The sequence below is a fragment of the Stenotrophomonas sp. YJH_SMC_6 genome (assembly GCF_059371335.1).
Window position 1 is genome coordinate 111,588 of sequence record NZ_JCAFUM010000012.1, and the last position, 57,276, is coordinate 168,863.

The 57,276-nt window shown below is 66.9% G+C and carries 49 protein-coding genes and 2 tRNA genes (2 of these 51 running past the window's edge); 21 read left to right on the top strand and 30 right to left on the bottom strand.

Annotated features, from left to right (window positions below):
* The 3 genes from AC5P9N_RS14900 to AC5P9N_RS14910 all read right to left on the bottom strand — a co-directional run.
* Positions 1-673, bottom strand: the 5' portion of a protein-coding gene (locus AC5P9N_RS14900; protein WP_099484791.1) for a BPL-N domain-containing protein. The gene continues 65 nt to the left of window position 1, outside the view; only the first 673 of its 738 coding nucleotides appear in the window; the start codon lies at positions 671-673; its stop codon lies beyond the left edge, outside the window.
* 143 nt (positions 674-816) lie between these two features.
* A tRNA-Arg gene (locus tag AC5P9N_RS14905) sits at positions 817-893 on the bottom strand.
* Positions 894-932: 39 nt separating this feature from the next.
* Positions 933-1,009: transfer RNA gene (locus AC5P9N_RS14910), tRNA-Pro, on the bottom strand.
* A 180-nt stretch (positions 1,010-1,189) separates the two neighbouring features.
* On the opposite strand from AC5P9N_RS14910, the gene AC5P9N_RS14915 reads away from it, so the two are divergent.
* A complete protein-coding gene (locus AC5P9N_RS14915; protein WP_158230134.1) occupies positions 1,190-1,948 on the top strand; it encodes a Bax inhibitor-1/YccA family protein in 759 nt (252 codons plus the stop codon).
* 60 nt (positions 1,949-2,008) lie between these two features.
* Here AC5P9N_RS14915 and AC5P9N_RS14920 read toward each other — a convergent pair whose 3' ends face one another.
* The 6 genes from AC5P9N_RS14920 to grxC form a co-directional block, all read right to left on the bottom strand.
* The gene (locus tag AC5P9N_RS14920; RefSeq protein WP_059033304.1) at positions 2,009-2,758 is read right to left on the bottom strand and encodes a sulfite exporter TauE/SafE family protein; all 750 of its coding nucleotides are present in this window, start codon (positions 2,756-2,758) and stop codon (positions 2,009-2,011) included.
* A 25-nt stretch (positions 2,759-2,783) separates the two neighbouring features.
* The gene (locus tag AC5P9N_RS14925; protein ID WP_005408263.1) at positions 2,784-3,692 is read right to left on the bottom strand and encodes a LysR family transcriptional regulator; all 909 of its coding nucleotides are present in this window, start codon (positions 3,690-3,692) and stop codon (positions 2,784-2,786) included.
* 53 nt (positions 3,693-3,745) lie between these two features.
* Positions 3,746-4,489 (bottom strand): cysteine hydrolase family protein, encoded by a 744-nt coding sequence (locus AC5P9N_RS14930; protein ID WP_049395720.1) that lies wholly within the window; start codon positions 4,487-4,489, stop codon positions 3,746-3,748.
* A 245-nt stretch (positions 4,490-4,734) separates the two neighbouring features.
* On the bottom strand, positions 4,735-5,739 hold the full coding sequence (locus AC5P9N_RS14935; protein WP_005408261.1) for an isocitrate dehydrogenase: 1,005 nt from the start codon (positions 5,737-5,739) through the stop codon (positions 4,735-4,737).
* Positions 5,740-6,060: 321 nt separating this feature from the next.
* On the bottom strand, positions 6,061-6,453 hold the full coding sequence (locus tag AC5P9N_RS14940) for a carboxymuconolactone decarboxylase family protein (protein ID WP_005412372.1): 393 nt from the start codon (positions 6,451-6,453) through the stop codon (positions 6,061-6,063).
* Positions 6,450-6,740, bottom strand: coding sequence for a glutaredoxin 3 (gene grxC / locus AC5P9N_RS14945; RefSeq protein ID WP_004154541.1), 291 nt, complete (start codon positions 6,738-6,740; stop codon positions 6,450-6,452). Before grxC ends, AC5P9N_RS14940 begins: the two co-directional genes overlap by 4 nt.
* A 142-nt stretch (positions 6,741-6,882) precedes the next feature.
* Between grxC and AC5P9N_RS14950 the strand changes: the two genes are divergently transcribed.
* The 5 genes from AC5P9N_RS14950 to ppx all read left to right on the top strand — a co-directional run bounded on the left by AC5P9N_RS14950 (position 6,883) and on the right by ppx (position 14,661).
* The gene (locus tag AC5P9N_RS14950; RefSeq protein WP_043033734.1) at positions 6,883-8,529 is read left to right on the top strand and encodes a M48 family metalloprotease; all 1,647 of its coding nucleotides are present in this window, start codon (positions 6,883-6,885) and stop codon (positions 8,527-8,529) included.
* A 116-nt stretch (positions 8,530-8,645) separates the two neighbouring features.
* Positions 8,646-9,335 carry a phosphate regulon transcriptional regulator PhoB gene (phoB, locus tag AC5P9N_RS14955; RefSeq protein WP_005408258.1) on the top strand — a complete coding sequence of 230 codons (690 nt, stop codon included), beginning with the start codon at positions 8,646-8,648 and terminating at the stop codon, positions 9,333-9,335.
* Between the two features lie 106 nt (positions 9,336-9,441).
* Entirely contained in the window at positions 9,442-10,773 is a 1,332-nt protein-coding gene (phoR, locus tag AC5P9N_RS14960) for a phosphate regulon sensor histidine kinase PhoR (protein WP_005412369.1), read from the top strand.
* 4 nt (positions 10,774-10,777) lie between these two features.
* Positions 10,778-12,865 carry a polyphosphate kinase 1 gene (gene ppk1 / locus AC5P9N_RS14965; protein ID WP_005408256.1) on the top strand — a complete coding sequence of 696 codons (2,088 nt, stop codon included), beginning with the start codon at positions 10,778-10,780 and terminating at the stop codon, positions 12,863-12,865.
* A 269-nt stretch (positions 12,866-13,134) separates the two neighbouring features.
* Positions 13,135-14,661: an exopolyphosphatase gene (ppx, locus tag AC5P9N_RS14970; protein ID WP_005408255.1), complete on the top strand. Its 1,527-nt coding sequence runs from the start codon at positions 13,135-13,137 to the stop codon at positions 14,659-14,661.
* A 77-nt stretch (positions 14,662-14,738) separates the two neighbouring features.
* Here the strand turns inward: ppx and AC5P9N_RS14975 are convergent, their stop codons facing one another.
* Entirely contained in the window at positions 14,739-14,912 is a 174-nt protein-coding gene (locus tag AC5P9N_RS14975) for a hypothetical protein (RefSeq protein ID WP_154213985.1), read from the bottom strand.
* A 143-nt stretch (positions 14,913-15,055) separates the two neighbouring features.
* On the opposite strand from AC5P9N_RS14975, the gene AC5P9N_RS14980 reads away from it, so the two are divergent.
* From AC5P9N_RS14980 to lpxH, 4 genes are all read left to right on the top strand, one after another.
* Positions 15,056-17,980: a TonB-dependent receptor plug domain-containing protein gene (locus tag AC5P9N_RS14980; RefSeq protein ID WP_005408253.1), complete on the top strand. Its 2,925-nt coding sequence runs from the start codon at positions 15,056-15,058 to the stop codon at positions 17,978-17,980.
* Between the two features lie 142 nt (positions 17,981-18,122).
* The gene (locus AC5P9N_RS14985; protein WP_005408252.1) at positions 18,123-19,268 is read left to right on the top strand and encodes a glycosyltransferase family 4 protein; all 1,146 of its coding nucleotides are present in this window, start codon (positions 18,123-18,125) and stop codon (positions 19,266-19,268) included.
* On the top strand, positions 19,249-19,788 hold the full coding sequence (locus AC5P9N_RS14990) for a phosphatase PAP2 family protein (protein ID WP_005408251.1): 540 nt from the start codon (positions 19,249-19,251) through the stop codon (positions 19,786-19,788). Before AC5P9N_RS14985 ends, AC5P9N_RS14990 begins: the two co-directional genes overlap by 20 nt.
* A gap of 94 nt (positions 19,789-19,882) precedes the next feature.
* Positions 19,883-20,629: a UDP-2,3-diacylglucosamine diphosphatase gene (lpxH, locus tag AC5P9N_RS14995; protein WP_099484793.1), complete on the top strand. Its 747-nt coding sequence runs from the start codon at positions 19,883-19,885 to the stop codon at positions 20,627-20,629.
* 87 nt (positions 20,630-20,716) lie between these two features.
* On the opposite strand, the gene AC5P9N_RS15000 is transcribed toward lpxH, so the two are convergent.
* Positions 20,717-21,970 (bottom strand): zinc-dependent metalloprotease, encoded by a 1,254-nt coding sequence (locus tag AC5P9N_RS15000; protein WP_495223840.1) that lies wholly within the window; start codon positions 21,968-21,970, stop codon positions 20,717-20,719.
* 225 nt (positions 21,971-22,195) lie between these two features.
* Between AC5P9N_RS15000 and AC5P9N_RS15005 the strand changes: the two genes are divergently transcribed.
* Complete coding sequence (locus tag AC5P9N_RS15005) at positions 22,196-23,653, top strand: T6SS phospholipase effector Tle1-like catalytic domain-containing protein (RefSeq protein ID WP_060380638.1); 1,458 nt, start codon at positions 22,196-22,198, stop codon at positions 23,651-23,653.
* 68 nt (positions 23,654-23,721) lie between these two features.
* Here the strand turns inward: AC5P9N_RS15005 and AC5P9N_RS15010 are convergent, their stop codons facing one another.
* The 7 genes from AC5P9N_RS15010 to AC5P9N_RS15040 form a co-directional block, all read right to left on the bottom strand.
* On the bottom strand, positions 23,722-24,546 hold the full coding sequence (locus AC5P9N_RS15010) for a ferritin-like domain-containing protein (RefSeq protein ID WP_005408247.1): 825 nt from the start codon (positions 24,544-24,546) through the stop codon (positions 23,722-23,724).
* Between the two features lie 9 nt (positions 24,547-24,555).
* Positions 24,556-26,022, bottom strand: a complete 1,467-nt coding sequence (gene purF / locus AC5P9N_RS15015; RefSeq protein WP_005408246.1) for an amidophosphoribosyltransferase — start codon at positions 26,020-26,022, stop codon at positions 24,556-24,558.
* Between the two features lie 30 nt (positions 26,023-26,052).
* Positions 26,053-26,832, bottom strand: coding sequence for a CvpA family protein (locus AC5P9N_RS15020; protein WP_012479253.1), 780 nt, complete (start codon positions 26,830-26,832; stop codon positions 26,053-26,055).
* A gap of 46 nt (positions 26,833-26,878) precedes the next feature.
* Positions 26,879-27,922: an SPOR domain-containing protein gene (locus AC5P9N_RS15025; protein ID WP_099484794.1), complete on the bottom strand. Its 1,044-nt coding sequence runs from the start codon at positions 27,920-27,922 to the stop codon at positions 26,879-26,881.
* 81 nt (positions 27,923-28,003) lie between these two features.
* Positions 28,004-29,275, bottom strand: a complete 1,272-nt coding sequence (gene folC / locus AC5P9N_RS15030) for a bifunctional tetrahydrofolate synthase/dihydrofolate synthase (protein WP_099484795.1) — start codon at positions 29,273-29,275, stop codon at positions 28,004-28,006.
* Between the two features lie 40 nt (positions 29,276-29,315).
* Positions 29,316-29,960: a histidine phosphatase family protein gene (locus AC5P9N_RS15035; RefSeq protein WP_099484796.1), complete on the bottom strand. Its 645-nt coding sequence runs from the start codon at positions 29,958-29,960 to the stop codon at positions 29,316-29,318.
* A 196-nt stretch (positions 29,961-30,156) separates the two neighbouring features.
* On the bottom strand, positions 30,157-32,319 hold the full coding sequence (locus tag AC5P9N_RS15040; RefSeq protein ID WP_005412359.1) for a S46 family peptidase: 2,163 nt from the start codon (positions 32,317-32,319) through the stop codon (positions 30,157-30,159).
* A 478-nt stretch (positions 32,320-32,797) separates the two neighbouring features.
* Between AC5P9N_RS15040 and tdh the strand changes: the two genes are divergently transcribed.
* Positions 32,798-33,820, top strand: coding sequence for an L-threonine 3-dehydrogenase (gene tdh / locus AC5P9N_RS15045; RefSeq protein WP_010483949.1), 1,023 nt, complete (start codon positions 32,798-32,800; stop codon positions 33,818-33,820).
* Positions 33,821-33,952: 132 nt separating this feature from the next.
* Here the strand turns inward: tdh and AC5P9N_RS15050 are convergent, their stop codons facing one another.
* Positions 33,953-34,648 (bottom strand): TorF family putative porin, encoded by a 696-nt coding sequence (locus AC5P9N_RS15050; protein WP_099484797.1) that lies wholly within the window; start codon positions 34,646-34,648, stop codon positions 33,953-33,955.
* A 198-nt stretch (positions 34,649-34,846) separates the two neighbouring features.
* Here AC5P9N_RS15050 and kbl point away from each other — a divergent pair, with 198 nt between their 5' ends.
* Positions 34,847-36,055: a glycine C-acetyltransferase gene (gene kbl / locus AC5P9N_RS15055; RefSeq protein WP_005408238.1), complete on the top strand. Its 1,209-nt coding sequence runs from the start codon at positions 34,847-34,849 to the stop codon at positions 36,053-36,055.
* Between the two features lie 84 nt (positions 36,056-36,139).
* On the opposite strand, the gene AC5P9N_RS15060 is transcribed toward kbl, so the two are convergent.
* From AC5P9N_RS15060 to AC5P9N_RS15075, 4 genes are all read right to left on the bottom strand, one after another.
* Complete coding sequence (locus tag AC5P9N_RS15060) at positions 36,140-36,475, bottom strand: hypothetical protein (RefSeq protein ID WP_005412356.1); 336 nt, start codon at positions 36,473-36,475, stop codon at positions 36,140-36,142.
* Positions 36,476-36,560: 85 nt separating this feature from the next.
* Positions 36,561-37,370: a pseudouridine synthase gene (locus AC5P9N_RS15065; RefSeq protein ID WP_033835451.1), complete on the bottom strand. Its 810-nt coding sequence runs from the start codon at positions 37,368-37,370 to the stop codon at positions 36,561-36,563.
* Between the two features lie 20 nt (positions 37,371-37,390).
* On the bottom strand, positions 37,391-37,897 hold the full coding sequence (locus AC5P9N_RS15070; protein ID WP_005408235.1) for a hypothetical protein: 507 nt from the start codon (positions 37,895-37,897) through the stop codon (positions 37,391-37,393).
* Between the two features lie 210 nt (positions 37,898-38,107).
* Entirely contained in the window at positions 38,108-39,208 is a 1,101-nt protein-coding gene (locus AC5P9N_RS15075; protein WP_005408234.1) for an OmpA family protein, read from the bottom strand.
* A 357-nt stretch (positions 39,209-39,565) separates the two neighbouring features.
* Here AC5P9N_RS15075 and AC5P9N_RS15080 point away from each other — a divergent pair, with 357 nt between their 5' ends.
* From AC5P9N_RS15080 to AC5P9N_RS15100, 5 genes are all read left to right on the top strand, one after another.
* The gene (locus AC5P9N_RS15080; protein ID WP_049459798.1) at positions 39,566-40,585 is read left to right on the top strand and encodes a zinc-binding alcohol dehydrogenase family protein; all 1,020 of its coding nucleotides are present in this window, start codon (positions 39,566-39,568) and stop codon (positions 40,583-40,585) included.
* A 209-nt stretch (positions 40,586-40,794) separates the two neighbouring features.
* Entirely contained in the window at positions 40,795-41,424 is a 630-nt protein-coding gene (yczE, locus tag AC5P9N_RS15085) for a membrane protein YczE (protein ID WP_005408232.1), read from the top strand.
* Positions 41,425-41,527: 103 nt separating this feature from the next.
* Positions 41,528-43,558 carry an NADPH-dependent 2,4-dienoyl-CoA reductase gene (locus tag AC5P9N_RS15090; protein ID WP_099485287.1) on the top strand — a complete coding sequence of 677 codons (2,031 nt, stop codon included), beginning with the start codon at positions 41,528-41,530 and terminating at the stop codon, positions 43,556-43,558.
* 298 nt (positions 43,559-43,856) lie between these two features.
* Entirely contained in the window at positions 43,857-44,315 is a 459-nt protein-coding gene (locus tag AC5P9N_RS15095) for a cell wall hydrolase (protein WP_004154513.1), read from the top strand.
* Between the two features lie 84 nt (positions 44,316-44,399).
* On the top strand, positions 44,400-45,011 hold the full coding sequence (locus AC5P9N_RS15100) for a glutathione S-transferase N-terminal domain-containing protein (protein WP_005408230.1): 612 nt from the start codon (positions 44,400-44,402) through the stop codon (positions 45,009-45,011).
* 123 nt (positions 45,012-45,134) lie between these two features.
* On the opposite strand, the gene AC5P9N_RS15105 is transcribed toward AC5P9N_RS15100, so the two are convergent.
* The 6 genes from AC5P9N_RS15105 to AC5P9N_RS15130 all read right to left on the bottom strand — a co-directional run bounded on the left by AC5P9N_RS15105 (position 45,135) and on the right by AC5P9N_RS15130 (position 51,919).
* Positions 45,135-46,190: a suppressor of fused domain protein gene (locus AC5P9N_RS15105; protein ID WP_099485288.1), complete on the bottom strand. Its 1,056-nt coding sequence runs from the start codon at positions 46,188-46,190 to the stop codon at positions 45,135-45,137.
* Positions 46,191-46,236: 46 nt separating this feature from the next.
* On the bottom strand, positions 46,237-46,740 hold the full coding sequence (locus AC5P9N_RS15110; RefSeq protein ID WP_005408228.1) for a hypothetical protein: 504 nt from the start codon (positions 46,738-46,740) through the stop codon (positions 46,237-46,239).
* Between the two features lie 218 nt (positions 46,741-46,958).
* Positions 46,959-48,839: a propionate--CoA ligase gene (prpE, locus tag AC5P9N_RS15115; RefSeq protein WP_043033750.1), complete on the bottom strand. Its 1,881-nt coding sequence runs from the start codon at positions 48,837-48,839 to the stop codon at positions 46,959-46,961.
* Between the two features lie 746 nt (positions 48,840-49,585).
* On the bottom strand, positions 49,586-50,200 hold the full coding sequence (locus AC5P9N_RS15120; protein ID WP_099485305.1) for an RluA family pseudouridine synthase: 615 nt from the start codon (positions 50,198-50,200) through the stop codon (positions 49,586-49,588).
* Between the two features lie 122 nt (positions 50,201-50,322).
* Entirely contained in the window at positions 50,323-51,309 is a 987-nt protein-coding gene (locus AC5P9N_RS15125) for a malate dehydrogenase (protein WP_004153634.1), read from the bottom strand.
* A gap of 118 nt (positions 51,310-51,427) precedes the next feature.
* Positions 51,428-51,919 carry a peptidylprolyl isomerase gene (locus tag AC5P9N_RS15130; RefSeq protein WP_005408225.1) on the bottom strand — a complete coding sequence of 164 codons (492 nt, stop codon included), beginning with the start codon at positions 51,917-51,919 and terminating at the stop codon, positions 51,428-51,430.
* Positions 51,920-52,192: 273 nt separating this feature from the next.
* Here AC5P9N_RS15130 and typA point away from each other — a divergent pair, with 273 nt between their 5' ends.
* Genes typA through AC5P9N_RS15145 form a run of 3 tightly spaced genes read left to right on the top strand, consistent with a single transcriptional unit; the run spans position 52,193 to position 56,183 of the window.
* A complete protein-coding gene (gene typA, locus AC5P9N_RS15135) occupies positions 52,193-54,040 on the top strand; it encodes a translational GTPase TypA (protein ID WP_024958804.1) in 1,848 nt (615 codons plus the stop codon).
* 11 nt (positions 54,041-54,051) lie between these two features.
* A complete protein-coding gene (locus AC5P9N_RS15140) occupies positions 54,052-54,519 on the top strand; it encodes a DUF2127 domain-containing protein (RefSeq protein ID WP_005408223.1) in 468 nt (155 codons plus the stop codon).
* A gap of 41 nt (positions 54,520-54,560) precedes the next feature.
* A complete protein-coding gene (locus tag AC5P9N_RS15145; RefSeq protein ID WP_043033752.1) occupies positions 54,561-56,183 on the top strand; it encodes an amidase in 1,623 nt (540 codons plus the stop codon).
* A 91-nt stretch (positions 56,184-56,274) separates the two neighbouring features.
* Here the strand turns inward: AC5P9N_RS15145 and AC5P9N_RS15150 are convergent, their stop codons facing one another.
* Positions 56,275-57,276, bottom strand: the 3' portion of a protein-coding gene (locus tag AC5P9N_RS15150; protein ID WP_049460346.1) for a mechanosensitive ion channel family protein. 183 nt of this gene lie beyond the right edge of the window; only the last 1,002 of its 1,185 coding nucleotides appear in the window; its start codon lies beyond the right edge, outside the window; it ends in the stop codon at positions 56,275-56,277.

The window sequence follows — 57,276 nt, forward strand, 5'->3', positions numbered from 1 at the left end:
TTTCCGCCATCTTGAACCACTGCGTCGGCGCTTCCGGATGGGGTCCCGACAGCACCACCCTGCCCTTCCCGTGGCGATACGACGCAGCCGCAATGTCGCCATTGGTGTAGCGGGAAATCACCTTGAACCCTTGGTCGCGTGGCGCCTTCGGCAGGTAGGGACCGTCCTGGAAGTACACCGTCTGGCGACGCCCGTCCCAGACGACGGGAATCACTGCATCGTCTTCATCCTGTACCGGGAATCCCGGCCTGCCGGCCTCGGCGTCCAGGTCCTGCGCCAGCAGGCCCAGATGCGATGCACCGGCCAGGTAGGCCCCCATGCACAGGCCGATGTAGGTTCCGCCTGCATCGACGAAACGACGGATGACTGCCGCCCCCTCTTCGCCCACCGCCGCCATCGCGGCGTCGATGTCCTGCCCGCCCCCCGGCTGCACATAGGCCCGGTAGCGCGACGTGGCCAGCGAATCGACATCGACGGCCTCGCCCGGGCCGACGAACACCACGTGGTAGTCCGGACGCGAACGATGGATGGCCTGTTCGACGGCCTCCGAACACCCTGGGCAACCGGCCTCGCCGCGGTAGACCGCAATCACGGGGGCATTGGCGGACGCCTGCACGGCAAGCCCCAGGCCCATCGCCAGCAGCAGACAGCGCGATCGCGCAACGGTGTTCATCAAGGGATGGCTCAGCGCAGTCACCCCGGCATGGGGCAGGCCGACTATGCCTCGGCCACGACGGACCAGATTGAATGCGCGCCAACACAGCGCAGGACCAGGCAGAGGCCGGTAACAACAGGACGTGCAGGAGATGGGTGAAATGGCGCGCCCGACAGGAATCGAACCTGTAACCGCCGGCTTAGAAGGCCGGTGCTCTATCCAGTTGAGCTACGGGCGCCCGGACCGGAACGGCGTCCAATCCGACGTGATGTGGGATTGGTCGGGGTAGAGGGATTCGAACCCCCGACATCCTGCTCCCAAAGCAGGCGCGCTACCAGACTGCGCTATACCCCGGTCTTGCAATCCCCTCGAGCCAGGCCCGGGGAGCTGGTCATTGTGGCCAAGCGCATCATGAACTGTCAACGCGGGCGACTCGAACCCGACGCCTGGCAGGGCACCACGTGCAGCCATCGGCTATGCTCCCGGTCATCGGCCGGATGGCCGTCCAGCCCCTCATCCGCACGGAGAACACGCATGCGCAGCGGCAACCCGGCTCTTTCCGAGTCGACCTTCCTCGACCTCGCCAGCGGCTCGGTGGTGACCAGCCCCGACCAGGTGATGACCCTCAACGGCACCGCCAACAAGACCGGCATCCTGTTGTTGTTGACCGTGCTGACCGCGGCGTTCGCCTGGAGCCAGGCGGTCGACGAGTACGGCCAGATTTCCGGCAGCGCAAGCCTGTACGCCATCGGTGGCGCGATCGGCGGCCTGGTGCTGGCATTGATCACCATCTTCAAGAAGGAATGGTCGCCGGTCACCGCGCCGATGTACGCGCTGGTCGAAGGCCTGTTCCTGGGCGCCGTGTCGGCGCTGTTCAACATGAAATACCCGGGTATCGTGTTCCAGGCCGTACTGCTGACCTTCGGCACCCTGGCCGCCCTGCTGGTCGCGTACCGCAGCGGCGTGATCAAGGCCACCGAGAACTTCAAGATGGGCGTGGTCGCCGCCACCGGCGGCATCGCCCTGCTCTACCTGGCATCGTTCGTGCTGGGCTTTTTCAACATCAACGTGCCGGTGATCCATGACGCCAGCTGGCTGGGCATCGCTTTCAGCCTGTTCGTGGTGGTCGTGGCCGCATTGAACCTGGTACTGGACTTCGACTTCATCGAGACCGGCGTGGCCCAGCGCGCGCCGAAGTACATGGAGTGGTATGGCGCATTCGGCCTGATGGTGACCCTGGTCTGGCTGTATGTGGAGTTCCTGCGCCTGCTGTCGAAGATCCAGCAGCGCTGAGTCGGAACATGCCATAGACGACAAAGGGCGCCTCTCGTGGCGCCCTTTTTCGTTCCTCCCTCAGCGCACCAGCAGCGTCGGCAGCGACGAGGCCAGCAACGCGATGCCGGATGCGGTCAGCAGGCCCAGTACGACCTGCCTGAAGCGCAGCTCGCTGATGCCGATGTAGACGCGCGCGCCCAGCAGGGTCGGCACCAGCATGGCTGGCGCCACGATGGCGAAGTACGGGAGCATCTGCCGGCTCACCAGGCCACTGCCGACATAGGTGGCCATGGTCACCGCCAGCATGGCCAGATTGAAGTTCTGGATGACCGCTCGCTGCTCGTCCTTGCCGAAGCCGCGCAGCGTGCTCCACAACGTCGGCACCGGCCCGGCGAAGCCGCCGATGCCGCTGAGCACGCCACCGGCCATGCCAGCAATCGCATCACCGATACGGCCGCCGACGCGGACCGGAGGCAACGAGCGCGCCATCAGCATCACCGGGCACCACAACGCCAGGAAGCCGCCCAGCAGCGCCTTGAACCAGTCCATGTCCAGCTGAGGCAACACCATCACGCCCAGCGGGATGCCGGCAAGCCCACCCAGCACGAACGGCAGCAGCAGGCGCAGGTTGAATCCGCGGCGCACAGTGAACACCGCGACCAGCTGGCCGACCAGCGCGCCGAACACCGACAGCGTGGCCGCCAGTCGCGGCTCCAGCCCCCATGCCCAGAACGACATCGCCACCATGCCAAAGGCGAAGCCGGACAGGCCCTGCACGAATCCGGCGACGATCGCGCCCAGTGCGACCAGCAGATACACCGACTCCATCACCACCTCGGCTGCAACCGCGCGACTACCCTGCCGCGCCCACCTGTGCAGCGTAGTGCGCCGCAAGGTGCTCGACCAGCGCGCGCACTTTCGGCGCCAGCGCACGTGCATGCGGATACAGCGCGAAGTAGCGCCGCTGTCCGGCGTGCCAGGCAGGCAGCACACGGATCAGGCGGCCGGCACGCAGGTCCTCCTGCACGGTCAGCGCAGTAAACAGGCTGATGCCCATGCCAGCCAGCGCGGCGGCGTACAACGCTGGCGTCGCATCCACGCGCAGGCGTTGCCCGGCCTCGACGCTCGCACTGGCACCACGCGGCCCCTGCAGCTGCCAAGGCGGCATTGACGGTGTGGGACTGAAGCCCAGCAGCGTGTGCTGCGCGAGATCCGATGCCTGACGCGGCAGGCCATGACGCGCCAGGTAGGCTGGCGCGGCCACCAGGATGCGAGGGCAGCTGGCCAGTTCACGTGCGACCAGCTGGCTGTCCGGCAACGCATGCGCGATGCGCAGGGCCAGGTCAAACCCACCACCGACGACATCGACCAGCTGATCATCGGCCGACAGATCCAACGAGACGTGCGGGTAACGCTGCAGGAACGACGGCAACCAATGCGGCAACTCCTGGCTGGCCACGACCTGCGGCACGCTGATGCGTACGCTGCCACTGGGTTGCGCCTGCCCGGCGCGGGCACGGTCGTCCGCCTCCTGCAGGCGGTCCAGCAGCGTTGCCGCCTCGCGGTAGTAGTCGCGCCCGGCCTCGGTCAATGACAGCCTGCGGCTGTTGCGATCGAGCAAGCGAACCTGCAGATGCTCTTCCAGCTGGCGCAGTTGCCGTGACATCGCCGAGTGGGTGGTCCCCAGGCGTTCAGCGGCCGCGGTGAAACTGCCCGCGTCAACGATGGCGCGCAGCGCACGCAGGGCGGCGAAGTGATCCATCGGCGGGCAGCTCCATGTGGCGGGGCCCACGGCATGCGGGCCCTGCCAGCTTATCAAGCGCCGTCGCCGGCCTTGCGCACCGGTAACGCCAGGATCGCGTCGGTACTCATGACATCACCGAAGGCGTCTTCGATCTGCGCCAGCGAGGCATCGTGCAGCGCGCGATGATCGATGCGCTGGCCACCGGCCAGGTCCAGGTCACGGCTGGCGCTGGCATCGGACGACACGATCACCCGGTAACCACGGGGTGCGGCCGCCGCGTCGCGCGCGGCACCGGCCACACAAGCATGGGTCTGCAGGCCGGTGACGATCAGGGTGTCGATGCCGGCATCCTTCAGCACCGTGTCGAGCACCGCGGCCGAGTTGCCAGCGAACACACTGACGTTGTCCTTCTGCACGACCGTCTCGCCCTTGCGCGGCTGCAGGTCGCGATGGAAGTCGGCATTGACGCTGCCCTGCGCGAACAGCGGTGCACCGGCCGGCAACACGTGCTGCACGTGGATCACGCGGATGCCGTGGGCATCGGCGAACGCGACCACCCGCTTGGCCTGGCGCAGTGCGGCCACGCCATCGGGAATGACCATGCGGCCACCGGCAAAGCCCGGCGCGGTCTTGGCATCGAAGTACTCGTTCTGGAAGTCGATCACCAGCACGGCGGTCTTCGCCGCATCCAGCGAGGTCGCGACCGGCGCGCCCGCCATATGGCGGATGGTGGGATGGGCCGGCTCGGCGGCAGCGACCGGAGTGGTGGCGGCCATGCCGATCAGGCTGGCCAGGCCGAAGGCGGTGAGATTCATGGAGCGACTCCTGTGCAGTGGAAAGTGGGCACAGGATGCGGAGCGGATGGCGCACGAACCAGCCGTGCAACAGCACATGATCTGTGCGAGATACGCACAGACAACCCCCTGTAGAGCCACCCCATGGGTGGCTGCGGACCAAAGCCACGCCATCCACGTATGGCGTGGATCTACCAGTCAGCCCACAACGCAACGGGGCGCCCGAAGGCGCCCCGCTGTGGATCCAACCGAGGTCGACCGGCCGCTTACAGGCGGCTGGCGATGGCCTGGGCAAAGCTCATGGTGGTGCCGGTACCGCCCAGGTCGCCGGTCAGCGAATCCTTGGCTTCCATGGTGGCCACGATGGCCTTGCGCAGGCGCTCGGCGTTTTCCGGCTGGCCGATATGGTCCAGCATCTGCGCGGCTGCCAGCAGCAGCGCGCACGGATTGGCCTTGCCCTGGCCGGCGATGTCCGGCGCGGTGCCGTGCACGGCTTCGAAGATCGCCGCGTCCTTGCCGATGTTGGCACCCGGGGCCAGGCCCAGGCCACCCACCAGACCGGCGCACAGGTCGGAGATGATGTCGCCGAACAGGTTGGTCGTAACGATCACGTCGAACTGTTCCGGACGCATCACCAGCTGCATGCAGCAGTTGTCGACGATCATTTCCTGGAACTCGATCTCCGGGTACTGCGCGGCCACTTCACGGGCGACGTTCAGGAACAGGCCCGAGGTCGACTTGATGATGTTGGCCTTGTGCACGGCGGTGACCTTCTTGCGGCCGGTGCTCTTGGCCAGCTCGAAGGCGTAGCGCACGATGCGCTCGGAGCCCTTGCGGGTGATGCGGGTGCCGGAGAAGGCGGTCTCGCCGTCGGCCGACACTTCCTGGCCTTCGGCCAGGTAGGCACCCTCGGTGTTCTCACGAACGGTGATCAGGTCGACGTTGTCGAAACGCGACTTGGTGTTCGGGAAGGTGTGGGCCGGACGCACGTTGGCGTACAGGTCGAAATGGCGGCGCAGGCTGACGTTGATCGAGGTGAAGCCACCACCGACCGGGGTGGTCAGCGGGCTCTTCAGCGCGACCTTGTTGCGCGCGATCGATTCCAGGGTCACCGCCGGCATCAGGTCGCCGTGCTTTTCCAGGGCCACCAGGCCGGCGTCGGCGTCTTCGTACTCCAGCCCAGTCTTGAGCTGGTCGAGCACGAACAGGGTGGCGTCCATGATTTCCGGGCCAATGCCGTCGCCGCGGATGACCGTAATTTTCTGCGTCATTGATCGATGTTCCGAACAGGGGGAAAAACGCCGTCCGGACGTGCCCGGAAACGCCGGCGCAAAGGAAGTTTCACCGGCAATTATGCCTGAGACGGGGCCGAGGTCCCAAATAGACCATGGTCCCAGTGCCCGGCTCAGGCAGAATTGCCCGCGCATTCTTCCTCTACCCCCGCCTGTCGGCGCGCCCCTTCAACAAGAAGGGGCTCCTGGGCTGCTGGATCGCGGGACAGGCCCCCTCGCGGGCCCGGTAGTGCCGGCCGCTGGCCGGCAACCTCGGCCAGGTCGAGTTCAGGCGATGCCGGCCAGCGGCCGGCACTACCCTCAGTGCTCGTGCGCTGCCGGAGCGCTGGCGCCGCCTTCAAGCTGGTCGAGGAAGTCGACCGCGCGGCGCAGGTGCGGGATCACGATGGAACCGCCCACCACCAGGCCGACCGAGAAGGTCTCGAAGAACTCTTCACGGGTCACCCCGGCGTCCTTGCACTGGGCCACGTGGTAGCTGATGCAGTCGTCGCAGCGCAGCACCATCGAGGCCACCAGCCCCAGCAGTTCCTTGGTCTTCACGTCCAGCGCGCCGGCCTGGTAGGTCTGCGTGTCCAGTGCGAAGAAGCGCCGCACCACCTGGTTCGGTTCGCCCAGGATGCGTTCGTTCATGCGCTTGCGGAAGTCGGTGAATTCGGCGATGCGGTCCTTGCTGCCGTCGTCGGCCGCGCTCATGCCTGGCCCTGCCCGGCCAGCAGCGGCTCGAGCTTGCCTTCACGGTGCAGGGCCATCATGTCGTCGTAGCCGCCCACGTGGACGTCGCCGACGAAGATCTGCGGCACGCTGGTGCGGCGGGTCAGTGCCATCATCTTCTCGCGCTCGGCCGGGTCCAGGTCGATGCGGACTTCGGTCCACTGCTGGCCCTTGCTCTTCAGGAAGTTCTTGGCGGCCACGCAGTACGGGCAGACGGCGGTGGAATAGATGGTGATGGCGGGGGCGCCGCCGGCGGTCTGGGCTGTCACGGGAAACTCCACGATGGATCGACGGTCTACATATGGTACCGGTGCGCTGGAAATTCCACGCCACCGCCGCAACACTGTGGGTTAACGAATGGTTGCCCCCTGCCCTGCCACGCTTGGCGCGCCCTGCCCGAGGACCTTCCGCTTGCGAGCCCTGCTGCTGACTACCGCCGTTACCCTGGCCCTGGCGATGCCGCTGGCCCAGGCCCAGGAGAAGCTGCCCGACATCGGCTCCTCGGCCGGCGAGCTGCTGACCCCGGCGCGCCAGGCCGAGTACGGCGCGATGATGCTGCGCGAGCTGCGCAACTACGGCTACCTGCTGGACGACCCGCTGGTGAACGACTGGCTGCAGACCATGGGCACCCGGCTTGGCTCCAACAGCGACCAGCCGCGCCAGCCCTACACGTTCTTCGTGATGAAGGACCGCCAGATCAACGCCTTCGCCACGCTGGGCGGCTATATCGGGGTCAATGCCGGCCTGGTGCTGACCGCCGAGCGCGAGGACGAGGTGGCTGCAGTGCTGTCGCACGAAATCGCCCACGTCACCCAGCAGCACGTGCTGCGCGGGGTCGAACGCGCCCAGCGCGACCAGATACCGATCCTGCTCGGCATGCTGGCGGCGGTGGTGGCCGCGCAGGCCAGCAATAGCACCTCCTCCGGCAACGCGACGATGGCCGCGATCAGCTCCGGCATGGGCCTGATGCAGCAGCGGCAGATCAACTACACCCGCTCCAACGAATCGGAGGCCGACCGCCTCGGCATCCGCACCCTGTCGCGCAGCGGCTACGACGTGGATGCCATGGCCGGCTTCTTCGAGCGCATGTCGGCGGCGATGCGCGGCAACGAGGGCGGCTACAGCGTGCCCGAGTTCCTGCGCACCCACCCGGTCAACATCACCCGCATCAGCGAGGCCAAGGCCCGCGCCGAGCAGATGAAGAAGGACACGGTGCTGCTGACCACCAGTACCCCCAGCGGCGAACGCAAGGAGCGGGTGAATCCGGCAGACCCGGGCCTGGCCGAGCCGCTGCTGCGCGGAAACAACCCCTTGCTGCCCAGCAGCGTGCTGCGCGTTCCGGTCGGCCAGCTGGCCCGTGGCGCCAGCGGCGACTTCGAGTGGGCACGCGAGCGCCTGCGCGTGCTGAGCGCCGATTCCACCGCCGAGCTGGAGCGCGAATACGCGGACATGGCCAAGCGGCAGAAGGACGGTCTCAACGACGCCCAGCGCTATGGCCAGGCGCTGGCGGTCATGCGCGGGGGCCGCAGCGGTGCCACGCAGGCCCGGCAGACCCTGGCCAGCCTGCTGCAGACCCGCCCGGACAACTTGTGGCTGGCACTGGGCCTGGGCGAGGCCGAATCGCGTGCCGGACTGGGCGCGCAGGCCAACACCCGTTTCGAGCAGCTGCTGCGCGAGCACCCCAACAGCCGGCCCGTGGCCCTGACCTACGCCGAGATCCTGAACGAACAGGGCACCCGCGAGGCGGGCCAGCGCGCGCAGGCCATGCTGCGGCCCCTGCTGTCGCAAAGTGGTAACGATCCGGTCTTCCAGCAGCGATACGCCCGCGCCAGCGAGCTGGCCGGTGACAGCGTGCGCGCCAGCGAGGCCTATGCCGAGGCCGCCTTCCTCAGCGGCCGCCCGGAGCAATCGTTGATGCAGCTGCAGGCCCTCAAGCGCAACCCGGCGCTGGACTACGTGGGCCGGGCGCGGGTGGATGCGCGCATCGAGGCGATCACCCCCACTGTGCTGGAGCTGCGCCGCCAGGGCGTGCAGGACCCGGACCTGGACCGCCGCTGAGTGCTGCGTGACCGGTCGATGGCAATCCCGACCGGTTCCCGCCAGGTAGTCACAAACATGTCATCAAACCGTAGTCTACTGGCACCACTCCAGTAACCGAGCCCTACGGTGTCCTCGTGCAGAAACGCATCCTGATCGTCGATGACGAGCCCGCGATCCGTGAAATGGTCGCCTTCGCCCTGCGCAAGGGCGATTACGAACCGGTCCACGCCGGCGATGCCCGTGAGGCCCAGACCGCCATCGCCGATCGCGTCCCCGACCTGATCCTGCTGGACTGGATGCTGCCCGGCACCAGCGGCCTGGACCTGGCCCGCCGCTGGCGCAAGGAAACGCTGACCCGCGAAGTGCCGATCATCATGCTGACCGCCCGCGGTGAAGAGAACGACCGCGTAGGTGGCCTTGAAGCCGGCGTCGACGACTATGTGGTCAAGCCGTTCTCGGCGCGCGAACTGCTGGCCCGCATCCGTGCGGTCATGCGCCGCGCCCGCGAGGACGACGAGGACGGCAGCGTGGCCGTCGGCCCGATCCGCATCGACGGCGCCGCCCATCGCGTGTTCGCCAACGACCAGCCGGTGCCGATCGGCCCGACCGAGTACCGCCTGCTGCACTTCTTCATGACCCACCCCGAGCGCGTCTACACCCGCGCCCAGCTGCTGGACCATGTATGGGGCGGCAGCGTGTACGTGGAGGAGCGCACCATCGACGTGCACATCCGCCGCCTGCGCAAGACGCTGGAACCGTTCAACGCCGAGAACATGGTGCAGACCGTGCGCGGCGCCGGCTACCGCTTCTCCACCGCGACCTGAGTCTCGTCGTGCCGACGCCGCGCACCCGCGGGTGCCGGCGCCGGCAACTCTGCTATAACCCTAGGTTCACCCCAGTGAACCGCCGCACTTCAACGACGAGATCGCAATGCCCCGCCACATCCGCTCTGCCTGGTTGAAGACCCTGGCCACCGTTGCCGCGGTACTGCTGTTCTCCGGACTGGTGGGGTGGTTCACGGGTCACCTGTGGCTGTGCATCGCACTGGGCGCGCTGGCCACCCTGGCCTGGCATTACTGGCGGCTGCGCAGCGTGCTGCGCCGGCTGACCGCGCGCCAGCGCTGGGACACCGCCGAGGAAGGCACCGGCGTCTGGAACGAGCTGGACCGCCTGCTGTACCGCAACCAGGTGGAAATGCGCGTTCGCAAGCGCCGCCTGCTCGACATGCTGCGCAGCTACCGCGCCGCTGCCGCCGCGCTGCCCGATGCCGTGGTGGTGCTGGACCGCAACAGCCAGCGCGTGCAGTGGTTCAACGAAGCGGCCACCGCCCTGCTTGGCCTGCATCATCCGGGCGACCTCGGCGAGGCGCTGGTCGAACGCCTGCAGCCGATGCCGCTGGCGCACTGGCTGGCCGGCGGCCGCAACGCCGAGCCGATCCTGGACGTGCCCTCACCGGTCGATCCTGCGATCCGCCTGAACCTGCGACTGATTCCGTATTCTTCGGACTACTGGCTGCTGATCGCCCGCGACGTCAGCAAGCTGCTGCGCCTGGAACAGGTGCGCCGCGACTTCGTCGCCAACGTTTCACACGAACTGCGCACGCCGCTCACCGTGGTCCACGGTTACCTGGACATGATGGACCCGGAGGATTTCCCGGGCACCGGTCCGATGCTGGAAGAAATGCGCAAGCAGAGCCAGCGCATGGCCCAGCTGGTGGAAGACCTGCTGACCCTGTCGCGGCTGGAGTCGCAGGAGCACAGCGAGGAAGAGACCGTCGCCATGCAGCCGATGCTGGCCACACTACGCCGCGAGGCCGAAGCCCACAGCCAGGGCCGCCACCAGATCAGCATCGACGATCTGGCCGGCGTCGACCTGCAGGGTTCCACCAAGGAGCTGCATAGCGCCTTCTCCAACCTGGTCACCAACGCGGTGCGCTATACGCCGGCCGGTGGCCGCATCGCCGTGGAGTTCCGCCGCGAAGGCGATGGCGCGGTGCTGGCGGTGCGCGATTCCGGTTACGGCATCCCGGCTTCCCACCTGCCACGCCTGACCGAACGTTTCTACCGTGTCTCCAGCAGCCGCTCCCGCGAAAGCGGCGGTACCGGCCTGGGCCTGTCCATCGTCAAGCACATCCTCGGCCTGCACCACGCGCGGCTGGAGATTGAAAGCGAGGTCGGCAAGGGCTCGGTGTTCTCCTGCCATTTCGATGCCGACCACGTGCGCCCGCGCGAGTCCGCCCCCCTGACTTCCATCGAAGAATGACGCCATGAGCAGCCTCGGATCCCTCCCCCTCCCCGTGAGCCCGGACAACGATCCGTTGCGCGACCCGGCGCTCTACATCAACCGCGAGCTGTCGCAGCTGGATTTCAACTTCCGCGTGCTGGCGCAGGCGATGGATCCGCAGGTGCCGCTGCTGGAGCGCCTGCGCTTCATGTGCATCTCCTGCACCAACCTGGACGAGTTCTTCGAGATCCGCGCCGCCGCCGTCCGCCACGCGCAGGAATTCGGCCTGCCACCGGCACCGGACGGGATGAGCCCGCAGGCGATCCTCAACGCCATCCACGACCGCGCGGCACAACTGGTCGACCAACAGTACCGCTGCTGGAACGAGACGCTACGCCCGGCGCTGATGGAGGCCGGCATCGGCGTGCTCGGCCGCCACTCCTGGACCGATCGGCAGAGGCGCTGGCTGCGCGCCTATTTCCGCAACGAGATCATGCCGGTGCTGTCGCCGCTGGGCCTGGACCCGGTGCACCCGTTCCCGAAGATCCTCAACAAGTCGCTGAACATCGTGGTGGTGCTGAAGGGTACCGACGCGTTCGGCCGCGCCGGCCATCTGGCCATCGTGCGTGCGCCACGCTCGCTGCCGCGCATCATCCAGCTGCCGGAGAAGCTCGGCGGGTCGCAGAATTTCGTGTTCCTGTCCTCGGTGCTGTCCACCTTCGTCGATGAGCTGTTCCCGGGCATGGAAGTCCAGGGGGCCTACCAGTTCCGCGTCACCCGCAACTCCGAGCTGGTGGTGGACGAGGAGGAGGTGGAGAACCTGGCGCTGGCACTGCGCGACGAACTGGTCGATCGCGGCTACCGGCCGGCGGTGCGGCTGGAAATCGCGCAGGACATGCCGCGCGAGATCGTGCGCACCCTGCTGCAGAACTTCGGCCTGACCGAGAACGCGGTGTACCGCATCGACGGCCCGGTCAACCTCAACCGCATCATCCAGTTGTACGACCTGATCGCACAGCCGGACCTGAAGTACCCGCCAATGACCCCGCGCACGCTGCGCGACAGCGACGGCATCTTCGAGACCGCGGCGCGCCAGGACCTGCTGCTGCACCACCCGTTCGATGCTTTCACCGCGGTGCTGGACCTGATCCGGCAGGCGGCGATCGACCCCAACGTGCTGGCGATCAAGCAGACCCTGTACCGCACCGGCAAGGATTCGCTGATTGTCGATGCACTGATCCAGGCTGCGCGCAACGGCAAGGACGTGACCGTGGTTGTTGAACTGCGCGCACGCTTCGACGAAGAGGCAAACCTGGGCCTGGCCGATCGCCTGCAGGAAGCCGGCGTGCAGGTGGTGTACGGCGTGGTCGGCTACAAGACCCACGCCAAGATGCTGCTGATCGTGCGCCGCGAGGGCCGCAAGCTGCGCCGCTATGTACACCTGGGCACCGGCAACTACCACAGCGGCACCGCCCGCGCGTACACCGACATCAGCCTGATCACCGCCGATGCGGACATCGGCAACGACGTGCACCTGCTGTTCCAGCAGCTGTCCGGGCTGGCCTCGAAGATGAAGCTCAAGCGCCTGCTGCAGTCGCCCTTCACCCTGCACACCGGCATCCTCGGCCGCATCGAGCGCGAAACGCGCATCGCCGCCGCCGGCCGCCCCGCGCGGATCATCGCCAAGATGAACGCGTTGAACGAACCGCAGGTGGTGCGCGCGCTGTACGCCGCCTCGCAGGCCGGCGTGCAGATCGACCTGATCATCCGCGGCGCCTGCACCCTGCGCCCGGGTGTGCCGGGCATTTCGGACAACATCCGCGTGCGCTCGATCGTCGGCCGCTTCCTGGAGCACAGCCGCGTCTACTGGTTCGGCAACGACGGCGCACCGGAGATGTACTGCGCCAGCGCCGACTGGCTGGAGCGCAACCTGCTGCGCCGGGTCGAGACCTGCTTCCCGATCCTCGACCCGGAGCTGGCCAAGCGGGTCTACCGCGAGGTGCTGCAGAACTACCTGGACGACAACCTCAACGCCTGGGAACTGGATGCCGACGGCATCTACCACAAGCGTGCCCCGGCCCACGACGAAGCCCCGCATTCCGCGCAGATGGCATTGATGCAGGGGCTCTGACCCGGTGTGTCGACCAAGGTCGACACCTACCAAGAGCAGTAGGCACCGATTTGGGGCGGGATAGGATCAGTGCCGACCAACGGTCGGCACCCACCATCAGATCGCAGAAATCTGTCGAAGGCGGGGTGGGTCCGCCAACCCACGGATAGCTCGCTTTTGCTGTTGCCGTTGATTCGGCGGGTGCAGCGCAGCCCTGCCGCACTCCCCTCTTCCAAAATGTGAAGGCCGCGCGGTGACGAGCACACCGCCCCTTCGGCTAACATTCGCCCATGCCGCATACCACTACGACTCCGCCCGCATTGCAGGATGGCGACCTGCTGGCCGCCATCGACCTTGGCTCCAATAGTTTCCACATGGTCATCGCGCGCTACACGCTCGGCCAGCTGCGGGTGATCGACCGGCTGCGCGAGACCGTGCGCATGGCCGATGGCCTTGATGGCAAAGGTGGGCTCTCTTCCGCCGCACGGCAGCGCGCGCTGGAATGCCTGGCCCGTTTCGGCCAGCGCATCCGCAATGTGCCGCCGCACCGGGTACGCGCGCTGGCGACCAACACCGTACGCCAGCTGCGCTCGCCGCAGTCGTTCCTGGTCCCGGCCGAAACCGCGCTGGGGCATGCCATCGAAGTGGTCAGTGGCCGCGAAGAAGCGCGCCTGATCTACCTCGGCGTGGCCCACGCGCAACCGCCCAAGCCCGGCCAGCGCCGGCTGGTCATCGACATCGGCGGCGGCTCCACCGAATTCATCATCGGCATGGGCATGCAGACCCTGGAGCGTGAAAGCCTGCAGGCCGGTTGCATCGCGAGCACCCGCCGCTTCTTCCCCGGCGGCAAGCTGAGCAAGAAGCGCTGGAAGGACGCGCTGGCCGAGATCGGCCGCGAGTTCCAGCCCTTTGCCAGCAAGTACCGCGCACTGGGCTGGCAGGAAGCGCTCGGATCTTCGGGCACGCACAAGGCAATCAGCGAGATCTGCGCGACGATGAAGCTGAGCAAGGGCGCGATCACCGCCGAGGCCCTGCCCCAGCTGCGCGACGAGCTGCTGAAGGCCAAGAAGATCGACGACATCCAGTTGCCGGGCCTGTCCAGCGACCGCCGCCCGATCATCGCCGGCGGCATCCTGGTGCTGGAGGCCGCCTTCCAGGCCCTGGGCCTGCAGAAGCTGCTGGTCAGCAAGGCGGCGATGCGCGAAGGCATCCTGTACGACATCGTCGGCCGTGCCGGTGAGAACGACCTGCGCGACGAATCGGTGGCCGCGCTCAGCCAGCGCTACGGCATCGACACGGTACAGGCCGACCGCGTGCAGGACACCGCGCTGTCGCTGCTGGAGCAGGTGCAGGAGCGCTGGAAACTCGATGCCGACGACGCACGCATGCTCGGCTGGGCCGCGCGCCTGCACGAGCTGGGCCTGATGATTGCCCACAGCGGCTACCACGTGCATGGCAGCTACGTGCTGGAACACTCGGACATCGCCGGCTTCTCGCGGCAGGAGCAGCAGATGCTGGCCGCACTGGTACGCAGCCATCGCCGCAGCGTGACCAAGACCGCGTTCGACGCCCTGCCCGAGCGCCTGCTGCTGACCGCACGCCGGTTGGCCGCCCTGCTGCGCCTGGCGGTACTGCTCAACCGCGCCCACGAGGACGATCCGCTGCCGGCATTGGAATTGACCGCGGACGACAACCGCCTGTCGCTGATCGTGCCGCAGGCCTTCATCGATGCGCGCCCGCTGCTCCGCGCCGACCTGATCGGCGAGACCGACGGCATCGCCGGGCTGGGCATCCAGTTCCGGCCATTCGTGGCCTGATCCCTACGGCCAGGGCGGCACGTCATGACGCGTCGCCATAGGCCTCTTCCGCGCGTGTTCGACAAGCTGTTGAAGCTCTACGACCACGGCCCTTCGGAGCCATGGTCTTTTCTGTTTCCGCGCAGGTTGTCGCTGCCTGCAATTGCCATGACGCTTTCGGTCCAGAGTCGGGGCGAGGGCGCATCGTCCATCGCTCCGCCGTCGATCAGATCAATCGATTGATTCACTTCCGGTTTGTGCGGAAGCGTCATGCCGCTCCATGGCGATTTCGTCCTTTCCCCATACCTCTCCCGCTCCTCCTTCACTAGGTTCGAACAACCACCGCCTGCGGTGGCGTTGGCGCGGCCCGCTTGGCTGCGCACCGAAGACTTCGAAGACTGAGAGAGAGACACCCATGACCATCCGTATTCCCGCACTGGGGCTGGCGATCCGTCGTGCGCTTGCAATCACGGCGACCACAACCCTGGCCGTTCCAGCGCTCGCGCAGCAGGCACCGGAAGCCACCACGCTGGACCGCATCGAAATCACCGGCTCACGCATCCGCCAGGTCGACCTGGAAACCGCACAGCCGGTGCTGACCGTCAGCCGCGCCGACATCGAGCGACAGGGCTTCAACTCCGTTGCCGACATCCTGCAGAACCTGACCGCGACCGGCAGCCCGGCATTGAGCCGCGCCAGCCCGTTGAGCGCCGGCGAAGCCGCCGGCGGCAGCTACGTGAACATGCGTGGCCTCGGTGCCCAGCGCACCCTGGTGCTGGTCAACGGCAAGCGGCTGGGCATGACCACTTCGGGTTTTCAGGACATCTCCAGCATTCCTGCCGCTGCGGTGGAACGCATGGAAGTGCTCAAGGACGGTGCCTCGGCCATCTACGGGTCCGACGCGATGGCCGGCGTGGTGAACATCATCACCCGGCGCAACGTTCAGGGTGTAACCGCCAACGTCTATCACGGCCAATACAGTGAAGGCGACGGTGCCCGTACCCAGTACGACGTGGTTGCCGGCTGGTCCAATGACCGTGCTTCCATCAGCGTTGCTGCCGAGCATGTCGAAGAAAAGGGCGTCTGGGCCAGGGACCGCGGCTTCAGTGCCTATACCTATACCGACGGCCACGCGGATGACGGCTGGACCACGGTCGGCCAGTGGGGTCGCATCACCGGCTTCAAGGGCCCCGGCTGCAGCAACAGCCGGGGCTGCAGCTACTCGCTCGACCGTGGCAGCCAGCCAGGTGGGCCGGACAGCTTCCACCTCAGCGACAACACACCGTTCACCGGTGATGTCAGCAACAGCAACGAGCAGATGCATCTGCAGACGCCGATCAAGCGCGATTCAATCTTCGTCGATGCGCGCGTGGAGCTGAACGACCAGGTCCGTTTCAACACCCAGCTGGCCTACAACCGGCGCACCACCACGCGCCAGATTGCCGGCTATCCCTTCCAATCCGGCCCAGCCGGCATCACCCCGATGTCGGCCGACAGCTGGTTCAATCCGTTCGGCAGCCATCACGGCTACGACACGCCCAGCGATGTGCACTGGAACCGTCGTACCTGGGAGATTCCTCGCGTCAGCACCAGCGATCTGACCACCTGGCAGGCCGTCGCGGCACTCGAGGGCAACTTCGAATTCGGCGGTCGCGACTTCGACTGGGAAGCGGGTTACCAGTACAACCGCAGTGAGCTGACCCAACGTGCCACCGGCAACCTGCACAAGCAGCGCGTGGCCGATGCCACCGGTCCTTCGTTCTACAACCCGGCAACCGGCAAGGTCGAATGCGGAACGCCAGATGCGCCGATCGCAGGCTGCAAACCCTGGAACCCGCTGGTTCCGTATGGCCAGGACGATCCCTATGGCCTGACCGGCAACACGGAGCTCCAGGACTGGCTGTTCCCGGAAGAACTCACCCGCGGCCGCACCACCACCCGCAACCTGTTCGCCAACCTCAGCGGCAGCCTTGCCAGCCTGCCCGCCGGTGAGCTGGGCTTCGCCGTGGGGGCCGAGAGCCGCCGCGAGGACGGCCGCTTCATCCCTGATGCACTTGCGCAGACCGGTGCCACCACCAACCTGGCGGCAGGCCCCACCGGTGGCGGCTACCGCGTCGACGAGGCCTACCTGGAACTGAGCGTGCCGGTGCTGCGCGACCTCGCCGGTGCCCGGGAGCTGACCCTCAGCGCGGCGACGCGGTACTCGGACTACTCCACCTTCGGCGGAACCCTCAACAGCAAGTTCGGCTTCACCTGGAAGCCGATCGATCAGCTGCTGGTCCGCGGCACCTGGGCACAGGGCTTCCGTGCGCCGACCATCGCCAACCTGTACGGCGGCGGCTCGGAGACGTTCACCACCGGCTTCCGCGATCCCTGCGATACAGTCCATGGCGCAGCCGCGAGCAGTGCCGAGGTCCGCGCGCGCTGTGCTGCCGACATCGCCAACGCCGACACCTACCGCCAGCTCGGCCAGGGCAATGAACCCATCACCGGCAGCAGTGGGCAGACTCCCCTGCCCTTCACCAACGGCTCCAATCCCGACCTGCAGCCGGAAACTTCGACCAGCCGCACTCTGGGCCTGGTCTGGAGCCCGACGTTCGCCGAAGGGCTTCACATCGCACTGGACTGGTGGAAGATCCGCATCGACAACACCATCGTCTCCGACCATCCCAACGACATCCTTCGCGACTGCTACGAGCTGGGTATTGCCGAGCGCTGCAGCAGCTTCACCCGCGACCCGGAGCTGGGCATCGTCAACAAACTCAACTTCGGCAACCGCAACAGCGGCTTCCGCCAGGCAGAAGGCTACGACCTGGAGATTGGCCACAAGGTCGAAACCCGCTGGGGCAGGTTGAGCGCTGACTGGAAGTCCACCTATGTGGTCAACGCCGAAGAGAAGACCACCAACGAAGCCGGCGTACCGGCCATCCCCAGCAATGGCATTGCCACCAACGGCGGCATCGGCTTCCGCGTGCGCTCCAACGCGTCGCTGGGCTGGGAGCATGGCAACCTCGGCCTGACCTGGGGCCTGCGTTACTTCTCCGCCGTCAAGGAACGCTGCCTGGGTGCGGAGGATTATCCGAACGAGTGTTCCCATCCCGACCAGCGCGCGCCGTGGTTCAGCGGTACGCGCGACTACAACCGTCGTGGATCGGTCACCTTCCATGACGTGCAGGCGCGCTACAGCCTGCCGTGGGACGCCACCGTTTCAATCGGCGCCAACAACGTGTTCGGCCGCCAGGGCCCGGCCATGTACAGCCAGCCGAGTGCCAACTTCTCCTACTACGGTGGCTTCGACATCGGCCGTTTCATCTACATGAAGTACCAGCAGCGCTTCTGATCCACGCACCACGCACGGTGCCCACCACGGCCCTTCGGGGCCGTGGTGGCGTACGCTTCCGGCCGCGTCATCTGCCGGTCGCAAAGCGGTCACATCGGCTACATCGCCAGGCCCGAGCATGCCGGAAACCCGGAGGCCCGCCATGCGCTATGCCATCGTCACCGAGACCTATCCGCCGGAAGTGAACGGCGTTGCCCTCACCGTACAGGGGCTGGAGCAGGGACTGCGCAATTCCGGCCATGAGATCGACCTGATCCGGCCCCGCCAGGCCAACGAAGCGCTGGACTCCGCACCGGGCACCCTGTTGGTTCCCGGCGCCGCCCTGCCGCGCTACCCCGGCCTGCGCTTCGGCATGCCGGCACCGATCCGGCTCGGTCGCCATTGGCAGCAGCAACGCCCGGATGCCGTCTATGTCGCCACCGAAGGCCCGCTGGGCTGGTCGGCGGTGCGCACCGCACGGCGCCTCGGCATCCCGGTGGCCAGTGGCTTCCACACCCGCTTCGACGAGTACCTGCCCGACTACGGCGTGGCCTGGCTGCAGGCCGCCGCGATGCGCTGGATGCGCCGCTTCCACAACCAGGCCGATGCAACCCTGGTGCCCACCCGCGAACTGCAGCAGTTCCTCGGCGAACAGGGCTTCGAACGCGTGCGCCTGCTGGCGCGCGCGGTCGACAGCCAGCAGTTCGATCCGAACCGTCGTGACCCTGCCCTGCGCGAAGAGTGGGGCGTGGACGGCAACGGCCTGGTCGCGATCTATGTCGGCCGCATCGCCGCGGAGAAGAACCTCGGGCTGGCGGTGAAGGCCTTCCGTCGGTTGCAGCAGATCCGTCCGAAGGCCCGCTTCGTGTGGGTGGGCGATGGCCCGGCCCGCGAAAAGCTGGCGCATGAAAATCCCGACTTCATCTTCTGCGGCGTCCAGCGTGGCGATGCGCTTGCACGTCATTTCGCCAGCGGCGATCTGTTCCTGTTCCCCAGCCGCAGCGAGACCTTCGGCAACGTGACCCTTGAAAGCATGGCCAGCGGCGTGGCAACGGTGGCCTTCGACTACGGCGCGGCGCGCGAGTACCTGCGCAATGGCGAGAATGGCGCCGCAGTGGACAACGACGAGCAGTTCATCGACGCGGCCGTGCAACTGGCCGCGGATGACGCGCAGCGCCACGTGCTGGGCAGCAACGCCGCACGCGCCATGAAGCGCCTGCATCCGCAGCAGGTGGTGGCGGAATTCGACGCCCTGCTGGCCGAACTGGCCCAGTCGCGGAGGACCGGCCATGCGCACAACGCGGCTTGAACTGCTGGCCGACCGCGAAGCGCGCCTGTGCCGGCGGGCCAACCACTACTGCCGCCGCCGCCGTGTGCGCCGCCTGTTCGCGGTCATCAGCCGGCTCGGTGATGGCGTGTTCTGGTATGTGCTGATGGGCGCCCTGGTGCTGCTTGATGGCTTCGATGGCCTGCGCGCATCGGTGCACATGGCCGCCACCGGCCTGGCCGCGCTGTTGCTGTACAAGGGCCTCAAGCGCTGGACCCGGCGCCCGCGCCCGTATGCCGCCGACCTGCGCATCCGTGCCTGGGTGGCACCGCTGGACGAGTTCAGCTTCCCCTCCGGGCATACCCTGCACGCGGTGTCGTTCACCATCGTGGCGCTGGCCTATTACCCGTGGCTGGCGCCACTGCTGGTGCCGTTCACGGCGGGCGTGGCGCTGTCGCGGGTGGTACTCGGCCTGCACTACCCGTCCGACGTGCTGGCCGCCACCGGCATCGCCATCGGGCTGGCCTCGGCCAGCCTGGCCTGGTTGCCGTTGCCGGTGTAGCCCCCGGGGTCAGATCCGTTTTCCTTCGGAGAGGGATCTGATCCCCACGATGCCGGCGGCGCTACCGTCATCGTTGATGCCCTAGAATGCCCGCATGACCACGTTGTTCATTTCCGACCTGCACCTGGACCCCAGCCGTCCGGAGATCACCGACCTGTTCCTGCGCTTCCTGCGCGAGCAGGCGCCCGGCGCCGATGCGCTGTACATCCTCGGCGACCTGTTCGAAGCCTGGATCGGTGACGACACGCCCTCGCCCGCCGCCGACGCAGTGGCCGATGCACTGAAGGTGCTGTCCGACAGCGGCGTGCCGGTGTACTTCATCCGCGGCAACCGTGACTTCCTGCTTGGCGAGGACTACGCGCGCCGTGCCGGCCTGCGCATCCTGCCCGACCCGTGCATGATCGACCTCTACGGTCGCCCGGTGCTGCTGCAGCACGGTGACCTGCTGTGCACCGATGACATTCCCTACCAGCAGTTCCGTGCACAGACGCGTGACCCGGCGTTCCAGGCACAGTTCCTGTCACAGCCGCTGGCAGCGCGTATCGCGTTCGCGCAGAAAGCGCGCGAAGCCAGCCAGGCCCGCCAGTCGGAAATGAAACAGGGTGATCGCGCGCAGTTCGAGACCGTCACCGACGTGGCGCCGTCCGAAGTCGATGCCACGTTCGCGCGCCACGGCGTGAACACCATGATCCATGGCCACACCCACCGCCCGGCGATCCATTCGCTGCAGGCCGGTGGCCGTGCCTGCACCCGCATCGTGCTGGGCGACTGGTACGAGCAGGGTTCGGTGCTGCGCGTGGATGCCGGCGGCTGGTCGCTGGATACGCTCGCGCGCGAATGATGGGTCCGAGGGTGCCAACCAAGGTTGGCATCTACCCGGGCAGGTGCACGTGCCCGGGTAGACGCCGCCCCTGGTCGGCGCCTGGCCTCAGCGGAAGGCCGCGATGGTGGCCTTGGTATTGACCAGCACGCGCTGGTTGTCGGCGGTACTGGCATTGCCCATCGGGATGCCGTTGTAGCTGATGTTCGGGTTCGACCAGTAGTTCAGGCGCGGGCAGCTGCGGGTGCAGTTGTAGGCCATGATCGTGCGCCAGCCGGTGCCGGTGGACGGTTCATAGCGATAGCCATGGCCATAGGCGTACGGCGAGGTGCTCGAGTCGGTCGCGATATCATGCCGCGCGCTCTGCAGGTGGCCGATCTCGTGTGCGAAGGAGTAGTAGCCGGTCGCGCAATCCCAGTACACCGCCGCGAAAGCGGTCGACGCGGTCGAGCTGATGCCCGAGGCCAGGCCGCAGTAGGCACTGTTGTTGATGAGCAGCACGCCGACGTCGGCCGCGGTGGTGTTGCGGCTGGTGTGGATGCTGTCCATGTAGCCGTCGCTGGTACCACGGAAACGTGACAGGTCGGTGGTGAAGTTACCGGACTCGCTGTAGTTGGTGGTCTCGTAACCGGCCAGTTGCAGCGTCAGGCCGACGTTGCTGTTGACGTAACCCTGGTTGGACTCGGCCACCGCCAGCTGCACCAGCGACTGCATGTTGCCGCCATAGGCAGTGACCGCCGCATTGGTCGCCACCACCAGCACGCGGATGGTCGCCGGCGTTCCCGAAGAGGCCTGCGCGATGCCGATGTGGTCGTTGTCGGCCATCGGGATCTTCGGCAGCTGGTTGTAGTCAGCCGGATGATCGGCTGGCATCCTCGATTCGTCGACCTCGACCAGCACGTGGCGGTTACCCAGTGGACGCAGGCGATAAAGCTTGCCGTCCTTGCGGATCGAACCGGTGATGGTGTCGCCCGAACGTACCAGGATCAACGAATTGCCCGGATCGTCCTGGCCGCTGGAGGTGGCGGCGGTCAACCGGTCGGACGGCGAACGGAACTGGCCGTACCAGATGCTGCCACCATCGGGCAGCGCCTCGACCTTGCTGCGCACCGCCTGCACCCGTTTGCCGAGCAGCTCGAATTCCAGCTGCGGCTGCGCCGTAGCCGCCGCGTCGACACGCACTTCCTGCACCGTCGCCGTGGACGGGGTGGCCAGCAGCTTGCCGAGTGCAGGCTCGCTGTTGGCCGATGCCCGGCTGATGACCGTCACCGGTTCGAACAACGGTGCCGCGTGCGCGGCTGCCGCCACCGACAAACCCAACACCAGGCCACCTGCCGCTTTGCCAATCGATCTGGACAACATTGCGTCGCTCCTTGAATGATGTGAACAGCGTTGATGCAGCACGCCCGGGTTTGCCGGGTTTGGCCATATGGCCTGCGCGGGTCGTGTGAATTCAATAGAAGATGGAAATGAAAATCAGGAACTGTGATCGACCGCATCTGCGTTAAGTAAGGTCAAAAGCGTCACTACACTTCGCCAATACACCGCTTTCGCGCTACCGTGACGCGGCCACGACGGGGAATGCACATGGCACCAGCGAAGGACACGGACGAAGATGTCGGCTTGCTGCGGATCGGCCTGTTCTTCGACGGCACCCGCAACAACGCACACAACCTGGCGCGCGGCCGTCCGCAGGTTCCGCAGCCTCGACCGGCGCAGCTGCGCGCGGACGATGATTCGACCTACCAGAGCCGGCTGACCAGCAGCTACGACAACGGCCTGACCAACATCGCGCGCCTGCAGCAGCTGTATCCGGACAGCCGCCGTGATGCGATGGCCGCTCCCTCGCTGTCGATCTATGTCGAAGGCGTGGGTACCCGCGATGATGCCGACGACGATCTGATCGGGCTGGCCTTCGGCATCGGTGCCAGTGGCGTTCGCGCGAAAGTGCAGCGCGCGCTGCAGGTGCTGCTTCCGGCCGCACTGTCGGGACTATCCGCACGCTGGCAGCGACCGCTGCATGGCGTGCAGCTGGACCTGTTCGGTTATTCACGCGGTGCTGCTGCCGCACGTGACATCGCCAACCAACTGCAGGGCTGGGACAGCGTGCGCTGGCGCCAGCTGCTGCAGGCCGCCGGCCTGTCCTGCACTGCGAACTTCGCCCCGGCCACGCCGGTGCTGCGCTTCATCGGGCTGTTCGACACCGTTGTCGCAGTCAATGGCGGCCGCGCCGATGAGCGGCCGCAGCTGGCCCTGCACAGCGGCATCGCCGGTCGCGTCGTGCAGCTCACTGCACGCGATGAACATCGCCAGCACTATCCGTTGACCAGCGTGGCACCGCCGTTTGCCGAGATCGCCCTACCCGGCGTACACGCCAATATCGGCGGTGGCTACAACCAGCTGGAAGAAGGTCCCAAGCTGCTCAGCCGCCCGCGCCGGCAACAGTTGCGCCGCCCCGCGGTTGCCGACTACCAGGTACCTCCACTGGCGTTGCTGCGGGCCACCACGGTCTACGCTGAAACGCAGGCCGATGCCGAACGCTGGCGCCAGCAGCTGGGCGTGGGTGAGAAGGAGGTCTGGGTGGATGTCTGGCACCAGTGGCAGCAGCAGCGTCGCGCCGGCAGCCGCAGCGTGCTGTTGTCACCGGTGCTGTATGTGACCGCCGCGGTGGTGCTGCGTCGGCGCATCGACTGGCGTTACCAGCTGATCGCACTGCAGGTGATGCAGCAGCAGGCCATCGACGCCGGCGTGCAATGGACCGCCAATGCCGCCGAGGTTCCTGGCTGGGAGCTGCCGTCCGCCCTGCAGCCGATCGCACGGCGCCTGGTGGCCGGACAGCCGCTGACGCAGACACAGGAGGCGCTGCTGCGCCGGCGTTACCTGATGCAGTCGGCGCACTGGAACTTCGATGCACTGGGCGACACCGCACTGACCTACGCCGCCGATGCCGGCGTCAGCGAACTACCCTACCGGCCGGGTCCCGGCCTGTTCTACATCAACCGGCCGACGGTGGATGGCAAGCGCGTGGTATTGCCGAACGCCTGAAAAAAGGGGACGGAGGGGATTAAGTCGTTTGTGCCACAAACGACTTAATCCCCTCCGTCCCCTTTTCTTCAACCGGCCTGTTCGACCAGGTTGGCGAGCTCATCCGCGTCGAAACCGGCCAGCAGGCGCGCTTCCATGTTGAACGGTCCGTGCAGGTAGCCGCCGGCGTACTCCACCAGCAGTTCCTTGAAACGTGCACGCGGTTCGACGCCGGCGCGGTCGCAGTACCAGCGGTACCAGCGCGAACCGGCAGCCACATGTGCCACTTCCTCGCGCAGGATCACTTCCAGCACATCGGCGGTCTCGCCATCACCGACATTGCGCAGTTTCTCGATCATGCCGGGCGTCACGTCCAGGCCGCGCGCTTCCAGCACGCGCGGCACCAGCGCCATGCGTGCCAGGCCATCGTGCGCGGTCTTTTCGCACATTTCCCACAGGCCGTTGTGCGCGGGGAAGTCGGCGTAGTCGTGGCCATGCACCTGCAGGCGCTCCCGCAGCAGCATGAAGTGCCGCGATTCGTCGTCGGCACAGCTGACCCAGTCGGCATGGAATGCCGGCGGCAGGCCGCGGAAGCGGTACACCGCGTCCCAGGCCAGGTCGATCGCGTTGAGTTCGATATGCGCGATGGCGTGGATGAAGGCAGCCCGACCTTCCACACCGCCCAGTCCGCGCCGCGGCACTTCGCGCGGGTGCACCAGCACCAGCTGCGCCGGCCGGCCCGGCATGCGGATCGGCTCTGGCGGTAGCGCGTCGGCAGCCACCTTCAGGCGGCCGGCACGGAACGCAGCGGCGTAGGCCTGGGTCAGCGCAACCTTGCGCAGCGGGTCGGCTTCGGCCAGGCACTGCTGCGCTGCGCGCAGCAGGTCGCCAGCAACGTCGGGCACGTCAACCACGCCTGGTCCTCAGGCGCGGCGCTTGTGCTTGGCGTCGTCCGACCGCAGCTGCTGGATGCGCTCGAAGTAGCCCGGTTCAATGCCGGTCGGGTAGTGGCCGTTGAAGCAGGACGAATCGAAGTTGCGCAGCGCCGGATTGCCCTCGCTCACTGCCGCTTCCATGTCTTCCAGGTCCTGGTAGATCAGCCAGTCGCAGCCCAGGTGGGCTTCGATCTCTTCCACGGTGCGGTTGTGCGCGACCAGTTCCTCGGCCGCCGGCATGTCGATGCCGTAGATGTTCGGGTAGCGCACCGGCGGCGCGGCGCTGGCCAGATAGACCTTGCGCGCGCCCGCGTCACGGGCCATCTGCACGATCTGCTGGCTGGTGGTACCACGCACGATCGAATCGTCCACCAGCAGCACCACGCGGTTGCGGAACTCAAGGTGGATCGGGTTGAGCTTGCGACGCACCGACTTCACGCGTTCGCCCTGCCCCGGCATGATGAAGGTGCGGCCGATGTAGCGGTTCTTGATGAAGCCTTCGCGGTACTTCACGCCGAGCACGTTGGAGATCTCAAGCGCAGCGTCGCGCGAGGTATCCGGGATCGGGATGATGGTGTCGATGTCGTGGTCCGGGCGCAGGCGCAGGATCTTCTCGCCCAGCTTGATGCCCATGCGCATGCGCGCCTTGTGCACCGACACGTTGTCGATCATCGAATCCGGGCGTGCGAAATACACGTATTCGAAGATGCACGGGGTGTGCTCGGCCGGCTCGGCGCAGATCTCCGAGAACAGCTCGCCACGCGCGGTGATCACCAGCGCTTCGCCCGGCTGCACATCGCGCACGCGCTGGAAGCCCAGCACGTCCAGCGCGGCCGACTCGGACGCCACGATGTACTCGTCGCCCTCGGCATGGCTGCGCTTGCCCAGCACCAGCGGACGGATGCCATGCGGGTCGCGGAAGGCGACCAGGCCCAGGCCCAGCACCACGCTGACCACTGCATAGCCACCCTTGCAGCGGCGGTGCACGCCAGCCACCGCGCGGATCGCGGCTTCCGGGCTCAGCTGGCGCTGCTGCTCCAGTTCGTAGGCGAACACGTTCAGCAGCACTTCGCTGTCCGAATCGGTGTTGACGTTGCGGCGGTCCTGTTCGAACACCTGCTGGCGCAGCGCCTCGGTATTGATCAGGTTGCCGTTGTGGGCCAGCGCGATGCCGTACGGCGAATTGACGTAGAACGGCTGCGCCTCGTCCATGCCTTCCGAACCGGCAGTCGGGTAACGCACGTGGGCGATGCCGACGCTGCCTTCCAGGGTGGACATGGTGCGGGCATCGAACACATCGCGGACCAGGCCGGTGGCCTTCTGCACGCGCAGGCGGCTGCCGTTGGCGGTGGCGATGCCCGCCGCGTCCTGGCCACGGTGCTGGAGGACGGTCAAGCCGTCATACAACTGCCCGGCGACGTTCTGGTTGCCGACGATTCCGACGATGCCACACATGGTGCGAGGTCTCCGCTGGGCTGTGCCCAGTTACAAGGAAGGTGGCCGTACCTGGCCGCGGTGGTCGCCGCGCCTGCGGTCGACATTGGCCGGATCGCCCGGCTCGATACTGTCCGGCAGTGCTGGGGCGTCCGGACGCACTTCGGCCGGATCGTAGGAATCGCCCTGTTCCGCTTTCGCAGGCCGCAGCCATCCGCTGCCTGCCACTACCTGGTTGAGGATGCCATTATCGCCTGCCGCGCCCGGCTTTCCCAACCCGGCGCCTGCGTTCTTGCCCAACTCCATCAATGCAGATGGGGACAGCGCGTCGGTCGGCAAGGCCTTGGGCAGCAGATCGGCCCCGGGAACCTCCCAGTGCGGCAGCTTGCTGTTCATCCAGGCAACGGTGGGGTTCAGCAGTGGCCGCACCGCCGAGCGCTGCCAGGAAGGCTCGGCAGTCAGCGGGGTGAAACTGCCCAGCAGCAGCAGGATCGCGGCGATCAGGCCGCCCCGCACGGCGCCCAGCACCCCGCCCAGCAGGCGGTCCAGGCTGGTCAGCATGCTGCGGTGGACCAGGGCCTTGATGACCATGCCGATCACCGCAACCACGATCATCACGCCGATGCCGACCCCCAGGTAGCCACCGACGAAGTGTTCGCCACCGGGGGCCGCCGGGGCGGCCCACCAATGTGCGGCGTCATTGCCGAAGGCGAAGGCCGCCCACGCGGCCAGCAGCCACGACAGGGTGCCGATGACGATTCCCACGAAGCCGCGCAGCATCCCCAGCAGGGTGGAGGCGGCGATCACGATCAGCAGCACCACGTCGATCATGGCGCCCCGCTCCTTCGGCGGCGCTGGCAACGAGGCTGCGCGTGGGTCATGGGTGCGGTCGGACCATGCCGGCCACGCCGACCTTGGCGGCAACCTGCGCCTTCAGCTGCTCGGCATCGCCACGGTTGGCCACCGGCCCGACGCGGACGCGATGCAGGGTGCCCTTTTCGGTGCGCACCTGCTCGACAAAAGCGCTGAAGCCGGCGGCGCGGACCTTGTCGCGCAGGGCGTTGGCATCGTTGGCCTGGCCGAACGCGCCCAGCTGCACGGCAAAGCCGACGCCGCTGGCGGCCGGTGCTGCCGGCGTGGCCGGGGCCGTTGCCGGCTTGCTGGCGGTGGCCTCCGGCTTCGGCTCGGGCTTCGGGGTTTCGGGCTTCGGCGCCGGCTTCGGCGGCTCGGGCTTGGCCGCCGGAGTGGTCGTTGCAGTCGGCGTACTCGGCGGCAGGCTTTCACTGCGCACCGGGTTGCTGCTGGCCGACGGCGCGGTGGCGGCAGATGGGGTACTGGCGCTCGGCGTAGCCGGTGCCGGGGTGGCTGCCACCGGGGCGCTGCTGTCCGCTGCGGCATCCAGGGTGATCACTTCGGCCTTCACATCGGCACGGATCTTCACCGCCTGCAGGCGGGCGGCCTCGGCCTGTGCACGGTCGGCGTACGGCCCCACGCGCACGCGCCATGCCTGGCGGCCGTTGATGGTCGCCGTTTCGGCGAAGCCCGGCAGCTGCGAGCGCTTCAGGTAGGCGATCACCGCGTCGGCGTCGGCCTTGCTGCCGTAGGCACCAAAGGTGACCGCATAGTTGCCGGCGGCGACCGTCGGCGAGGTGTCCACGGTCGGCGGAGTGGCCGGCGTCGCGGCGTCCTGCAGCGGCTTGGCCTGCCCGGTCTGCAGGCCGGTGGCACCACCGGCCGGGGCGACCAGGGGCAGTTCACGGGTTTCGAACTGGCCATCGGCCGGTGAATCCGGCGCGGCGATCGGCACATTGGCCACGCCGCTGTCCGGTGCCGGCCCCTTGACCAGCATCGGCAGGAAAATCACGGCCAGTGCCACCAGCACGATGGCACCAATCAGACGCTGTTTCAGAGGCGTATCCACGTGAGGCAGGCAACTGTCCGGAGATTGGCATCGATTATACGGGTGCCGGACCGGACGGCGTCGGCGTTGGCTGAACGCGTATCAGGCATCGCCCTGCAGCCATTGCAGGGCGGCGGCAGCGGTATGGAAGGAGCCGAACACCAGCACGCGGTCACCGCGCTCGGCCTGGGCCAGCACCTGCGCCAGTGCCTGTTCGACGCTGTCAGCCAGCAGCGCCGTGGCGGCGGCGGTGCCGGCCAGGCGTGCCTGCAGCTGGGCGGCGCTCTGCCCGCGCGGGCCTTCCAGCCCGGCCAGGGTCCACTCGCCCACCACGTCCTCCAGCGCCTGCACCACCCCCGCTGCGTCCTTGTCCTGCAGCGCGGCGTACACCGCCAGGGTGCGCCCGGCAGAGACCTCGGCCTTCAGCGCACGCGCCAGGTGGCCCGCCGCCTGCGGGTTGTGGCCGACGTCGACGCGGATCTGCACGCCATCGCGCTCGAATGCCTGCAGCCGGCCGGAAATACGCGCCGCTGCGACACCGGCGGCCCACGCCGCACGCGGCACCGGCTTGTCCAGCGCGCGCAGCGCGGCGATGGCGGCACCCGCATTGGCCAGCTGGATCGGGCCGGCCAGCGCCGGGGTCGGCAGTTCCATGCGCAGGCCGACATCGCGCCAGCGCCAACGCTGCGCATCGATCGGCTCGTAGAAATAGTCGCTGCCACCACGGATCGCATTGGCGCCAACCAGGTAGGCACGGCGCAGCACGCTCGACGGCGGATCGGTCTCGCCCAGGATCACCGGCTTCCAGCCGCGGATGATGCCGGCCTTCTCGGTCCCGATCGCCTCGCGATCCTCGCCCAGCCACTCGGCATGGTCGATGTCCACGGTGGTGATCACCGCCACGTCGGCGTCGACGATGTTGACCGCATCGAGGCGGCCGCCCAGGCCCACTTCCAGTACCGCCAGGTCCAGCCCGGCGTCGGCGAACAGCTGCAGCGCGGCCAGCGTGCCGTACTCGAAATAGGTCAGCGTGATCTCGCCACGCACGGCTTCGATGGCATTGAACGCGGCGACCAGCGCGGCATCGTCCACGTCCTGGCCGTCGATGCGCACGCGCTCGTTGTAGCGCAGCAGGTGCGGCGAGGTGTAGGCACCGACCTTCCAGCCGGCGGCGCGTGCAATGGCTTCGATGAAAGCCACGGTTGAGCCCTTGCCGTTGGTGCCACCGACCACGATGGTGCGCTTGGCCGGCGCGCCCAGGCCCATCGCCGCGGCCACGGCGCGCACGCGCTCCAGTCCCATGTCGATGCTCGCCGGGTGCTGGCGTTCAATGTAGTCCAGCCAGTCGGCCAGGGTGGTCGGGGTGTTCGTCACGGCAGCGGTTCCAGCAGAAGCAGTTGATGCGGGGGATGGATCAGAGGGCGCGGTGCTTGGCTTCGCCGAAGAACGGCGTGTGGTGGGCGCAGTCGTTCAGGCGCACCACTTCCAGGCTGTCCAGGTCGGGGCCTTCGAGCAGGTTGAGCGTGGTCGGTGCCTGGCGGAAGGTCCACAGGCGGGAAAGCGGCAGGCCCAGCACCTTGCACAGGATCACGCGGTTGACCGCATCGTGCGCTACCACCAGCAGAGTGCCGTGCTCGCCGAGGCCTTCGGTGGCACGCGCCAGGCCGCGCCAACTGCGCTCCAGCACCAGGCGCAGCGATTCGCCGCCGGGCATCAGCACCGTATCCGGCTCCTCGCGCCAGGCCTGCAGGCGCGACGGATCCTTCTCGTGGATCTCGCTGGCGAGCAACCCTTCCCATTCACCGTGGGCGATTTCCTGCAGCTCCGGCTCGGTCAGCAGCATGTCGGCGCGGGCGGCGCCAAGCGCCAGCTGAGCGGTGCGCTGCGCGCGCGACAGCGGCGAGGCGACAGCACGGGTGATGTCCACCGAGGCCAGGCGGGCACCCAGTGCCTGGGCCTGGGCTTCACCGATCGGCGAAAGCGGAATATCGATCTGGCCCTGGTAGCGGCCTTCGGCGTTCCACGGCGTTTCGCCGTGGCGGGCAAGCAGGATGCGCATGCGTGCAAGGGGTCCTGGGGGGAGGAGGTTTCCGCGTTTCGTTCACATCCTGTGAAGTACGCGGAACAGGGATGATACCTGTTCGGCGCACCGGGCCGGGCCGGGCCGGGCATGAAAAAACCCCGCGACGTGAGTCGCGGGGTTTCGGAAACTCCGGCTGTCTGGTCGAGGTTGCCGGCCAGCGGCCGGCACTACCTCACTTCGCCAGGTTCAGTTCCTTCAGCAGCTGCGGCGCCGGCGCCACTTCCTGCATGATCCACTGCATGTAGCGGCTGTCGACGGCGATCATGCGGGTCATCACCGGGTCGAACACCCAGTTGGAGCTGACCGATTCCCAGTTGCCATCGAAGGCCAGGCCGACCAGCTTGCCGTTGGCGTCCAGCACCGGCGAACCCGAGTTGCCACCGGTGATGTCCAGGTTGGACAGGAAGTTCACCGGCACCGAACCAATGCGCTTGTCTTCCAGGCCGCCGTAACGCTTGGCCTTGACTGCATCAAGCAGCGCCTTCGGCGAATCGAACGGATCCTCACCGGTTTCCTTCGCCGCCACGCCTTCCAGGGTGGTGAACGGGGTGTACTTCACGCCGTCCTTGCCATAGCCCATGACGTTGCCGAAGGTGATGCGCAGCGACAGGTTGGCGTCCGGGTAGACGAACTCACCCTGGCTCTTCTTGTAGTCGGCCACGGCCTGCAGGTACAGCGGGCGCGCGGTCAGCGATTCGCCTTCGCGGATCTTCTTCTGCTCTTCCTGCTTCAGCAGCGCCGGCATGACGGCCACGGCGTACTGGATGGCCGGATCATTGCTGGCCTCAAACGCGGCGCGGTCGGCCTTGAACCATTTCAGGCGTGCATCCAGGCTGCCCAGCTCGGTGCCCGACAGCTTGCCCACCAGCGATTTCACCGCAGCGGCATCGCTGCCGGCCAGCCACTTGTTCAGCACTTCGTTGTCGCGCTGTGCGGCCGGCAGGGCCACGTACTGGTCCAGCCAGTAGGCCTGCAGCTGCTGGTCCATCTTCGCCACGTAGCGGCGGTCCATCTGCTTCAGGCCACCTTCGATGGTGGTCAGGTCGCGTTCCTGGTAACCGGCTTCGCGCTCGGCATCCGGCTTGCTGCGCTCGATCGACAGGCGGTACAGGGTGATCGCCGCGCCAACGGCCGAGGTGTTGTTGAACTGACCGACGAACAGGTCGCGTTCGCGGGTCGACTTGCTGGTATCCAGATGCTTGAGCAGCTGCGCGTGTGCCGCCAGGGCCGGCTTGCCGGCAGCGCCCTGCTTCTTCAGCCACGCCAGCACGGCAGCTTCTTCAGCCTGCTTCTGGCCAGCGGCGTCGATGCGCTTGAAGCCTTCCAGCTGGCCCAGGTAGTTCTTGGCCACGTTGTTCATGCTGGCGGCGGTGGCGGCGTACTTCACCTTGACGTCGGCGTCGGCCTTGCCGGCGTCGGCGATCATCTTCAGCACGGCGTTGTAGTGCTTGGCGATGGTCGGGTAGGTGAAGCTGGCGGTTTCGTTGAATTCACCGGCCAGGGCATAGCGGTTGGTGCGGCCCGGGTAGCCCGCCACCATCACGAAGTCGTCGGCACCCAGCGGCTGGTCGGCGAACTTCAGGAAGTGCTTGGGCTGGTACGGCACGTTGTCGGCGGCGAAGGCGGCCGGCTTGCCGTCCTTGCCGACGTAGGCGCGGTAGAACGAGAAATCGCCGGTGTGGCGCGGCCACATCCAGTTGTCGACGTCGCCGCCGAACTTGCCGACGCTGCCCGGGGGCGCGTAGACCAGGCGCACGTCCTTGATTTCCATGTTGCGGAACAGGCGGTAGGTGTTGCCGCCGGAGAAGCTGTACAGGCGGCAGCGGAAGCCGGCATCGGCTTCACAGGCGGCGACCTGGGCCTTGTCGAAGGCGTCCAGCGCGCGGCTGCGGGCCAGCGGGTCGTTGCCGGCGGCAGCGATGGCGGCCTTGGCCTGGGTGGTGACGTCGGTGATCTGGTCGAGCACGAACACGCGGGCGTTCGGGCCGGCGCTCAGTTCGTCCTTCAGGGTCGGCGCGTTGAAGCCGTCCTTGATCAGGTTCTTCTGCGCGGTCGAATTCAGCTGGATGGCGCCATAAGCGCAGTGGTGGTTGGTGACCACCAGGCCCTGCGGCGAGACGAAGCTGGCGGTGCAGCCGCCGAGGGCGACGACCGCGCCCATCGGGTCGCCGGTCAGGTTGGACAGCTGTTCCGGGGACAGCTTCAGGCCGGCCTTCTGCAGCGGGCCGGCGATTTCCGGCAGCTGCTGCGGCACCCACATGCCTTCAGCGGCATGGGCGACTTGGGCCAGCCCGAGGCTGGCGACGATGGAGAATGCAAGCAGGTTCGAGCGCATGGAGCGGCCCCTGGTAGTGGAACCCTCGATTGTAGCCCGCCGCCCTGCCCCGGCCCGAACCCCGGAAGTCATGGGCCTACTTCTTGCGCTGCCATGCGCACGTCGGCCGCGCACATGGAATGGTCCAGAGGGGGCGTGGTCACCCTGGTCGGGACCGTTGGCGCCATGGGCCGGGCGCATGCGACTGGCGGGTTGGGCAGGACGCCCAACCCCGGTCTTGCCGTGTGCGCAGGACAGCGCGCACGAGCAAGGCGCCATCGAGCACCATGGATGGGCTTTTGCGTGTCCCGGCCAGGGTGACCACGCCCCCTCCCCCGGAATCAAGGAGGCGCTGCTGTTTGCGGCACGTTCGAAACGCCCGCCGGCGCACGCCTTTCGTTCCGCCAATGCACCCGCAGCGCAACATGGGAAATCCGCGCGGCACCCTATAATCCGCGCTTTCCCCCTGATGAGTTCCACCCCGATGGCGCAGCAAACGATGAAGGCCCTGGTCAAGCGCGAAGCGGCCAAGGGCATCTGGCTGGAAGAAGTTCCGGTGCCGACCCCGGGCCCGAATGAGGTCCTGATCAAGCTGGAGAAGACCGCGATCTGCGGTACCGACCTGCACATCTACCTGTGGGACGAGTGGAGTCAGCGCACCATCAAGCCGGGCCTGACCATCGGCCACGAATTCGTCGGTCGCGTCGCCGCACTCGGCTCGGCCGTGACCGGCTATGAAATCGGCCAGCGCGTCTCGGCCGAAGGCCACATCGTCTGCGGCCACTGCCGCAACTGCCGTGGCGGCCGCCCGCACCTGTGCCCGAACACCGTCGGCATCGGCGTCAACGTCAACGGCGCCTTCGCCGAATACATGGTGATGCCGGCCAGCAACCTGTGGCCGATCCCGGACCAGATCCCGTCGGAGCTGGCTGCGTTCTTCGACCCCTACGGCAACGCCGCGCACTGTGCGCTGGAATTCAATGTGATCGGCGAGGACGTGCTGATCACCGGTGCCGGCCCGATCGGCATCATCGCCGCCGGCATCTGCAAGCACATCGGTGCGCGCAACGTGGTGGTGACCGACGTCAATGATTTCCGCCTGAAGCTGGCCGCCGACATGGGTGCCACCCGCGTGGTCAACGTGGCCAACCAGTCGCTGAAGGACGTGATGAAGGAACTGCACATGGAGGGCTTCGACGTGGGCCTGGAAATGAGCGGCAACCCGCGCGCGTTCAACGACATGCTCGACTGCATGTACCACGGCGGCAAGATCGCCATGCTCGGCATCATGCCCAAGGGCGCCGGCTGCGACTGGGACAAGATCATCTTCAAGGGCCTGACCGTGCAGGGCATCTACGGCCGCAAGATGTACGAGACCTGGTACAAGATGACCCAGCTGGTGCTGTCCGGCTTCCCGCTCGGCAAGGTGATGACCCACCAGCTGCCGATCGACGACTTCCAGAAGGGCTTCGACCTGATGGAAGAAGGCAAGGCCGGCAAGGTTGTTTTGAGCTGGAATTGACCCTTCGCCGTGCGCGATGGGTGGGTGCCGAGCTTGCTCGGCACACCTTGAAATTGAAAAAGGCGCCCGATGGGCGCCTTTTTCTTTGGTGTTGCCGGCCAGCGGCCGGCACTACCCGTAACGCCTGCGGCGTTACTTGCCGATCGCGACGCTCAGCATCACCCGGCTGTGGGCCAGCTTGCCGGAATTGTCACGGCCGTTGCCGTCGGTGCCGTAGTAGCCCAGGCCGACGTTGAACAGGCCGAACTGGCGCGCGACGCCGACGTTCCAGTCGGTGTAGTCCTTGGCGATGCCGTCCTCGAAGGTGCTGCGACCGACGTTGGCATTCAGGGTGAAGTCCTTCGGCAGGCCCCAGCTGCCGCCCAGGCCGAAGTACCAGCCATCGGTGCTGCTGTTCCAGACATCGTTGGTGTAGGCCACCGTCAGCTTGTAGGTGTCATCCAGCGTGGTGGTGGTGATCAGCTCGTTGTAGTTCTGGTGGCTGGACTTCAGGTAGGTGTAGCGGTTCAGCAGCACGTCGAAGTTGACGCGCTCGGTGACGTCCACGCCGTAGCCGATCAGGTAGTCGACCTCGGTCTTCGGGTCACCCGCACCAAAATCCACGCCCGAGCCCCACACGCCTGCGTACAGGCCAACCGGGCTGGTGTAGGTGAAACCGGCCTGCAGGGTCGGATCCTCGTCGGTCTGCGACACACCACGGAACAGGTAATCGGAAACAGCGGTGACGTTCCAGCTGTACGGCGATTCGTTTTCCTGGGCGCTGGCGGCGAACGGGGTGGCCAGGGTCAGGGCAGCGGCAATGGCGAGGCAGGCACGGGCGTGCTTCATGGGCGTCTCCGAGGGTGGCGGGGGCAGGAAGGGGGAGCGGGCAACCGGCGCCAGACAGGCGCGGTTCACGAATTTTTAACCCGTTTGCTATTGCGATGCAACATGTGCCACCCGTGGCGGTGCCCTGCCCGGCCCGGTCGAAGGCCGTCGTAGCCCGGTAGAATCAACGGTTTCCCCGTTCAGAGCCGTGCCCACGCCATGACCGACGCCTCCTCCGCCCTGACCCGCCACTACGCCGAGGAACTGGACGCCATCCGCGCCCAGGGCCTGTTCAAGTCCGAGCGGATCATCACCAGCCCGCAGTCGGCCGAGATCACCCTCGAGGATGGCCGCAAGGTGCTGAACTTCTGTGCCAACAACTATCTGGGCCTGGCCGACCATCCGGACCTGATCCAGGCAGCCAAGGATGCGCTGGATACCCACGGCTTCGGCATGGCCTCGGTGCGCTTCATCTGCGGTACCCAGGACCTGCACAAGCAGCTGGAGAAGCAGATCGCCGACTTCTTCGGCAAGCAGGACACCATTCTGTACGCGGCCTGTTTCGACGCCAACGGCGGCCTGTTCGAACCGCTGCTCGGTGAGAACGACGCGATCATTTCCGATGCACTGAACCACGCCTCGATCATCGACGGCGTGCGCCTGTGCAAGGCCAAGCGCTTCCGCTACGCCAACTGCGACATGGCCGACCTGGAAGCCCAGCTGCAGGCCGCCGATGCCGCCGGCTGCAAGACCAAGCTGATCACCACCGACGGCGTGTTCTCGATGGACGGCTTCATCGCCCCGCTGGACGAGATCACCGCGCTGGCGAAGAAGTACAACGCGCTGGTGCACATCGACGAATGCCACGCTACCGGCTTCCTCGGCGCCACCGGCCGTGGCTCGGCCGAAGTGAAGGGCGTGCTGGAAAAGATCGACATCATCACCGGCACCCTGGGCAAAGCCATGGGCGGCGCACTGGGCGGCTTCACCTGCGCCAGCGCCGAGGTGATCGAGCTGCTGCGCCAGCGTTCGCGGCCGTACCTGTTCTCCAACTCGCTGCCGCCGCATGTGGTGGCCGCCGGCATCAAGGCATTCGAGATGCTGGCCGCCGCTGACGACCTGCGCGACACCCTGGTGGAGAACACCCGCTACTTCCGCGAAAAGATGGTCGCCGCCGGTTTCGACGTGAAGCCGGGCGTGCACCCGATCAGCCCGGTGATGCTGTACGACGCACCGCTGGCGCAGAAGTTCGCCGAGCGCCTGCTCGAAGAAGGCATCTACGCGATCGGTTTCTTCTTCCCGGTGGTGCCCAAGGGCCAGGCCCGCATCCGCACCCAGATCAGCGCTGCGCACAGCCGCGAGCACCTGGACCGCGCGATCGATGCGTTCACCCGCATCGGTGTCGAGCTGGGCGTGATCAAGGGTTGATCCCAGCGGTCAAAGCGTGCCGACCAAGGTCGGCACCTACCAGAGCTTGAGGGCGTGCCGACCGAGGTCGACACCTTCCCGGCATCACTTCTTTTTCTTCTTGCCCTTCGGCTCGTCCTTGCTGGCCACCACCACCGGCTTGGCGGCAGCGTCCTGGCCGTTGCCCTTGGCAACGCGGATGCCGTTGGCCTTCATCCAGGCATCAAACTCGTCGGCGGTCATCTTCTTGTCGCCGTTGCTCATCAGGAAGCGGTAGCTGCCGCGGCCATCCAGCTCCGGGGTCTTCACTTCCACCACCGGGGTTTCGGCCGGCGTTTCTGCCTTGGCCACCTTCTTGTGGCCACCACAGGCGGTCAGCAGCACCATCGGCAGCAGCAGGCCTGCGCAGCGCAGGGTTTGGTTGAGGGTCGGGTGGTACATGGGCAGGCTCCGTTCGGGAAGTTCAGCAACCAGGCGCCCCCTACGCCTGGAACGGTGGCCGGCAACCGCCGGCCGCGGGCGATGATCAGCCCGGTGCAGCGGCCCCCAGCCGCTGCTGGTCATTGACCTCCAGCATCCGCCACTGACCCTTGCCGAGATCGCCGAGCTGCAGCCCGCCGATCGCAACCCGGACCAGGCGCAGCACCTGCAGGTCGAAGGCCGCCAGCAGGCGGCGGATGTGGCGGTTGCGGCCCTCGTCGAGGACCACCTCCAGCCACGCGGTCTTGTCGCCGCTGCGCAGCACGCGCACGGCCTGGGCCACGAGGAACTCGCCCTCGTCCTCCACGCCGGCCTGCAGGGCCGCCAGCGTGGCGTCATCGGGCAGGCGGTCGACCTGCACGTGGTACGTCTTCTGCGGACCCGTTTCCGGATCGGTCAGGCGCGCGGCCCACTGCGGATCGTTGCTGAACAGCAACAGCCCTTCACTGGCCTTGTCCAGGCGCCCGACCGGCGCGATCCACGGCAGCCCTGCACCATCGAAACAGCGGTAGACGGTGTCGCGGCCACGCTCGTCCTGCACGGTGGTCACCACCCCGCGTGGCTTGTTGAGCATCAGGTACAGGCGCTGCGGCGCGCCCATCGGCTGGCCATCGACCTCGATCGGTGGCGCCGGCTGGCCAATCGGGAACTCGGGATCCCGCACGATGCGGCCGGAGACGCGTACGCGGCCCTCGGCAATCCAGCGCGCGGCCTCGCTGCGCGAGCAGACGCCGGCCTTGGACAGCACGCGCGCCAGGCCATGACGGACACCGGCGGCTGTGGCAGCGGGAGTCGCACGCCCACGCGATGCGTGGGAGCGGGCGGCGGGGGCGGCAGGTGGGCGGCGCGTGCGCAAGCCTCTGCTCCCCGCGGCGCTTACTTCTTGTCGACCGGCTTGGTCTCAGCCGGTGCTTCGGCCGGGGCCGGAGTGGCGGCCGGAGCCGGACGCGCCTTGACCACACGCACGCCACGCGCCTTCATCCAGGCGTCGAACTCTTCGGCGGTCATGCGCTTGCCGTTCTGGCTCATGTCGAAGCGCCAGGGCGTGTTGTCGAATTCGGTCTGCGGCTTGTAGGCCGCCGGATCATTCGGCTTCACCGCCGGTGCGCTCGGAATGGCCTTGGCGATGTTCTGGCAGCCATCGATGCGCAGGCGCTGCAGCACCTGGTCCAGCGACTGCGACGGATCGTAGTTGCTGCTCAGCACGCCGGCCGGCATGCCCAGCTGGTTGCCACGGATGTAGAGCTCGTCGGCCACCGGCGCGATGGTCGTGGCCGGCAACGGCAGCGGCGAGGCGCTGGTGTTGACCGAGCAATCGACCGCAGCGTGGGCGGCGGGAACCAGGGCCAGCGCCAGGACGGCGGCCGATGCAGAGCGCAGCATGAAGGGCATCCAGGAAAGGAAGTGACGCGGCGAGTTTAGCAATGCCGCGACAGCTTTCAAGCGCCACTTTCAATGAATACGACAACCCATTGGTTTTACGGACAAAAACCCGACGAACGGTCACCCCCCGGACCGGCAGGCGGGCCGCAGAAACAACAAGACCCGGCCGAAGCCGGGTCCTGCTGTGTCCTACTGGCAGAGCGTCAGAACTTAGTTCTGGACGTTCAGCTCGGTACGACGGTTCTTGGCGCGACCTTCCGGGTTGTCCGAACCATCCGGGTTGGTGTTCGGAGCAATCGGACGGCTCTCGCCGTAGCCGATCGGGCCGACCAGGCGACCGGCGTCAACGCCGTTCTTGGTCAGGTAGTTGTACACGGCGGTAGCACGACGCTCCGACAGCTTCTGGTTGTAAGCGTCGGTACCCTTCGAGTCGGTGTGACCGGCGACTTCAACGCGCAGATCCGGGTAACGCTTCAGGATCTCGGTGGCTTCGCTCAGGATCGCCACGGCGTCCGGACGCAGGTTCGACTTGTCGAAGTCGAAGTTGACGCCCTTCAGGTCGATGGAGACCGGCACCGGGCAACCGTCCGGACCGATGGTCTGACCCGGCTGCGAGTTCGGGCACTTGTCGTCGCAGTTGTTGACGCCGTCACCGTCGTCATCCAGGTCGGCGCAGCTCGGGGCAACCGGAGCCGGAGCCGGAGCAGCCGCGACCGGAGCCGGGCCCAGCGGGATCACGACGCCGACCGAAGCCAGCACGTCGCCGAACCAGCTTTCATCGTTGCCGGCACGCTTCGGGTTCACGCTCTGGTCGTCGAAATCAGCGCGGTAGGCGACTTCGGCACGGACAGCGACGCGCTTCTCGAAGGTGGTCTGCAGACCGACGCCGACCTTGGCGGCAAAGTTGCCGTCCTTGCGGTCAGCCAGGCCACCGCTGATCGGGTTGTACTCTTCTTCCGACTTCTGGTAGCCCAGGCCGGCCAGCAGGTACGGGTTCCAGCCGCGGCCTTCCTTGATGAAGTGGCGACGCAGGTCCAGCGAGACGCCGTACTGCGACCAGTTCATGTCCTTGTTGGCGTCGAAGTTCGGGTTCTGGTAGTTCAGCTCACCGTCCAGCGACCAGTTCGGGCTGATGAACTTGCCCAGGCCCAGGGTGACGAACGGAGCGTCATTGGTCAGGCGGTCGCTGTCCTGGAAGTTGAAGCCGGCCGAACCGGTCAGGTACCAGCGGTCATCGAACTCCTGCGCGGACGCAGCCTGGGCGAAAGCCAGACCACCCAGCAGCGCGGCAGTAAGGATCTTCTTGTTCATTGAGTACAGCTCCTATTTCGGGGGTATGAAACCGGTAGAGGCATGGGCCAGCACTAGTGCGTCGATGTTCGACAGCCGATTCAGCACGCCACCGCCGCGAACATTATGCTCAGGCGGGTGAAGGTCATGTTAACAGTCCCGTAACATGTGAAGTATCGCGCCCGACCCTCCACCGGTCCGACGTTGAAACCCTATACAGGATGATGAAAATCCGCAAGACCCTCACGCTGCAAGGGTTTGACGGGGTTTAGGTGCGGAATACGACATATTGCGCAACAGCTTGCTCCACCCGATTCAGCGTATCTGCTGAAACGTGAGGAACTCTATGATGGAGCCACGTACCCAGCCGGAGCCGAGATGAAAGCTGTCGCCCTGAGTCGTGAATCCGCCCCTGCCCTCTGCGATATCCACCTCCCCCCGCCGCTGCCTCCGCGTGGCCGCGACCTGCTGATCCGGGTCGAGGCCGTCTCGGTGAACCCGGTCGACGGCAAGCAGCGGGCGGCCACCGATCCGGCCACGCTCGAAGCACCCCGCGTACTCGGTTGGGACGCCGCCGGGGTGGTCGAAGCGATCGGCGAGGACGCCAGCCTGTTCGCGTCCGGCGACGAGGTCTACTACGCCGGTGATGTCACCCGGCCAGGCTGCAATGCGCAGTTCCATCTTGTGGACGAACGGCTGGTAGCGCGCAAGCCGACCACGCTCGACTTCGCCGAAGCGGCCGCACTGCCACTGACCACGCTCACCGCATGGGAACTGCTGTTCCAGCGCATGCCATTGCAGCTGGATGATCGCCGCCATGCCGGCCAGCACCTGCTGGTGATCGGCGGAGCAGGCGGTGTTGGATCGATGGCGATCCAGCTGGGCCGGCATGCCGGATTCGAGGTGATCGCCACCGCCTCGCGTGAATCATCGATCGACTGGTGCCGGCAGATGGGTGCCCAGCATGTAATCGACCACCGGCAGCCGCTGCTGCCCCAGCTGCAGGCATTGGGCATCGACGCAGTACAGGTCGCGCTCAACCTGGCCGACACCGACCATTACTGGGATGCGTTGGGTCAGCTGCTGGCGCCACAGGGCCATGTCGGCCTCATCGTCGAACCGCGCGGCGCGCTGCGCATCGGTGATCCCTACAAGGCCAAGTGCATCGGCATCCACTGGGAGTTCATGTTCGCGCGTTCGCGCTTCGCCACGGCGGACCGCATCGAACAGCACCGCATCCTCAGCCGCGCGGCCAGCATGATCGACGCTGGCCAGCTGCGCGGCACCCTCAGCGAGACGCTGGGCGCGATCAATGCGGCGAATCTGGACATCGCGCATCAGCGCTTGGCCAGCGGGCGCACGGTGGGCAAGCTGGCGCTGGCCGGCTGGGGCGACTGAGCCAGGCTGGAACGCCGGTGCAGTGCCGGGCCATGTTCGGCTGGCGGTGCCAGGCAAAGCAGCCGGAGCATGGCCCAGCTCCACAGAACGGCCCATACGCAGGATCGACGACTCCTGTAGCGGCGGATCGGTCGGCATCTGTATCTATGGGAGTGACTGAATCGGGATTACGGTGGAAACAGATCCCTCCCCTCTCCCCGAGCGCCGTCATGCCCACCGCCCTGCCCCTGCGTCTGCTGCAACTGATCATCGGCCTGTTCCTGTACGGCTTCGGCGCCTCGCTGATGATCCGTGCAGCGATCGGCGTGGCCCCCTGGGACGTGTTGTCGCAGGGCATCGCCGCACAGACGCCGCTATCGTTCGGCCTGGCCACCAATGTGATCGGTGCGCTGGTGCTGCTGCTGTGGTGGCCATTGCGACAGAAGCCGGGCGTCGGCACCGTGCTCAACGTGATGTTGATCGGCCCATCCGCGCAGTTCGGGCTGTGGTTGCTTCCCCCGGCGGTCGGCCTTGGCTGGCAGCTGGCGATGTTCTGCGCCGGCATGCTGCTGGTCGCCCTGGCCACCGGCCTGTACATCGGCGCCAAGCTCGGGCCCGGCCCGCGCGACGGCCTGATGACCGGCCTGCATGCCCGCACCGGCTGGCCGATCTGGAAGGTGCGCAGCCTGATCGAGGGCAGCGTGCTGCTGCTGGGCTGGTGGCTCGGCGGCAATGTCGGTGTCGGCACCCTCGCCTTCGCCCTGCTGATTGGCCCCCTGTGCGGAGTAACGCTGGGCTGGTTCGGGATTGGGCGTCCCCCGGTAGTGCCGGCCGCTGGCCGGCAACCGCAATCACCCTGAGCTGATCGAATGCCGGCCAGCGGCCGGCACTACCGCCCGCGCCCCTTGCCCCGGCCGCCGTTTCCCGGCACGCTTCGCGCTTCCGTACGCAAGCGTATCGATCATGTCGCCAGCCAACGAAAGCGCCTACCCCCACCTGTTCGCCCCGCTGGACCTGGGCTTCACCCAGCTGCGCAACCGCGTGCTGATGGGTTCGATGCACACCGGCCTGGAAGATCGCGCCCGCGACTTCCCGCGCCTGGCCGCCTACTTCGCCGAACGCGCCGAAGGTGGCGTCGGCCTGATCGTCACCGGTGGCTTCGCGCCGAACGTGGTCGGCTGGCTGAAGCCCTTTGGCGGAAAGCTGTCCTGGCCCTGGGAAGTGCGCCCGCACCGGCAGCTCACCGCGGCCGCGCACCAGCACGGCGCGAAGATCTGCCTGCAGCTGCTGCATGCCGGCCGCTATGCCTACCATCCCCTGTCGGTGGCACCGTCGAAGCTGAAGGCGCCGATCAACCCGTTCACCCCCCGTGCGCTGTCGGCCAGCGGCGTCGAGCGGCATATCGCCGACTACGCACGCAGCGCAAAGCTGGCCCGCGAAGCCGGCTACGATGGCGTCGAAGTGATGGGCTCGGAGGGCTACCTCATCAACGAGTTCATCGCCCCGCGCACCAACAAGCGCTCCGACCGCTGGGGTGGCGACGCCAACCAACGCATGCGTTTTGCAGTGGAGATCGTGCGCCGCATCCGCGAGGCCTGCGGCCCGGACTTCATCATCATCTACCGCCTGTCGCTGGTGGATCTGGTTGACGACGGCAGCAACTGGGAAGAGATCGTGCAGCAGGCCCAGGCCATCGAGGCGGCTGGCGCGACGATCATCAATTCCGGCATCGGCTGGCACGAAGCGCGCATCCCGACCATTGCCACCTCGGTGCCGCGCGCCGCCTTCGCCGGTGTCACCGCCAAGCTCAAGCCGCATGTAACGGTGCCGCTGGTGGCGACCAACCGCATCAACATGCCCGACGTCGCCGAGCACATCCTCGCCAGCGGCGGCGCCGACATGGTGTCGCTGGCGCGCCCGCTGCTGGCCGACCCGCAATGGCCCAACAAGGCCCGCGCCGGCCGCGCCGAGGCGATCAACACCTGCATCGCCTGCAACCAGGCCTGCCTGGACCACGTGTTCGAGAACAAGCTGGCCAGCTGCCTGGTCAATCCGCGTGCCGCACACGAGACCGAGCTGGTCTACCGCCCGGCTGCCACGCCGAAAATGGTGGCGGTGGTCGGCGCAGGTCCGGCCGGCCTGGCTTGCGCCACGGTGGCCGCCGAGCGCGGCCACCAGGTCACCCTGTTCGATGCCAACGACGAGATCGGTGGCCAGTTCAACGTGGCCAAGCGCATCCCCGGCAAGGAAGAGTTCCACGAGACCCTGCGCTATTTCCGCCACAAGCTGGCTGAAACCGGCGTGCAGCTACGCCTGGGCACGCGAGCAGACGCGGCCAGCCTGGCCGGCTTCGACGAGGTGGTGCTGGCCACCGGCATCACGCCGCGCAAGGTCGACTTCCCCGGCGCCAACCACGCCAAGGTGGTCAGTTACCTGGACGTGCTGCTGGGCCGGGTCGAAGTGGGCGCCAGTGCGGCGATCATCGGCGCCGGCGGCATCGGCTTCGATGTCGGCGAATTCCTCAGCCACGCTGGCGAGTCCCCGTCGCTGGACCCACAGCGCTGGATGGCCGAATGGGGCGTGGACAGCACGTTCGAGGCCCGCGGCTCGCTGGCCAGGCCGCAGCCCGAGGCATCGCCGCGGCGGCTGTGGCTGCTGCAGCGCAGCCCCGGCAAGCCCGGCGCGCGGCTGGGCAAGACCACCGGCTGGATCCACCGCGCCACGCTGAAGGCCAAGGGCGTGCGCATGCTCGGCGGCGTCGAGTACCTGGGCGTGGACGACGAAGGCCTGCGCATCCGCGTGGAAGGCAGCGAACAGCTGCTGCCGGTCGACCATGTGGTGATCTGCGCCGGGCAGGAACCGAACCGCGCATTGCAGGCCGAACTGCAGGCCGCCGGCATCAACGCGCAGCTGATCGGCGGTGCCGATGTAGCGGCCGAACTGGACGCCAAGCGGGCCATCGACCAGGGCAGCCGGGTGGCCGCCGCGCTCTGATGAGCGCATGAATGGGGGACGGAATGTGATTTCCGTCACCCCTCCCGAACCTGAATGTCAAGCCGGACGGTTCACGATGCGTTCGGCTACGCCCCCCTACCTTGCGCCATCTTTCCGCTCACCAGCCAGTTTCCGGTGAGCCGGCGCAGCCCCCACGATCGGTACTGGTCGTTTCTTTTGGGGCTGCCCACGGGGCGGCCCCGATGGCCGCCTCCCCATGACGCCAAGTCGTACCCCGCATCCTGTCGCCCCCGCGACTGGAAGCGGAGAGTGCGGCCCATACGGAGCAAGGAGTTATATGAAACTGGCCTGGATTCTCTGGCTGTCGCAGTTGTTGCCGCAGCCGGCCGCTGATTCACTGTGTCTGAGCACCACCGTTTACCTGGAAGCCCGCGACCAGACCCTGCGCGGCCAGCAAGCCGTTGCCGAGGTCGCCCTGCGCCGCCTCGACAGTGGCCTGTGGGGCGACTCGATGTGCCAGGTGGTCACCGCGCGCAAGCAGTTCGCGCCGACCATCGTCTCCCCCGGCACCCAGCTGGGCAATGACGCGGCCTGGAGCGAGGCAATGAACGTGGCCTTCGACGCCGAGCGCAACTGGGCGCTGCCGGCCGGCGAGCGCCGCGAGATCGTGCCCGGAGCCAGCCACTTCGCCGCGTTGTCCATCGCCAGCCCGAACTGGCGCAACGCCTACCAGGTGGCCACCATCGGCGATCACACCTTCTATAAGGTGCAGAACCTCAAGCCGCGGCAGTCGTAACGATCCGTGCTGGCGGCAGCGTTGCCGCCCGCTGGCAGGCTCTGGGATAGTGGGCGTTTCCCGCCCGCATCACCTGGAGTTCCCATGAAGCTGTACAGCAAGCCCGGTGCCTGTTCCACCGCCGACCACATCGCCCTGCAGTGGACCGGCCAGCCGTTCGAGGTCGAACTGCTGAACAAGGACACCCTGAAGGGTCCGGAATTCCTCAAGATCAATCCGGCCGGCGCCGTTCCCGCGCTGGTCGATGGCGACTTCGTGCTGCTGCAGAACGCCGCGATCATGGGCTATATCGCCGACACCTACCCGCAGGCCGGCCTCGGCGGCGATGGCAGCGCGCGCCAGCGTGCCGAAGCCACCCGCTGGCTGGCCTTCGTCAATTCCGACGTGCATCCGGCCTTCTCGCCGCTGTTCGCACCGGGCAAGTTCATCGCCGACGAAAGCCAGTTCGACGCGATCCGCGCCGCCGCACACAAGCGCCTGCGTGGCCTGTTCGAGACCGCTGACAGGCAGCTGGCCGACAAGCCCTGGCTGGCCGGCTTCCGCAGTTTCGCCGATCCGTACTTCTACATCACCCTGCGTTGGGCCGCCGGCACCAAGGTCGACCTGTCGGGTCTGGACAACCTGGCCGCCTACAAGGCACGCATGGACGCCGATGCCGGCGTGCAGGCCGCCCTGAAGGCCGAAGGCCTGGCCTGAGCCTGACCCGGGGTCGGAGCCGTTCGCGTGGCGAACGGATCCGACCCCGATACCGCTGCCAGGGCGGGGTCGGATCCGTCTGCACAGCAGGCGGCTCTGACCCCACCGGTGCCATCACCACACTCAGCCGATCTGGCGGATCACTTCACCGTTGGCATCGCGCAGGTAGGTCGGCACCACTTCGATACGCAGCGCTCCCGCCACCGGGTAGATGCCACGTTCGGCACGCACGCCCGCCAGGGCCTGCAGCCCCGTCTCGTCCAGCGCCCAGCGCGTGCTGTCGGCCGATACCTCGCCGGTTTCACCGCGCGCTGCCGGAATGAATTCCCACTGCCGCTCGCGGCTGGCCAGTTCCAGCGATTTGCCGTGGCGCAGGCGCAATGGCAGCAGCTCGCACACACTGGCCACCTGCCCGGCGCCGAGCACCAGGGTGGTGACGCCCGCCTCCTGCCGCCAATCCAGTGTCTCGATGAACAACATGCCGGTGCTGGAGCCCTCGCGCTCGCTGCCGGCCCGCACCTGTGCGGCGAGTGTCGGATCCTCCAACAGGTTGCCGCGATGCAGGTCGCTGATCCACAGCGGCATCGCCGGTTGCAGCGCCTGCAGCACGCCGCGCGTCGACCAGCGCTTGACCGCTTCCATCTCCTCATCGGTCAGCCCGACCAGCTGCAGGAACTGCAGGTGGCCATTGGCGGTGTCGCGCGCAGGCAACTGCGGATCGGCGATGAAGGCCAGGTGGCACAGGCGCGTGCCGGTCTCCAGCGCGATCGGGCCGTTGGCGTTCAGATGGTGACCATCCTCGAACACGTTGCCGCTGCCAAACACGTAGCGCGCCAGGTTCTGCAGCAGGTTCATCGGCCACACCGGCGGGGTGCTGCCGGCGTGCTCACCGGCTTCAGCAGCCAGGCGGAAGGTCAGCTCGAATCCATAGCCGCTGGCATCTGCATCACTGCTCTCCTTGGCGTACAGCTCGGAGAAGCCGTAGGTGATGTAATGCCAGTGCGGTACCGGCGCATCCGCCCAGTAAACGCTGACGCCATCCAGTGGATCCTGGCCACCCAGCGTGTACGGCAACGCCGTACCGTAGTGACGGGGTTCCTGGCCGGCATACAGCGGCGCCAGCGCCGCATTGATCGCGTCCCAGCCTGGGGTGTCGGTGTCGTCGTGGTCGTCCTGCACGCGGGACTCCTTGTGGGGAAGTGAACCGATCACTTTACGCGGTGGCTCAGGCCTGCACGACCTCGCCTCCACCATTGACCACGGCGGCCTGGGTTTCCTGCCACCAGCGCTGCGCCAGCGCCGGGCTGCGCGCCTTGCCCACCGCCGCCAGCAGTTCCGGGCACAGGCGTTCCAACGCAAGTGCATCGGTGCAGCGTTCAATCTTCAACTGCATGAAGTAGCCCTTCAGGCCCAGGTGGCGCCGCACCGCCTCGCTCATCGCGTCGTAGAGCTGCTGGTACAACGCCGGATCCTGTTCGCGGCCGGTGCTGATGCCACGTACCGGTGCCACCTCGGCATTGCCACCGATCACTTCGATCAGGCCCTGCGCTTCCAGCTGCTCCAGTGCATCGGCCGGCGCGCGCAGGCCTTCGAACAGGCCACGCAATTCAGTGTCATCGCGATGGCCGTCGACCATCAGCAGGATCGAACGCAGTGCCGCCGGCAGGCGCCGGCCACGGTCTTCGATTTCCTGACGGCCAGCAGCCGTCTTGGCGTGCAGCAATGCCATTGCCTCCCCCTCCCTCGATGCGCAATGCCGGCGCGCCCTGACGGGCACGCCCCCCTGTGTGCCATCCCCGGACGGCACGCGCCTTCCCCGGCGCGCGCCGCGTATTGCAGGTCGATGACAGGCCGAGCTTAGCGCAAGTGCCGCGGGTAGTGCCGGCCGCTGGCCGGCAACCTCGGGATTGAGTGGGGGGGGGCCGGCCAGCGGCCGGCACTACCGGATCAGCGCCCCAGCGCCCGGCGGATCTCCTCCAGCGCGCTGGGGTCGTCCAGCGTCGACAGGTCACCCGGGTCGCGCTGTTCGGCCAGCGCCTGCAGCGAGCGCCGCAGCAGCTTGCCGGAGCGGGTCTTGGGCAGTGCATTGACCACGTGTACGTGCGCCGGGCGTGCGACCGCGCCGAGCGAGGTGGTCACCGTCGCCATCATCTCGGCCACCACCGGCGCCGGATCCTCGCCATCCAGGCCCTGCTTGAGGGTGACGAACACCAGCGGCACCTGCCCCTTCAGTTCGTCCTTGACCCCGATCACCGCGGCCTCGGCCACCCGCGGATGGCTGGAAATGGCCTCCTCGATCTCGCGCGTGCCCAGACGGTGCCCGGCTACGTTGATGACATCATCGGTGCGACCGAGGATGAAGGTGTAGCCATCGTCGTCGCGGATCGCCCAGTCCAGCGAGCTGTACAGCAGTTCCTTGAAGTGGCTGAAGTAGCTCTGCAGGAAGCGGCTGTCATCATTCCACACGGTGCTCATGCAACCCGGTGGCAGCGGTGGCGACACCACCAGCACGCCCTTCTGCCCCGGTGCGACTTCCTCGCCGGTGTTCTCGTCGATCACCTTCATCCGGTAACCGAGATTGGGGAACCCGGGCGAGCCGAAGCGCACCGGCTTCATCTCCAGGCCCGGCAACAGGGTCAGTGCCGGCCAGCCGGTCTCGGTCTGCCAGTAGTTGTCGATGATCGGCTTGCCGAGCGCTTCGCTGATCCAGTGCGCGGTCGGCTCGTCGAGCGGCTCGCCGGCCAGGAACAGGTACTTCAGCGCACGCAGGTCGTGGCGATGGATGAAGTCCGCGTCGTGCTTCTTCAGCACGCGGATGGCGGTGGGCGAGGAGAACATCGTGCGCACGTTGTACTGCTCGCACAGCGCCCACCAGATGCCCGGGTCCGGGTTGGTCGGCAGCCCTTCGTACAGCAGCGACGTGCAGCCACCGATCAGCGGGCCGTACACGTTGTAGGAATGGCCCACCGCCCAGCCGACATCAGAGGTGGAGAACATCACCTGGCCCGGCTTGCAATCGAACACGGTCTCCATCGACTGCGCCATCGCCACTGCATAGCCGCCCACATCGCGCTGCACGCCCTTCGGCTTGCCGGTGGTGCCGGAGGTGTACAGCAGGTAGCTCGGTTCGCTCGCTTCCAGCCACTGTACCGGCACGTCGACTTCACCGATCTGCGCACGCAGCGTGGCGTAGTCCACGTCACGGCCCGGCACGCGGGGTTCGGCGGCATCCAGCCCACGCGACACGATCAGCACATGCGGTGGCGGCGACGCCGCTTCGGCGCAGGCGGCGTCGACCATCGGCTTGTACGGAATCAGCTTGCCACCGCGCATGCCGGCGTCGGCCGCGATCAGCAGCTTGGGCTTGGCATCGTCGATGCGCAGCGCCAGGTTGTGCGCCGCAAAGCCCCCGAACACCACCGAGTGCACCGCACCGATGCGCGCGCAGGCCAGCATCGCAAACACCGCCTCGGCCATGTTCGGCATGTAGATCACCACGCGGTCACCGTGGCCGACGCCGAGGTGCTTGAGTACCGCGGCGAAGTCGTTCACTTCGCGGTACAGCTGGCGATAGGTGATCTCGCGTGTGCTGTTGGTTTCGGTGGAGATGGCGACCAGCGCGAGCTGGTCGGCGCGCTCGGCCAGGTGGCGGTCGACGGCGTTGTAGCAGAGATTGGTTTCGCCGCCGACGAACCAGCGCCGGAACGGCGGGTTGCTGTAGTCGAGCACCTGCTGCGGCGGTTTATGCCAATGGATGCGCTTGGCTTCCTCGCCCCAGAAGGCCTCCGGCTCGTCGATCGAGCGACGGTAGGTTTCCTCGTAGTTCATGACGCAGCCCTCCCAGACAAAGTCATGGGTTCGAGGATAGTCCGGTGCTGCCGCGCGGGCCGCCCTACCTTGGTAGGGGGTGGGCTTGTTCTGCAGGGCTTGCAGCCCTGCACCCGCGGTAGTGCCGGCCGCTGGCCGGCAACCTCAGAAGCAACAGCCGAAGCAACAGCAGAAGCTGGCTTACTGGGGGATGGCGGGGTGGGTCCGATTGCGGGGGACGCCGTGAATCCGTCCTTGGAGGCTCGGTCGCCGCTTGCTCGTGTGCGCAGTCCTGCGCACACGGCAAGACCGGGGTTGGGCGTCCTGCCCAACCCGCCCGAGGCATGCCTCGGGCCCATGCGGCTCACGCCCCCTCAACCGGACCCACCCCGCCTTCGACAGACTTCCGCGATCTGTCGGAACGGCATATTGTTCTGGTAGGTGTCGACCTTGGTCGACGCGGTAGATCCACGCCATGCGTGGATGGTTCATTCGATATCTGACAGAAAAATCGTGTCGACCAAGGTCGACACCTACCAACAGCTGCGCGGAACAACGGCCACCGCTACCAACAGCCGAGTGAACCTGTCGAAGGTGGGGCGGTGTCGGAGTGCGGGGTGTCAGCCGCATGGATGCGGCTGCCAAGCCTACACGGACGTACTTGCGGCGGCCCCGCACTTCGACACCGTCCCGCCAACCCACGTATAGCCCGCTTTTGACGTTGACGTTGATTCTGCGGGTGCAGGGCTGCAAGCCCTGCCGCCCCCCTAGAACGGAGCCGCGGACTCGAACGCGAGCACCTCGCCCGTCAGCGGGTGGGTGAACTGCAGGCTGCACGCATGCAGATGCACGCGGTGCGCCGGTGCCGCGTCATACAGCACGTCGCCAACAATCGGATGGCCAATACTGGCCATGTGCAACCGCAGCTGATGGCTGCGGCCAGTGATCGGTTCCAACGCCACGCGCGTGCGCCGCGCTTCTACATCACGCGCCAGTACGCGCCAACGCGTCAACGCCGGCTTGCCGCGTTCGTGATCGACCATCTGCTTCGGCCGGTTCGGCCAGTCAACGATCAGCGGCAGGTCCACTTCACCGGCATCGCTTTCGATCACACCCTGCACGACGGCTTCGTAGCGCTTGCCAACCTGGCGCTGCTCGAACTGCATCGACAACGCCGCCTGCATGTCCTTGCCACGCGCATGCAGCAGCAGGCCCGAGGTCACCTGGTCCAGCCGATGCACGGTCAACGCATCCGGATACAGCGCCTGCAGGCGCGCGACCACGCAGTCCTGGTTCTCGGCGCTGCGGCCGGGTACGGACAACAGGCCAGCCGGCTTCTCGGCCACCAGCAGTGCGTCATCGATGTAGTGCAGGTGGATCATGCGGTTCCAGGAATTCCAAATGAAAACGGGGAAGCCGAAGCCTCCCCGTTTTCTGCGTACCAACCAACGGTCGGTACCTACCTTGATGGAAGACGTACCGGCCGGAGCCGGTACCGCCTGCATCAGCCCAGCAGGTGGGCGACGCCGGCGCGCTCTTCTTCCAGCTCGGCCAGGGTCTTGTCGATGTACTTCTGGCTGAAGTCGTCGATCGGCAGGTCCTTGACCAGGGTGTACTTGCCGTTCTCGGTGGTCACCGCGAAGCCGAAGATCACGCCTTCCGGAATGCCGTAGGAACCGTCGGACGGCACGCCCATGGTGACCCACTTGCCGTTGCTGCCCAGCACCCAGTCACGCACGTGGTCGATCGCTGCGTTGGCGGCCGAAGCAGCCGAGGACGAGCCACGGGCTTCGATGATCGCCGCGCCGCGCTTGCCGACGGTCGGGATGAAGGTGTTGGCGTTCCACTCCTGGTCGTTGATCGCATCGGCGATCGACGCACCATCGGCGGTGGCGAAACGGTAGTCCGGGTACATGGTCGGGCTGTGGTTGCCCCACACCACCAGCTTCTCCATGCCACCGACCGGCTTGCCGAGCTTGGTCGACAGCTGGCTCAGCGCGCGGTTGTGGTCCAGGCGCAGCATGGCGGTGAAGTTTTCCGGCTTCAGGTCCGGGGCCGACTTCATCGCGATGTAGGCGTTGGTGTTGGCCGGGTTGCCGACCACCAGCACCTTCACGTCACGGCTGGCGACCTTGTTCAGCGCTGCACCCTGGGCGGTGAAGATCTTGGCGTTCTCCAGCAGCAGGTCCTTGCGCTCCATGCCCGGGCCGCGCGGACGTGCGCCGACCAGCAGGGCGATGTCGGCGTCCTTGAACGCGACTTCGGCGTCATCGGTGCCGACCATGCCGGCCAGCAGCGGGAAGGCACAGTCTTCCAGCTCCATCATCACGCCCTTCAGGGCGGCCTGGGCCTTGTCCACCGGCAGTTCCAGCAGCTGCAGGATGACCGGCTGGTCCTTGCCCAGCATTTCGCCGGAGGCGATGCGGAACAGCAGGGCATAACCGATCTGGCCGGCGGCGCCGGTCACGGCAACACGAACGGGTGCTTTCATGGGGGTTTCCTCTTGCTTGCAAGCGTTTGATGGGACGCCGCGGGCAGAGCCACGCAGGCCAGGCGGGCGGCGGGGAACAGGGAAACGGCCACCCATGGGTGGCCGTTTCGAAGGGGGATCAGGCGGCGAGGTGCTTGTTCCACTCCGCGACGCGGTCGGCCTGGGCGGCCAGCACGGCGTCGACGTCGCCTTCCAGGGTGATCGAATGGATCACGTCGCCCTGCTTGACCGAATCAACGATGGCCTGGCCTTCCAGGACCTTGCCGAAGACGGTGTGGCGGCCATCCAGCCAGTCGGTCTTGATGTGGGTGATGAAGAACTGGCTGCCGTTGGTGTTCGGGCCGGCATTGGCCATCGACAGCGAGCCGACCTCGTGCTTCACGCCGTTCTTCTCGTCTTCGAACTTGTAGCCCGGGCCGCCGGTGCCACGACCCTGCGGGCAGCCGCCCTGGATCATGAAGTCGGCGATCACGCGGTGGAAGATCAGGCCGTCATAGAAGCCGTGCTTGACCAGGTTCACGAAGTTGGCCACGGTCAGCGGCGCCTTGTCGGCGAACAGCTCGACCTTGATCGGGCCCTGGGTGGTGTCGAAAGTGGCGATGAGGGACATGAAGATCCTTGATGCAGAGGGGAACGCGTCTAGCCACCTAGTTTACACCTGCCTCGTGGCGGCGGCGGCTTCGACCATCGGTGAAGAACCCGGCTTCAGCCCATGGACGGGAAGCCGCGTCTCTGGGCGCTGGCGGCCCCGGCCGACGCGGCGGACAGCCAGCTGAATGGGCCCCGCGACGGATGTGAAATCCACCTTTTCGCGAATCGTCAAGTTCGACGTATAATGTTGGACTTCTTTTTCCAAATCCGGCGCCGACTGGCCCCCTTTCGTATGTCCATCGAAAATCTTCGCAACATCGCCATCGTCGCCCACGTCGACCATGGCAAGACCACCCTGGTCGACCAGCTGCTGAAGCAGTCCGGCACCCTGTCCGAGCGCACCGTCCTCGCCGAGCGCGTGATGGACAGCAACGACCAGGAAAAGGAACGCGGCATCACCATCCTGGCCAAGAACACTGCCATCACCTGGGAAGACAAGAGGACCGGCATCAAGAACCGGATCAACATCGTCGACACCCCCGGCCACGCCGACTTCGGTGGTGAGGTCGAGCGCGTGCTGTCGATGGTCGATACCGTGCTGATCCTGGTCGACGCGATGGACGGCCCGATGCCGCAGACCCGCTTCGTGACCCAGAAGGCCTTCGCGATGGGCTTCAAGCCGATCGTCGTGGTCAACAAGGTCGACCGTCCGGGCGCCCGTCCGGAATGGGTGATCGACCAGGTCTTCGACCTGTTCGACAAGCTCGGCGCCACCAACGAGCAGCTGGACTTCCCGATCGTCTACGCCTCGGGCCTGAACGGCTATGCCGGCCTGGAAGACACCGTGCGCGACGGCGACATGACCCCGCTGTACGAAGCGATCATGCAGCACGCGCCGAAGCCGGAAGTGGATCCGGAAGGCCCGTTCCAGATGCGCATCAGCCAGCTGGACTACAACAACTTCGTGGGCGTGATCGGCATCGGCCGCATCCAGCGCGGCACCCTGAAGAAGAACATGCAGGTCGCGGTCATCGACCGTGAAGGCAAGAAGCGCAACGGCAAGGTGCTGCAGGTGCTGGGCTTCATGGGCCTGGAGCGCATCGAGCAGGATTCGGCCGAGGCCGGCGACATCGTGGCCATCTCCGGCATCCAGGAGCTGACCATCTCCGACACCATCTGCGCACCGGACTTCCCGGAAGCGCTGCCGGCGCTGACCGTCGACGAGCCGACCATCTCGATGACCTTCCAGGTCAACAACTCGCCGTTCGCCGGCAACAAGGACCTGTCCGGTGGCAAGTTCCTGACCAGCCGCCAGATCAAGGACCGCCTGGACCGTGAAAAGGTCCACAACGTGGCCCTGAAGGTCGAGCAGCTGGAAGACGCCGACAAGTTCCTGGTCTCCGGCCGTGGCGAACTGCACCTGTCGGTGCTGATCGAGAACATGCGCCGCGAAGGCTACGAGCTGGCCGTGTCGCGCCCGGAAGTGATCATCAAGGAAATCGACGGCCAGCTGATGGAGCCGATCGAGCAGCTGGTGGTGGACATCGAAGAAATCCACCAGGGCGGCGTGATGGAAAAGCTGGGCACCCGCAAGGGCCAGCTGAAGAACATGGAATCGGACGGCAAGGGCCGCGTGCGCCTGGAGTACCAGATCCCGGCCCGTGGCCTGATCGGTTTCCAGAACGAGTTCAAGACCCTGACCCAGGGTTCGGGCCTGCTGTTCCACGTGTTCGACCACTACGGTCCGAAGGAACAGGGCGCGATTGCCAAGCGCATCAACGGCGTGATGATCGCCAATGCACCGGGCACCACGCCGGCCTACTCGCTGGGCCCGCTGCAGGAGCGCGGCAAGCTGTTCGCTGCTGAAGGCGACAACGTGTATGAAGGTCAGCTGGTCGGCATCCACTCCAAGGACAACGACCTGACCGTCAACGCGATCAAGACCAAGCCGCTGACCAACATGCGCGCTTCGGGCAAGGACGATGCGATCCAGCTGACCCCGGCGATCAAGTACTCGCTGGAACAGGCCCTGGACTTCATCGAAGACGACGAGCTGGTCGAGATCACCCCGAAGGAGATCCGCCTGCGCAAGAAGTTCCTGACCGAGAGCGATCGCAAGAAGGCTTCGCGCGGCGGCTGAGCCAGCACCCAGTGAACCAGAGCGGCTACAACCCGGATCCACACCGGCATCCGGGTCTGCACGTCATCGCCCTGCTCGAAGCGAGCAAGGCGATGCTGGCGCTGTTGGCCGCCACCGGGCTGGAAGTGCTCGGACCGCAGCCGCTGCGGCACGGCATCATGGCCCTGATCCGGCGTTTCAGCCTGGATCCGGACCATGGCACCCTGCCCTCGCTGCTGCACATGATCAGTCCCGACGCGGTCCATCTGGCCGCGGCGGGGATGATCGGCTACGGCCTGCTGCACCTGGTCGAAGCCTGGGGCCTGTGGCGGGCCAAGGCCTGGGCGTCCTGGCTGGGCTGCCTGACCGCCGCCCTGTACCTGCCTTTCGACATTTTCGCGATCATCCGCCATCCCGGTTGGCCGTCATGGACGATCCTGGCGATCAACCTGATCGTGGTCTACGTCCTCGCCCGCGACCTGCGCAAGCGCCACCGCTGAGCACCGGCTACACTGGGGATTGGAGCCGACCAAGCCGCCCCATGCGCCCGTCCTTGCCGCCTCTGCTGACCTGCCTGCTCGCCGCGCTGCCGGCGCTGCTTTCGGCTGGCTGCAGCCCGGCCACGCCCAGCGCGCATGCGGCCGAACCTGCGAGCCGCAACGTGCCGTTCCCGTACGCCGAAACCGATGTCGCCGACCTGCAGGCACGGATGACTGCCGGAGATCTGGACAGCACCACCCTGACCCAGGCCTACCTGCAGCGTATCGCCGCCCTGGACCGCACCGGGCCCCGCCTGCGCGCGGTGATCGAGCTCAACCCCGACGCCCTGAAGGAAGCCGCCGCACGCGACCGCGAGCGCCGCGAAGGGCGCCTGCGTGGGCCGCTGCATGGCATCCCCCTGCTGCTGAAGGACAACATCAACGCCGCACCGATGGTCACCAGTGCCGGCTCGCTGGCCCTGCAGGGCTTCCGTCCGGACGATGCCTACCTGGTACGCCGGCTGCGCGAGGCTGGCGCCGTAGTGCTGGGCAAGACCAACCTCAGCGAGTGGGCCAACTTCCGCGGCAATGACTCCATCTCCGGCTGGAGCGCGCGCGGCGGCCAGACCCGCAACCCCTACCGCATCAGCCATTCACCGTGCGGCTCCAGCAGCGGCAGCGCGGTGGCCGTGGCCGCCAACCTGGCCAGCGTGGCGATCGGCACCGAAACCGACGGCAGCATCGTCTGCCCGGCCGCGATCAACGGCGTGGTCGGTCTGAAGCCGACGGTCGGGCTGGTCAGTCGTGATGGCATCGTGCCGATCTCCTTCAGCCAGGACACCGCCGGCCCGATGACCCGCAGCGTCGCCGATGCTGCTGCCGTGCTGACTGCGATCGCCGGCCGCGATGACGCCGATCCCGCCACCGCGACCATGCCCGGCCGTGCGGTCTACGACTACACCGCGCGCCTGGACCCGCAGGGTCTGCGCGGCAAACGCATCGGTCTGCTGCAGACGCCGCTGCTGAAGTACCGCGGCATGCCGCCGCTGATCGATCAGGCAGCGACCGAGCTGCGTCGCGCCGGCGCCGTGGTGGTGCCAGTGGAGCTGCCCAACCAGGGCGCGTGGGCCGAGGCTGAGCGCACGCTGCTGCTGTACGAATTCAAGGCCGGGCTGGAGCGCTACTTCAGCACCCACCGCGCGCCACTGCGCAGCCTGGCCGAACTGATCGCCTTCAACCAGGCGCACAGCAAGCAGGAACTGGGCCTGTTCGGCCAGGAGCTGCTGGTGGAGGCCGATGCCACCACCGGCCTGGCAGACCCTGCCTACATCCGCGCGCGCAGTGATGCGCGCCGGTTGGCCGGCCCGGAAGGCATCGATGCAGCCCTCGCCGCCCATCAGCTCGATGCGCTGGTGGCGCCGACCACCGGTGTGGCGTGGCCGATCCGCAGCGAAGGCGACGACTTTCCCGGCGAGAGCTACAGCGCCGCTGCCGTGGCCGGTTACCCCAGCCTGACCGTGCCGATGGGCCAGATCAACGGCCTTCCCGTCGGCCTGCTGTTCATGGGCACCGCCTGGAGCGAGCCGAAGCTGATCGAAATGGCCTACGCCTACGAGCAGCGCACCCGTGCGCGGCGGCCGCCACACTTTGATACCGATGCGCTGATCGACGCCGGCGAACCCTGAGCTCCGGTGACGCCGCGACATCTTGCTTCCGGTAGTGCCGGCCGCTGGCCGGCAGCTCGATCGCTCCGGCGTTGCCGGCCAGCGGCCGGCACTACCGATCCTGTGGCTCCTCCGGCACGATCGCGGCCTCACCATCTTCAGCACCTGGCGAACGCACATCCGCAGTGCGTGCACGTGGACCACGCGGCATATCCAGCTCATCTTCGTGTTGCAGCCGCGCACGCACCTGCGGCAACGACTGCGGATGCTCACGTGCGAGGAAATCGAGCATGCGTTCGCGCACCAGGCAGCGAAGATCAAAGGCATCACCGGAACTGCGCGCGCTGACCAGCAGGCGCACCTGGATCGCGCGCTCGTTGGTTTCGGTCACCTGGGTCACGCAGACGCGCCCATCCCATAGCGCCTGGCCATGGCAGATGCGCTCCAGCTCGGCACGGATCGCCGCGATCGGTGCCCGATAGTCCAGCCACAGAAACGCAGTGCCGAGCAGATCGGCACTGCGCCGCGTCCAGTTCTGGAACGGGTTCTCGATGAACCAGGTCAAGGGCACCACCATCCGCCGCTCATCCCAGATCCGCACGACCACGTAGCTGCTGCCGATCTCCTCGATGCGTCCCCACTCGCCTTCGACGATCACCACGTCGTCCAGGCGGATCGGCTGCGTCAGTGCGATCTGCAGGCCGGCGATGAGGTTGCCGAACACCGGCTTGGCGGCGATGCCCGCCACCAGCCCGATCAGGCCTGCCGACGCCAGCAGCGCCGTGCCGATCTTCTGCACCATCGGGAAGGTCAACAGCACCAGCGACGCACCGAGCACGATGATGCCGCCCATCAACACCCTGCTGAGCACGCGCGTCTGGGTCTGGATGCGGCGTGCCTCCAGGTTGTCGGAGACATCGATGGGATGGCTGCGCAGGATCGCGCGCTCGCCCGCCGCCACCGCGCGTACCAGCAGCCAGACGAAGCAGGCCATCAATGCAATGTGCAGTCCGTGCTGCAGATGGCCCAACAACGGATCCTGCAGCGGCGTCGCCTGCAAGGCGGGAATCAGCAGCAGCAGCGGCCACGCGGTGGCCAGCGGCAACCCGAGTAC

Excerpts from the sequence above, each read along its gene's own strand:
- AC5P9N_RS14920 (WP_059033304.1), bottom strand. The coding sequence starts at position 2,758 with ATGGAGTCGGTGTATCTGCTGGTCGCACTGGGCGCGATCGTCGCCGGA.
- AC5P9N_RS14930 (WP_049395720.1), bottom strand. The coding sequence starts at position 4,489 with ATGAATCTCACCGCCTTCGGCCTGGCCAGCCTGATCGGCATGGCCGCC.
- ppk1 (WP_005408256.1), top strand. The coding sequence starts at position 10,778 with ATGAGCAGCCTCGGATCCCTCCCCCTCCCCGTGAGCCCGGACAACGAT.
- AC5P9N_RS15100 (WP_005408230.1), top strand. The coding sequence starts at position 44,400 with ATGAAGCTGTACAGCAAGCCCGGTGCCTGTTCCACCGCCGACCACATC.
- phoR (WP_005412369.1), top strand. The coding sequence starts at position 9,442 with ATGCCCCGCCACATCCGCTCTGCCTGGTTGAAGACCCTGGCCACCGTT.
- ppx (WP_005408255.1), top strand. The coding sequence starts at position 13,135 with ATGCCGCATACCACTACGACTCCGCCCGCATTGCAGGATGGCGACCTG.
- purF (WP_005408246.1), bottom strand. The coding sequence starts at position 26,022 with ATGTGTGGCATCGTCGGAATCGTCGGCAACCAGAACGTCGCCGGGCAG.
- yczE (WP_005408232.1), top strand. The coding sequence starts at position 40,795 with ATGCCCACCGCCCTGCCCCTGCGTCTGCTGCAACTGATCATCGGCCTG.
- prpE (WP_043033750.1), bottom strand. The coding sequence starts at position 48,839 with ATGAACTACGAGGAAACCTACCGTCGCTCGATCGACGAGCCGGAGGCC.
- kbl (WP_005408238.1), top strand. The coding sequence starts at position 34,847 with ATGACCGACGCCTCCTCCGCCCTGACCCGCCACTACGCCGAGGAACTG.
- AC5P9N_RS14990 (WP_005408251.1), top strand. The coding sequence starts at position 19,249 with ATGCGCACAACGCGGCTTGAACTGCTGGCCGACCGCGAAGCGCGCCTG.
- AC5P9N_RS15125 (WP_004153634.1), bottom strand. The coding sequence starts at position 51,309 with ATGAAAGCACCCGTTCGTGTTGCCGTGACCGGCGCCGCCGGCCAGATC.
- AC5P9N_RS15060 (WP_005412356.1), bottom strand. The coding sequence starts at position 36,475 with ATGTACCACCCGACCCTCAACCAAACCCTGCGCTGCGCAGGCCTGCTG.
- AC5P9N_RS15075 (WP_005408234.1), bottom strand. The coding sequence starts at position 39,208 with ATGAACAAGAAGATCCTTACTGCCGCGCTGCTGGGTGGTCTGGCTTTC.
- typA (WP_024958804.1), top strand. The coding sequence starts at position 52,193 with ATGTCCATCGAAAATCTTCGCAACATCGCCATCGTCGCCCACGTCGAC.
- AC5P9N_RS14985 (WP_005408252.1), top strand. The coding sequence starts at position 18,123 with ATGCGCTATGCCATCGTCACCGAGACCTATCCGCCGGAAGTGAACGGC.
- AC5P9N_RS15145 (WP_043033752.1), top strand. The coding sequence starts at position 54,561 with ATGCGCCCGTCCTTGCCGCCTCTGCTGACCTGCCTGCTCGCCGCGCTG.
- lpxH (WP_099484793.1), top strand. The coding sequence starts at position 19,883 with ATGACCACGTTGTTCATTTCCGACCTGCACCTGGACCCCAGCCGTCCG.
- AC5P9N_RS15095 (WP_004154513.1), top strand. The coding sequence starts at position 43,857 with ATGAAACTGGCCTGGATTCTCTGGCTGTCGCAGTTGTTGCCGCAGCCG.
- AC5P9N_RS15120 (WP_099485305.1), bottom strand. The coding sequence starts at position 50,200 with ATGATCCACCTGCACTACATCGATGACGCACTGCTGGTGGCCGAGAAG.
- tdh (WP_010483949.1), top strand. The coding sequence starts at position 32,798 with ATGAAGGCCCTGGTCAAGCGCGAAGCGGCCAAGGGCATCTGGCTGGAA.
- AC5P9N_RS15005 (WP_060380638.1), top strand. The coding sequence starts at position 22,196 with ATGGCACCAGCGAAGGACACGGACGAAGATGTCGGCTTGCTGCGGATC.
- AC5P9N_RS15070 (WP_005408235.1), bottom strand. The coding sequence starts at position 37,897 with ATGCTGCGCTCTGCATCGGCCGCCGTCCTGGCGCTGGCCCTGGTTCCC.
- AC5P9N_RS15130 (WP_005408225.1), bottom strand. The coding sequence starts at position 51,919 with ATGTCCCTCATCGCCACTTTCGACACCACCCAGGGCCCGATCAAGGTC.
- AC5P9N_RS15000 (WP_495223840.1), bottom strand. The coding sequence starts at position 21,970 with ATGTTGTCCAGATCGATTGGCAAAGCGGCAGGTGGCCTGGTGTTGGGT.
- AC5P9N_RS14925 (WP_005408263.1), bottom strand. The coding sequence starts at position 3,692 with ATGGATCACTTCGCCGCCCTGCGTGCGCTGCGCGCCATCGTTGACGCG.
- AC5P9N_RS15080 (WP_049459798.1), top strand. The coding sequence starts at position 39,566 with ATGAAAGCTGTCGCCCTGAGTCGTGAATCCGCCCCTGCCCTCTGCGAT.
- AC5P9N_RS14940 (WP_005412372.1), bottom strand. The coding sequence starts at position 6,453 with ATGAGCGCGGCCGACGACGGCAGCAAGGACCGCATCGCCGAATTCACC.
- AC5P9N_RS15050 (WP_099484797.1), bottom strand. The coding sequence starts at position 34,648 with ATGAAGCACGCCCGTGCCTGCCTCGCCATTGCCGCTGCCCTGACCCTG.
- AC5P9N_RS15040 (WP_005412359.1), bottom strand. The coding sequence starts at position 32,319 with ATGCGCTCGAACCTGCTTGCATTCTCCATCGTCGCCAGCCTCGGGCTG.
- AC5P9N_RS15090 (WP_099485287.1), top strand. The coding sequence starts at position 41,528 with ATGTCGCCAGCCAACGAAAGCGCCTACCCCCACCTGTTCGCCCCGCTG.
- AC5P9N_RS15020 (WP_012479253.1), bottom strand. The coding sequence starts at position 26,832 with ATGATCGACGTGGTGCTGCTGATCGTGATCGCCGCCTCCACCCTGCTG.
- AC5P9N_RS14915 (WP_158230134.1), top strand. The coding sequence starts at position 1,190 with ATGCGCAGCGGCAACCCGGCTCTTTCCGAGTCGACCTTCCTCGACCTC.
- AC5P9N_RS14975 (WP_154213985.1), bottom strand. The coding sequence starts at position 14,912 with ATGACGCTTCCGCACAAACCGGAAGTGAATCAATCGATTGATCTGATC.
- AC5P9N_RS14935 (WP_005408261.1), bottom strand. The coding sequence starts at position 5,739 with ATGACGCAGAAAATTACGGTCATCCGCGGCGACGGCATTGGCCCGGAA.
- AC5P9N_RS14980 (WP_005408253.1), top strand. The coding sequence starts at position 15,056 with ATGACCATCCGTATTCCCGCACTGGGGCTGGCGATCCGTCGTGCGCTT.
- AC5P9N_RS15035 (WP_099484796.1), bottom strand. The coding sequence starts at position 29,960 with ATGCGCATCCTGCTTGCCCGCCACGGCGAAACGCCGTGGAACGCCGAA.
- AC5P9N_RS15110 (WP_005408228.1), bottom strand. The coding sequence starts at position 46,740 with ATGGCATTGCTGCACGCCAAGACGGCTGCTGGCCGTCAGGAAATCGAA.